Genomic DNA, 50,966 nt, shown 5'->3' with positions numbered 1-50,966 from the left:
CCGCGACTGCTGGCGGCCGCCGACGCGCAAGCCGTCACGCTCGACCCGGCGGCCCTGCGCGCGGCCGCCGCGCGCCTGGTGCCCGGCGCCACCCTGACGGACCTGCGGGTGCTGGATCGCTACGACTTCTACTACTACGGCCGCGACGAGCACGCCATGCTCGGCCACATCGAGAAGCCGCTGCCGGTGTGGCGACTGGTGTTCGACGACCCGCAGGCCAGTTGGGTCTACCTGGACCCGCGCACCGGCCAGGTGCTGGGCCGGCAGGACCGCGGCAACCGCGCCAGCCGCTGGCTGTTCGCCTTCCTGCACAGTTGGGACTGGACCGGCCTGCTGGCGCGCCGGCCGTTGTGGGACATCCTGCTGGTGTTCCTGAGCCTGGGCGGCGCGGCGCTGAGCCTGACCGGCGTGGTGATCGGCTGGCGCCGCCTGGGCCGCAAGCTGCGCGCCTGAAACCGGGCGGCGGCGAGGACCGGGCGGGAATGCACTATGCTCCTGCCTTGTCCCCGCACCCTCGCAAGGAAAACGCCATGTCCGACGTCACCATCTACCACAACCCCAAGTGCGGCACCTCGCGCAACACGCTGGCCATGATCCGCAATGCCGGCATCGAGCCGACCGTGGTGCTGTACCTGGAAACGCCGCCCTCGCGCGCCGACCTGAAGGCGCTGTTCAAGCGCGCCGGCATTACCGTGCGCGACGCGCTGCGCGAAAAGGGCACGCCCTATGCCGAGCTCGGCCTGGATGACACGTCGCTGAGCGACGACGCCCTGCTGGACGCCATCGAGGCCCACCCGATCCTGCTGAACCGCCCCTTCGTCAGCACCCCGCTGGGCGCGCGCCTGTGCCGCCCATCCGAACTGGTGCTGGACATCCTGCCCGCGCCGCAGCAAGGCGCCTTCACCAAGGAAGACGGCGAAGCGGTGATCGACGCGCAGGGCAAGCGCATCGCCAAGTGAGGCCGCCGGGCGGAGGAAATCGCATCCAGAAGTAAATCCCTGGATTCCGCCGCATTTTGCAAGGGATTTGACGGCAAACCTGTCTACCATCGCGCCTGACCAAATCATTTCAGTCAGATGACGATTCATGGAATTCCTGGAACCCCTCAATCAGTCCCTTTTTCTTTTGATCAACGCCGATCCCGCCAGCCCCGGCTGGCGCATCCAGGCCGGCCTGATCGTCGCCAACCGACTGATCCAGTTGCTGCCCATCGCCCTCGCCGCGCTCTGGTTGTGGGGCGGACAGGCGCAGCGCGAGCTGGCGCTCAAGGCGCTGGCCGGCATCGGCGCGGCGCTGTTCATCAGCTACCTGTGCGGCGCGCTGTGGCCCCATCCGCGGCCGTTCACCCTTGGCCTGGGCCACGCCTTCTTCGCGCACAAGGCCACCGCGTCGTTCCCGAGCAACCACACCATCATCATCGCGACACTGGCGTTCACGCTGATATTCGACCGGCGCTGGGCCGGCTGGGGCTATGCCACGCTGCTGCTGGCGGCCGTGGTCGGCCTGTCGCGGGTCTACCTGGGCGTGCACTTCCCCCTGGACATCGCCGGCGGCCTGCTGCTGGCGCCGGTGGCGGCCGGGCTGGTCATGCCGGTCTGGCGCCGCGTCGGCGCGCCGCTGACCCTGCTGCTGCAGGCCCTGTACCGCAAGCTGCTGGCCTTGCCCATCGCGCGCGGCTGGATCCGCGCCTGAGCGTTTCTCACGCGGCGCGCGCAACCGGCGCGCCCCTGGCCGCCCGCCAGCGGCCTTCGTGATCCAGCAGCCAGCGCTTGCGATGCAGGCCGCCGCCGTAGCCGGTCAGCGACGCATCGGCGCCGATGACCCGGTGGCACGGCACCACGATCCCCACCGGATTGGCCCCATTGGCCATGCCCACCGCGCGCACCGCCGAGGGCCGCCCGATGCGCCCGGCCAGCACGCGATAGCTGACAGTCTCTCCCGGCTCGATGTCACGCAGCGCCCGCCACACCTGGCGCTGGAAATCGGTGCCGCCCAGCGCCACCTCCAGCCCGTCGATCGCCTCGACCTCGCCATCGAAATACGCCTGCAACCGGCGGCTCGCCGCCGAGACCCGCGCGGCGCCCTCGATCCGCACGGCGTCCTTGCCGTACTGGCGCCGCAGCAAGGCATGCATGCGGGGCTCGTAATCCTGCCAATCGACCGCGCGCAGACACTCCCGCGCATCGGTCAGCACGAGCATCTGCCCGATGGGCGTGGCAACGCGTTCCAGGGTGAAGGTTTGAATCGGCATGACGGGCTCCGGATACGGTAGGAATGCACCCAATATAGGCCGGCCGCCGACCTCGCGCTGGCGGATTCCGGACATGGCAGTGAGCGTGACAACAGTGTCCGAAAACCGCTAGATCACGTCCGCGTCCGGCGTTAGCATGGCCTCATGAACCTCGACCACGACGCCTGCTACAGCGCCATCCGCGTGCGCGACGCCCGTTACGACGGCCGCTTCTTCACCGCCGTCAAGACCACCCGCATCTACTGCCGCCCGGTCTGCCCGGCGCGCACGCCGCTGTCGCGCAATGTCGTCTTCTACCCCACGGCAGCGGCCGCACAGGAAGCGGGCTTCCACCCCTGCCTGCGCTGCCGCCCGGAAACCGCGCCCGCCGCCGGTCGCGCCCGCGATTTGCCCGACAGCGTCGCGCGCGCGCTCGGCCTGATCGAACTCGGCGCGCTCGACGAAGCCGGCGTCGACGCCCTGGCCGCGCGCCTGGGCGTGGGCGAACGCCAGTTGCGGCGGCAGTTCCGCCAGCACCTGGGCGCGTCGCCGGTGGCCGTGGCGCAGACCCGGCGCGTGCTGCTGGCCAAGCAACTGATCCACGAAACCCGCCTGCCCATGGCCGAGATCGCATTCGCGGCCGGCTTCGGCAGCATCCGCCGCTTCAACGAGAGCTTCCTGGCCCTGTTCGGCCGCGCGCCGGGCGAACTGCGCCGCTCCGGCGAGCCCGTCATCTCGGCCGGGCCGCAGGGCGAAATCAAACTGCTGCTGCGCTACCGCCCGCCCTACGACTGGACTGCCATGCTCGACTTCCTGCGCGTGCGCGCCATCCCCGGCATCGAACGGGTCACGGCCGACAGCTACACGCGCACCATCGAGCTGGACGGCGCCCAGGGCACCGTGCGGGTCGAACCCGGCACGGGCAACGCACTGCAGGCCACCGTCCGTTTTCCCCAACTGCATGCCCTGCCCACCATCATCGCCAGGCTGCGCCGCGTTTTCGACCTGGCCAGCGACCCCGCCGCGCTCGCGGCCCAGCTTGCCCACGATCCCGTCATGGCCGCCCTCACCGCCGCCCGCCCGGGCCTGCGCGTGCCCGGCGCCTGGGACGGCTTCGAACTCGCCCTGCGCGCCGTCCTCGGCCAGCAGATCACCGTCGGCGCCGCCATCAAGCTCGCCGGCAAGCTCGTCGCCGCCCACGGCCAACCCCTGGAGCAACCCGACGGCGATCTGACCCATCTGTTCCCCACCCCGGCCGCCGTCGCCCCCGTCGACCTCGCCCCGCTCGGCATGCCCCGCAGCCGCGCCGCCACCCTGTCCGCCGTCGCCGCCGCCGCCCTGGCCGACCCGCACCTGTTCGACACCACCGACAGCCTCGACACCGCCGTCGCCCGCCTGCGCGAAATCCGCGGCGTCGGCGAATGGACCGCCCAATACATCGCCCTGCGCCAACTGCGCGAACCCGACGCCTTCCCCGCCTCCGACATCGGCCTGATCCGCGCCCTGGAAAAACTCGAATCCCGCGAATACACCCCCGCCCAGCTCCTGGCCCGCGCCGAAGCCTGGCGCCCCTGGCGCGCCTACGCGGCCCAGCATCTGTGGGCGGAATACTGAAAAAGAATAACGGGCCGCGCCGCCATGCAAGCGCGAGTCCCCCCGATGGGCCAGCCCAACAAGACCAAAACCCGCCAATCCCCGGAAAAGCCTCTAGCCCCCGCGAGCGCGCCGCGCACACCCTCTCGACGCAGCACGCCGCGTATGCAAAAAAAGGCCGCGCAGGGCGGCCTTTTTTCTGCGGGCAACGCAAACCTCGCCGCACCCCCACTGACCTGACAGCGCCGCAAACCTCGACGCCGGTAGCCCGTTGCGCGGGGCGCCTGGGGGGTGGGCAACCTCGATGCGCCCGACGGAAACCGAAGGAGTCGCCGCAGGCGAGGACGAGGTTGAGGAAGGGGAAGTCCGGAGCGAACGCTCCGGACCGCAATCGTGGGCGCCCACCCCCCAGGCGCCCCGCGCAACGGGCGGCCTACGAACGCGCCCGCCGCATCAAACCAGTCAGTCCCGAAAATTCTCAAACTGCAACGGCAAATCCACATCCGTCTTCTTCAACAACGCAATCGCCGTCTGCAGATCATCCCGCTTCTTCCCGCTGATCCGCAGCTTGTCGCCGTTGATCTGGCTCTCGACCTTGAGCTTGGCGTTCTTGATCGCCGCGATCAGCTTCTTGGCCACCGGCTGCTCGATCCCCTGCTTCACCGTGATCTTCTGCCGCGCCCCGCCCAGGTTCTCCAGCGGATCCGCCACATCCAGGCAGCGCACGTCGATCCCGCGCGCCGACAGCCGGCCGCGCAGGATGTCCAGCATCTGCTTGAGCTGGAACGCGCTCGACGCCACCTGCGTCACCACGAAACCATCCAGTTCGAATTTGGCATCCGTGCCCTTGAAATCGAAACGGGTGGCGAGCTCGCGGTTGGCCTGGTCGATGGCGTTGGTGAGTTCGTGTTTGTCGACTTCGGAAACGACGTCGAAAGTAGGCATGACACTAAGTCCTGTCGGTAGATGAGGGAAAGGCGGCCGCGGCCGCCGCGATGCCCCATTTTAGCGGGGCTGGCGCCCATCAAGCCATCAGCACCAGCAACCGGTCCGCCTGCAACGGATGCGGCATCACCTGCGCCTGGATGCCGTACGCCAGGAACAGGTTGGCCGGCGTCAGCACCTCGGCCGGCGTGCCCTGCGCCACCGCCTGGCCGCCGCTCAGCAGCAGCAGGCGGTCGCACCAGCGCGCCGCCAGGTTCATGTCGTGCAGGATCACCAGCACGCCCGTGTTGCCCTCGTGCGCCAGTTGCGCCGCCCGTCGCATCAGGTCGGCCTGGTGCTTGGGATCGAGGCTGGCGGTCGGCTCGTCCAGCAGCAGGTAGCGGGCTTCGCCCTGGGCACGCGCCGCGCGGCATTGCACCAGCACGCGGGCGAACTGCACCCGCTGCTGCTCGCCGCCCGACAGTTGCGGATAGCGGCGCCCATCCAGGTGGCTGACGTCGGCCCATTCCAGCGCCTGCCGCGCCAGTTCGTCGACCTCGGCCGGCGACAGTTCCGGAAACGGATAGGCGCCCATTGCCACCACTTCGCGCACGCCCAGGTCGAAGGTCAGCCCGGGCTTCTGCGGCAGCACCGCGCGCTTGCGCGCCTGCTCGCGCGGCGGCATCCCGCCCAGCGCCCGCCCGTCCAGCGTCAGGCTGCCGCCATCCGCGCCCAGCTCGGCCGACAGCGCGCCCAGCAGGGTCGACTTGCCGGCGCCATTGCTGCCCAGCAGGCCCACCACTTCGCCGGGCTGGATCGCCAGCGACACACGGTCCAGGATGCGCTTGCCGTCGCGCGCCAGGCTCAGGTTCTCGGCGGCCAGCATCAACCGTGCCTCCGGACGCGCGCCAGCAGCCACAGGAAGAAGGGACCGCCCACCAGCCCGGTCACCAGGCCGATCGGCAACTCGGCCGGCACCACCACGACGCGCGCCAGCCAGTCCGCCAGCGTCATCACCAGCCCGCCGCCCAGCAGGCAGGCGGGCAGCAGCAGGCGATGGTTGGCGCCCAGCGTCATGCGCACCAGGTGCGGCACCACCAGCCCGACGAACACGATAGTGCCGCTGGCCGCCACCAGCGGCCCGACGATCAGGGTGCAAGCCAGCACCAGCCGCGCCCGCGCCTGCTTGAGCGAATAGCCCAGGTGCTGGGCCTCGCGCTCGCCCAGCAGCAGCGCGTTCATCACGCGCCACTGGCGCATCAGCCAGAGCGACAGCAGCAGCACCCACGGCCCCAGGAAGGCCAGCAGCTTCCAGTTGGCGCCGGCCAGGCTGCCCATGTTCCAGAAGGTCAGGTCGCGCAGTTGCGCGTCGGACGCCATGAAGGTGAACAGCCCGATCAGGCTGAAGGCGATGGCGGTGATCGCCACGCCCGCCAGCAGCAGCCCCGCCACGCCCGGCACGCGCCGTCCCACCATATAGGCCGACAGCGTCGCGACCAGGCTGCCGATGAAGGCGCCCGGCGCGGTGTACCAGAAGCCGCCCGGCGTCATCACGATGGCGATGACCGCGCCCAGCGAGGCGCCGGCGGAGATGCCGATCAGCCCCGGTTCGGCCAGCGGGTTGCGGAACAGCGCCTGCAGCGCCGCCCCCGAGATCGCCAGGCCCGCGCCCATCACCACCGCCAGCAGCACGCGCGGCAGGCGGATGTCGATCAGCACGTTGCGCCACAGCGCCTGCTCCGGCGTGGGCGTGCCCCACAACAGCGACGGCAGCTCGCGCAACGGAATCGAGACCGCGCCGCTGGCGCTGGCCGCCAGCACCGCCGCCACCACCGCCACCGCCAGCAACACCAGCGCCAGCGGCGGGCTAGCGCGCCATGGCATGCGCGGCCTCCTGCTTGAGCTGGATCAGCGCCTGCGGCAGCCGCGGGCCCAATCCAAGAATCAACAGGTCATCCATGACGATGATGCGCCGCTTCGCCGCGGCCTGTGTCACCGCGATGCCGGGCAGACGCGCAAAGCCATCGAGGCCACCGCTGGCCTGCAGCGATTCGCGCGTGACGATGATCAGGTCGGGCGCCAGCGCGCCGATGGCCTCGGGCGACAGCGGCTTGTAGCCCTGCTGCCCGTGCAGCACGTTGTCCAGCCCGGCCAGGTGCATGACTTCGGCCGCCGCGGTGCCGCGCCCCGCGCCTTGCGGCGCCCCGTTGCGGTTGATCAGCAGCAGCGCCCGCGCGCGCGTGGCCGGCATGGCCTCGGCCTTGGCCAGCTCGCGCGTCACGTCCCGCACCATCTGTTCGCCGGCCGGCGCCACGTCCAGCGCGCCGGCCACGGCGCGGATGCGCGCCTTGAGCGAATCGACCGACGGCGCGTCCGGCACGCTCACCAGCCGCACCCCGACTTCGCCCAGGCGCTTGAGCGCCTCGGGCGGACCGGCCTGTTCCGAGGCCAGCACCAGGTCGGGCTTGAGCGCTAGCACGCCTTCGACCGGCACCGCGCGGTAATAGCCGACGCGCGGCAACCGGGTCGCGGCCTCCGGGTACAGACTGGACTGATCGTCGCCGACCAGCCGGCCGCCCTGCCCCAGGCCGTACACGATCTCGGTCACGCTGCCGCCCAGCGTCACCACGCGTTCGGGCGGCGCCGCCTGCGCGCCCGCCACCAGCATCCAAGCCGCCACCGCCAGCCATTTCTTCATTGCATCATCCTCAAGCGGCCAACGGCACGCGGCACAGGCCCGACATCAATTCACGCCACCCCGCCAGCTCCGGATTGCCCGGCTTGCGCTCGCCGAAGAACTGCGCGATCAGATCGCCGCTGGACGAATACAGTTCCAGCGACGTCACCCAGCCATCGCTGGTGGGTTTGTTCACCACCCAGGCCGACGCAATGGCGGTGGTGTCCAGGTGCAGGTTGAAGGTCGGATCCAGCACGTTGAACCACGGGCCGGTGCGGCGCAACTGCCGAACCGGGCCGGTGTGGATCTGGATCATGCCGCGGTTGCCCACGAAGCACATGATCGACAGGCCGCTGGCCGCCGCCGACTCCAGCATGCGCTCGACCGACTCCGCCGGCACCGTCTGCGCCAGGTCTTCGCCGGCCGCGGCCAGCGCCGCCAGCCGCGACACCTTGAACTTGCGCAGCAGCGGAAAGAATTCGTGCGTGTCCTGCATGCCCAGCCAGGCCTGGCGCCACTGGGCGCTGTCCTCGACGCTCGGCGCGTCGGCGGCGGGCGCGTAGGGCGCGGTCTCGGGCCAGCGCGAATCGCCGGCGAACCTGGCCACCAGCGCGTCATACGCGGCGACGTCGGTGGCTTCGGTGCGGTAGACCTTGTGCACCGCCACGCCCGCGCCGTCGAAGAACTGCAGGCTGTGGCGGCCGTCCTGCTCGACCGCCCAGGCGGACTTCCAGCACGAGAAGAACACGCGCAGGTCGATGTCCGGCCCCAGCACCAGGCCGACCGGTCCGTCGGCCTGGATGTCCAGGTAGGCGCCGTGGCGCTCATGCACGCACCAGTCATTGCGCGTCAGGGCCATCACCGGGCCCAGCGCGCCCAGTTCGCGGAAGATCTCCTGCGGCTGGCCGTGCAGTTCGGTGGCCTTGACGCCGCCACAGCCGGCCGCGACCCATTCGGCCTCGGACACGCCGAGTTCCTGGGCCAGGTTGCGGGCGCGCAGGCCGGGTCTGGACGCCGCCAGCGCGTCGTTGCGGGCGCGCAGCTCGGCGGCGCGGGTAGCGAAATCAGGATGCTTCACTTCTTGGTTCATTGCGGTCTCTCCGGCCGGAATGGAAAATCAGGACTGCCGCCGCTGTCGCGCAGCGGCGGCAGCGCGGGTCAGTATTGATAAGTCAGCGAGACGCGCAGGCTGCGCCCCGGCTCCGTGTACCAGTCAACCGGCCGCGGCAGGGCCGTGGCGCCGGCGGTCGGCACGTTGATCGCTTCCCAGTACTTCTTGTCGAACAGGTTGAACACGCCAGCCTGCACCTGCAGCCCCTTGACCGCCGTCGGCCGCCAGTAGCCCATGAGGTCCACCACGCCGTAGCCGGGCGCCTGGAAGTCGCGGTTGGGCGTCGAGGCGCCGGCCTCCGGGTATTCGACCTTGTTACGACGCAGGGTGGTCGTCAGCAGCGCGTCCACGCCCCACACGTCGCGGCCATAGCCCACGCCCAGCACCGCCTTCAGCGGCGCCACCGAGTTCAGGTATTGGCCGGTGCCTTCATCCTTGCCCACGGCCCACGCCAGCGAACCCCACGTGCGCCAGCCCGGCGAGAACTTCCAGTGCGCGCTGGCCTCGGCGCCGTAGATGCGCACCTTGGCGCGGTTGACGTTGCCGGTGATGCCCAACGGGTACTGCCCGGCCCAGCCCGGCTGCCATTGCGGCGAGTTGGCATCCAGCGGCACGTTGCTGTCGATGAAATTCTGGTAGCGGTTATCGAAGAACGATACCGCGCCGCCGAGCGAATCGGAACCCAGCTTGGCGCCCAGTTCCCAGCCCTTGCTGGTTTCCGGCTTCAGGTAGGGATTGCCGACCCGCAGGTAGGTGCCGGGGCCGCCGTAGTTGGTGTAGAGCTGCGTCGCGCTGGGCGCCTTGAAGCCATAGGCGTACTGCGCGTACAGGCTCAGCGCGTCGGCCGCCTTCCAGGTGGTCAGCAGCTTGGGCGAGAAGCGCCCGCCGCTGTTCTCGGGCGGCAACACGCCGCCGTTGCGGTTGCTGGCGTAGCTTTCGGTGGACCTGGGCTTCTGCTCGTAGTGGTCGTAGCGCAGCGCCGGCATGACGGTGTAGCGGCCATCGCCGAAACTGAATTCGTCCGACATCCACAACGCCCACTGGCTGCCCTTGGACAGCGGCACGTCGGCCTGGTTGGTGTGCAGCATGTCGCAGGTGCGCGGGCCGAACGGCGCCGGCGTGCCGGCCCGCACGGTGGGGCAGTTGTCGTAGCCGCTGGAGTTCTGCTCGGTCTTGTTGCCATACCACTCGCCGCCCACGGTCCACAACTGCGACACCGTGTTGCCCGCCAGCCGCTTGGTCAGTTCGCCATTGGCGCCGAACATGGTCTGGCGGATGGAGTTGTTGCGGCCGTAGGCGCCACTGGGAAAGCCATAGCTGAACGGATCGCCGGGAATGATGTTGGCGCGCGCATCGCGGCTGCGTTCGCCATCGAGCGCGCTGTCGAGCTGCATGCGCTGCCAGTACACCACCGCCGTGGCGCTGTCGATCCAGCCGCCCTCGGCGGGTGCCTTGTAGGAATAATCGAGCGACACGCGCTGGCGCTCGGTTTCCTTCCGGGTGGTGTTCCCGCCGATCAGGTAGCTGGTGCCCGGCCCCTGTTCGAACATGCTGTCCTGCGTGGCCTTGCGCTTGAAGTATTCGCCGGTCAGGCCGAAGCGGTGGCCGCCCTCGACGCGCTGCTGCAGCTTGAGCAGGAAACTGCGCTGGTCGTAGTCCTCGGGCGTCGGCTGGTCGCGGCGCGGGCCATAGCCGCCGACGTCGCCGCGGTTGTCCAGCGCATGGCCGTTGCGCACGCCCGCCTGCACCAGCCAGAAGGTATCGCTGTGGATCTGTCCGGCCAGCGCGGCGTTGGCGCCCCAACTGCTGTCGGCGGTGTCGTAGTCGGTCTTGGCCAACGCGCCGAAGGTCTTGCCGTCGTTCAGCAGGTCCGAGGGATCGAGCGTGTACAGGTCGGCCATTCCGGAGATGGCGCCCGAGCCGCCCGCGCTGGCGTCGGCGCCGCGCACGATGTCCAGGCGCGACAGGGAGTTGAAGTCCACCGCCTCCAGGCCGCCCTTGACGCCGCGCGCGCCGTCATCCAGCCACGGCAGGCGGATGCCGTCCACCCGCGTCAGCACGCGATCCTGGTCGAGTCCGCGGATGTTGATGCTGTTGTTCTGGCGGTTGAAGTTCACGCCCGGTTCCAGGCGCTTGCCCAGATCGCTCCAACCGCGCACCTGCGCGTCGTCCAGGCGCTTGCGGTCGCTGCGGGTCTCCCACGCCGGCGTGATCGCCGTGCCCTCGCCTTCCACCGTGACCGGCGTCAACTGCGTCACGCCGGCAGGGGCCAGGGCCTGCAGCACAAACACGCCCGGGCTGCGCTCGCGCGCGGCCAGGCCGCTGCCGGCCAGCAGGCGGGCGAAACCGTCAGCCACGGAGTATTCCCCGTTCAGGCCGGCGCCACGCCGCTGGCCCACCAGCGCCGCGTCGAACAGCACCGTGACGCCGGCGTTGTCGGCGAAGCGCGACAGATTCTCGGCCAGCGGGCCGGCCGGGATGCGGTAGCCGCGCGCCTGCTCGGCCGGCGCGATCTGCGCCAGCGCGGCGGCGGCCGGCCACAGCGCAACGGCCGGGGCAGCCGCGCGGTGGCGATGCGCAACGCCAGGGACAGGCGGGTCAATCGGCATGGAGCCTCTCGGTTCAAGGGGGTGCCGCGGAGGCGGCTGGCGGGAAAGTGAGCCATGGTCGTCCTTTCGATCCAACGGGTATCGGCATTCGTATGCCTCTACTGACCATGACCCTGGACCAACGCCAACCGGACAGCCCGCCCCGGCTTTTTTGTAACAACGACGATTCATGCCTGCCCCGCGCGCGGCATGAGCGTCACCCAATACGCGCTGCGGTAACGCACCAGCACCGGCAGCGTGGACGGCAGGGCCGCCAGCACCGCGTCGGTATCGCGCAACTGGAAGGCGCCGGAGATCCGCAGGCCGGCGACCTCGGGATCGCAGCGCAGCACACCGGGGCGGTAACGGCCCAGCTCGGCCGCGAAGGCGTCCAGGCGCCAGGCGCTGGCGTGCAGCACGCCGCGCGTCCAGTCGGCGGCATGCGGATCGGCCGGCTCGATGCGCGGCGCTTCATCGTCGCGCAGCCAGGCCTGCTCGCCGGCCGTCAGCGCCAGGCTGGCGTCGCCGCGGCGCAGCGTCACGCCGCCCTCCTGCACGCTGACGCGGCAGGCCGAACCGTCTTCGCGCACGCAGAAGCGCGCCGCCTGCGCCCGGATATCGCCCTGCCTCGTGCGCACCACGAAGGGCCGCGGATGGACCCGGCCTTCGGCCACCGCGTGGACCGCGATCTCGCCGGCACGCAGCCGCACCAGCCGCAGGTCGGCGCCGTACAGGACGTCGACCGCGCTGGCGGTGTTCAGGCGCATGGAAGAACCGTCGCTGAGCGCCACCTGGCGCTGTTCGCCGGTCGCGCTGCGGTAGTCGGCGGTCCATTCGAACGGGCTGGCGCGCCAGGCGGCCCAGCCCGCCGGCCCAGCAACGATCAGCGCGGCCAGCGTCTTGAGGGCCGCGCGCCGGCCGGCCGACTCCGGCCGGTTCAGCGCCGCCATGCCGAGCGATGCCGGGATCAGGCCGAAGCGCTGGTTGACGCGCTGCGCGCGCTGCCAGGCATGTTCATGCTCGGCCTTGCTGGCGCGCCATTGCTGGCAGGCGCGGATGTCGGCATCGGTGGCTTGCTCGGAATTCAGCCGCAGCAGCCAGCGCGCCGCCTCGCGCGCGACCTGGCGATCGACGGCGGGCAGCTCGCCCGCCACGCCCCATTGGACGCTCACATCACCGCCATGATGCATTGTTCGTACCCCTTGGCGATGTAGCGATGCACCGACCGCACCGACACGTTCAGCCGCGCGGCGATCTCGATGTGGCTGAGTCCTTCGAGCTGCGCCATCAGGAACGCCTGTCGCGCCGGGCGCGCCAGGCCGGCCAGCATCTCGTCGATTTCCTGCAGCGCTTCGAGGATGAGCAGGCGCTGCTCGGGCGACGGCGCCATGGCCTCGGGCATGCTCGCCAGGGCGTCCAGGTAGGCCTGTTCGATCGAGCGGCGCCGGTAATGATTCAGCACCAGACGCTTGGCGATGGTGGTCAGGTAGGCGCGCGGCTCGCGCAGCGCGTCGAGTTCGTGCCGATGCCGCAGCACCCGCACGAAGGTGTCCTGCGCCAGGTCAGCGGCATCGCAGGAGTTGCCCAGCTTGCCCCGCAGCCAGTTGTGCAGCCATCCATGATGCGCGCGGTAGAGCAGATGGACGGCGTCGCCGCAGGCTAGCGCAAGGTTGGACACGATGGACTCCCGAACTTTCTTGACTACAAATAAAAATCAATCTCATTCTAAATGCAAAACCGTGGCATGCGTCAAGAAGCCCGCCCGGGTGTCGTGGGGATATATCATGGGGACAGATTCGGCCGCGCGCGCTCCCGCGGCCGCCGTCCCCACAGCCAGGCCTTGCCGTCGGCATTGCGACGACGCGGCCCATTCCGAAGCCCGACACCATGCTCTACAGCGCCCTCAAACTCATCCACCTGCTGGCCGTGATCCTGTGGGTCGGCGGCATGCTGTTCGCCCACTGTTTCCTGCGGCCGGCGGCCGCGCAACTGGAGCCGCCGCAACGGCTGCGCCTGATGGACGCGGTGCTCGGCCCCTTCCTTAACGCGGTGGGGGCCGCGATCGTGCTGATCCTGGCGACCGGCGCCCTCATGATCGGCCAGGAAGCGGCCCAGGCCGCGCGCAGCGGTGGCGCCTTCTTCATGCCGCGCGCCTGGACCGTGATGGCCGCGGGCGGGCTGGTGATGACGGCCATCTACGCCTACATCCGCGCCGCGCTCTATCCGCGCCTGCGCGCGGCGGTGGCCGCCTCGGAATGGCCGCGCGGCGGCCAGGCCATGGCGGGCATCCGCCGTTGGGTCGGCGTCAACCTGGTGCTGGGGCTGCTGATCGTGGCGGCCGTCTTCCTGCTATAGCCGGGCGCAGCCATCGGCACGGCTTGGCCGCCTATCGGATTTCTTTGCCCTGTTGCAATACGCCGTACATCCGGCGTGGCCACACTGGACCGGACTCTCGCGGGTCTTGAACATAAAAGGAAAATCCATGATCAAACGCGTCTTGCCCCTGGCCGCTCTGGGCCTGTCCCTGGCCGCTCTATCGACCGCCTTCGCCGCTCCCATCGACAACAGCGCGCTGGAGCAGCCCGCCTTCCGTGAACACAAGACCACCTACGGCGTGGTCTACCGCCTGCCCAAGGAAGTGAACGCCGTGCTGGACGCCAAGGTCAACGGCACGCTCAAGCAGGACCTGCTCGCGCTGGGCCTGAAGACCGAGGCCGCAACGCCCAATATCCCGCACGTGACCGTGGTCCACATCCACAGCGCCGACAGCGCCACGCCGCAGCGCATGCTGCGCGCGCTGCCCAAGCCCCCGGCGCCGCTGCAGGTGACGCTCAAGGACTTCTATCCGACCGAAGCGGCCAAGGGCGCGGGCCACCCGTGGTGGCTGGACCTGGGCGTGGTCAAGAGCGGCGCGGGCTTCGAGGCCATGATGGCCTACAACACCGTGACCACCGCCGCCCTGGCGCCGCTGCGCGACGGCCCGCTGCCGCGCGTGACCGGCCCGGTCTACGCCAAGATGGCCGACGCCGGCCGCGAGCTGGTCAAGACCATGGGCGTGAGCGGCGTCAACGTGATGAAGGACGGCAAGGAAGTGCGCGCCCACAACCCACACACCACGCTGGTCTATAGCATGACGCCGTACGACGCGCGCCTGGCCGACGCCATGAAGCAGGAGTCCGCCAAATTCAACGCCGCGCTGCCCGACGGCATCCAGGCCACCTTCAAGGACGTGTCCATCGTCGAGATCGGCTTTGCCGGCAACGTGCTGCGCGAGATCTACCGCGTCAGCCTGGAAGACGGCTCGGCCATCGACGTGGCCACCGGCAAGCCGGTCGCCCGCTAAGCCGGGCCGTCCGCGGCCAGGCGCTCGCGCAGCACGTCGCGCACCTGGTCGCGCAACCACGCCTGCAATGGCGAAGCGTGCTGGCGGCGCGCCCACACCATCGCCAGTTCCATGCGCCGCAGGCGCGCCGGCATCTCCAGCATCGCCAGCGGGAAATGGCGGCAATGCGCCCGCGCCACGCTGGCCGGCATGGTGGTGGCGTAGTCGGTGTCCACCAGCACATAGGGCGCCACGCCGAAGCCCGAGAGATAGGCCGAGAACGCCATGCGGCCGTCGCCCGGCTTGAGCAGCCGGTCGAAGGTCGTCTCGCGGCCGTACATCTGCTCGAACGCGAACCACTTGATGGCGCCCAGGTCGGCCAGCGTCAGGGCACCGCGCGCGGCCCAGGGATGCCGCGCCGACAGCACACAGACGCGGCGGTCGGTGTGCAGCGCATCGCGGTGAAAGCGCGCCGGCACCTTGCCGAACAGGCCGATGGCGATGTGCAGCCGTTCGGCCTCCAGGTCGTCGGGCGCGAAATCGCCGTGCAGCGACTGGAAGCGCAGCGTCACGCCCGGCGCGGCGCGGTGCAGCCGCTCGATCAGCGGCGCGGCCAGCAGGATCTCGCTGTGCGCGCCGGTGCCGATGTTGACCACGCCTTCGGCGCGCGCCGGATCGAAGGCCTCGGGCGGGCGCAGCGCGGCCTCGATCTGCGCCAGCGCGTCATGCACCGACGCGTGCAGCTCCAGCGCCCGCTCGGTCGGAACGAAACGTCCCTTCACCACCACCAGCAGCGGGTCCTCCAGCCGCAGGCGCAGGCGCGCCAGGTCGCGGCTGATGGCCGGCTGGGTCTTGTGCAGCAGGCGCGAGCTGGCGGTGGCGCTGCGCGTGCGCATGAGCACGTCGAAGGTCAGCAGCAGGTTCATGTCGAGCCTGCGCAGGAAAGGCAAGGATTGGGCGTCGCGCATGGCGCCATGCTATGCCGTAAGCGAATGATTGCAAAGAACCATATCGGATTCGATATGCGAGTCTTGCGCCATCGGCATTGGGCAGGCGCGGCCGGCTTGGCTACAGTCCGCCACGGACCGGGCGTTTCGACCCGGCCGCCCGCTACGGAGACAACCATGGGCCCCACCCGCCACCTTCCCGCGCCCCGGCGCATCCGCCCCGTGCTGGCACGCTGGTCCGCCCGCGCCCTGCTGGCGCTGGCCGCCTGCCTGCCGCTGGCGGCCCATGCCGCCGATTTCCCCAGCCGCCCGATCACGCTGGTGGTGCCCTTCCCCGCCGGCGGCACGCCCGACATCCTGGCGCGCCTGCTCAGCGACAACCTTTCCAAGCGCCTCGGCCAGCCGCTGATCGTCGAGAACCGGGCCGGCGCCGGCGGCAACATCGGCGCGCAGGCGGTGGCCCGAGCCGCGCCCGACGGCCAGACGCTGCTGATGTGCGCGTTCGGTTGCACCGTGGCGCCGTCGCTGTACCAGCCGGCGCCCTACGACATCGTCAAGGACTTCGCCCCCGTCGCGATGATCGGCACCGTGCCGAGCGTGCTGGTGGTCAATCCCAAGGTGCCGGCCGACACGCTGCCGGCGCTGCTGGCGTATGCGCGCGCCAACCCCGGCAAGCTCAATTCGGCCTCCTCCGGCATCGGCGGCTCGGCCCACCTGGCGACCGAGCTGCTCAAGCAGCGCGCCGGCATCGACCTGGCCCACATCCCCTACAAGGGCGCCGGCCAGGTGGCGGCCGACCTGCTCGGCGGGCAGGTCGACATGTACTTCGACAACCTGCCGGCCTCGCTGGCCAACATCCGCGCCGGCAAGCTGCGCGCCCTGGCCGTGGCCAGCGCCGCGCGCGCGCCGGCGATTCCGGACGTGCCGACCTTCGCCGAGGCCGGCGTGCCCGACTTCCTGATCACGCCCTGGTTCGGCGTGATGGCGCCGGCCGGCACCCCCGCCCCGGTGCTGGACACGCTGCACGACGCCTTCGCCCAGGCGCTGCAGGCGCCCGAGGTGGCAGCCAAGATGCGCGAATTGGGCGTCGAGACCGCCGCCGGTTCGCGCGCCGACCTGGGCCGCTTCGTCACCACCGAAACGGCCAGGTGGAAACAGGTCATCGAGACCAACCACATCAAGGCCGAATGATGGCCGCTGCCCTGGACGACGGCGCGGCGCTGGCGCCGATCCGCCTGCGCGACATGGGTGCATTCCACGTCGGCGGCCGCGACCTGGCGCTCAGCGGCCTGCCGCGACGCGAGCTGGTCATGGCCGAAGGCGGCCAGCCGGTGGCGCTGGATCCCAACGGCACCTACCGCGTCGAACAGATGTACGCCCAGTACTTCCTGTCGGAGCCGGCCAGCGGCCGGCCGCCGCTGGCGTTCTGGCATGGCGGCGGCATGACCGGCGCGGCCTGGGAGACCACGCCGGACGGCCGCCAGGGCTGGCTGCACTATTTCCTGCGGCGCGGCTGGGACGCCTACCTGTGCGACGCGGTGGAACGCGGCCGCGCCGGCGCCGCGCCGCATGTCTGGCCCGACGCGCCGGTGGTGCAGGCGCGCGAGGACTGCTACACGCGCTTTCGCATCGGCCGCCCGGGCACCCGGCCCGGCCCCGGCAGCGCCTACCCGGACACGCAATTCCCGCTGGAGGCGTTCGACGCGCTGGCCGCGCAGATGGTGCCGCGCTGGGTCCACACCGATGCCGCCATCCTGCGCGCCTACCAGGCCTTCCTGGAACGGATCGGCGCGGCCATCGTGGTCTGCCATTCGCAGGCCGGCGTATTCGGCATCCGCGCCGCCCACGCCCTGCCCGAGCGGGTGCGGGCCCTGGTGGCGCTGGAGCCGGCCAGCATCCCGGACCTCGGGCCCGATGCCCGCTACGACACCCCCACGCTGGTCGTGATGGGCGACCACATGGACACCGATCCGCGCTGGCCGCGGATGCGCGCACGGGTGCGGGAATTCGCGGCGCGCCATGCCAGCGTCACGGTGCTGTCGCTGCCCGACCTGGGCATCCACGGCAACTCGCACATGCTGATGATGGACCGCAACAGCCTGGAGTTGGCCGGGCGGGTGCACGACTGGCTGGCGGCGCTGCCGGGTTGAGGACGGCCGGATCAAGAACGGCGGGCCGCGGCTTCCCGCTGCTGCCATTCCATGGCAGCATTACGCCGTCCCGCCCCCGCCCGCTCCCATGTCCCGCACCGAACGCCTCCTGGATCTGCTGCAGACCCTGCGCTGCCACCGCCTGCCCGTCAGCGGCCACCGCCTGGCCACCGACCTGGGCGTCAGCCTGCGCACGCTGTACCGCGACATCGCCACGCTGCAGGCGCAGGGCGCCGAAATCGAGGGCGAGCCGGGCATCGGCTACGTGCTGCGGCCCGGCTTCATGCTGCCGCCGCTGATGTTCAGCACCGAGGAGATCGAGGCCCTGGTGCTGGGCACCCGCTGGGTGGCCGGCCGTTCCGATCCGCGCCTGGGTCAGGCCGCCGCCAACGCGCTGGCCAAGATCAGCGCGGTGCTGCCGCGCGAACTGCGCGATGAACTGGACGCCATTCCGCTGCTGGTCGGCCCCAGCAGTTGGGCGGTGGTCGACCGGGTCGACCTGTCGCTGATCCGCCAGGCCATTCGCGGCGAGCAGAAAATCGCCATCACCTACCGCGACGACAAGGGCGCCGATTCCGAACGCGTCATCTGGCCGTTCGCCCTGGGATTTTTCGACAGCGTGCGCATCGTCATGGCCTGGTGCGAACTGCGCCAGGACTTCCGCCATTTCCGCACCGACCGCATCGCCACGCTCGAAGCCGGGCCACGCTATCCGCGCCGCCGCCAGGCCTTGCTCAAGGAGTGGCGCGCCATCAATACGGCCAAGGGCGACCCCTGCTGATCCCTGGCGTACGCCGCGCGCCGGCGGGTGCGACATCGGCATGAAGACTACTGACAAAATCTGACAGCATGGCTCTCTAAGATGAGCGCTCATTCAACCAGGAGCGCATCATGTCCGCCAAGAACTTCGTCATTTTCTACGTCGACAAGCCCGAGGCCAGCGCGGCGTTCTACAGCGCGCTGCTGAACCGCCCGCCCGTCGAAAGCTCGCCCACCTTCGCCCTGTTCGCGCTCGACTCCGGCCTGATGCTGGGCCTGTGGTCGCGCCACACCGTGGAACCGGCCGCCGCCGGCCGCGGCGGCTGCACCGAACTGGCCTTCACCGTGCCCGACGCCGACGCGCTCAACCAGCGCCACCTCGACTGGAGCCTGCGCGGCCTGCCGATCCTGCAGGCCCCCACCAACATGGACTTCGGCCGCACCTTCGTCGCGCTCGACCCCGACGGCCACCGCCTGCGGGTGTTCGCCCCGGCGCCAGAACCCGCCTCCGCCGCCGTCGAAGACGAACTGATCACGATCCCAGCATTCCCAGGAGCCTGAACCACAGGTAGTCCAGCGGCACCAGCGCCACGAACGACACCAGCGCGGTCAGCAGGCTCAACGCCAGGCCGCTGCGCGCCGGCACCTGGCCCATGCCCATCGCCACCACGATGGGCGAGGCCTGGTACGGCATGATGACGGTGGCGTAGCCGGCCACCTGCGCCATCAGCACCGTCATCAGCGAAAAGCCCGAGGCCTGCGCCAGCGTCTCGGCCAGCGGCGTATACAGGGCCGGCACGCCGTTGGCCGTGACCACGAAATTCAGCGCCGCCGACAGCCCCACCAGCGAAAAGAAGCTCTGCATCGGCGCCTCGGGCGACAACGGCAGCCAGGCCAGCAGGGCGCGGCCGATGATGCCGCCCAGGCCGCTGTCGGCCACCATCGCCGCCAGTCCCAGGATGCCCGCCACGTAGATCGCGGTGCGGAAATTCACTTCCTTGCCGAACTGCTCGCCGCTGACGAAACCCACCTTGGGCAACAGGCACAGACAGGCCGAGGCCAGGCCGATCCAGGCCGGCGACACGCCGTGCCATCCGTCCGTCACCCAGCCCAGCAACGTCAATCCCAAGAGCACCGCCAGGCGCTTTTCCGGCGCGGACAGGGGCTGGGCCGGCGGGGCAGGCGGCGCGGTCTCGGGCGTATCGCGGAACAACCAGGCGATGCAGGCCACCAGCACCACGCCTTTCAGGATGCCCAGCACCGGCGCATGCAGCCACAGATACGGCAGATAACTTAACTGCAGGCCATAGCTCGATTCGATGCTGCCGGCCATCACCAGATTCGGCACGTTGGCCGGCAGGATGGAGGTGGACAACTGGAAGGTGCCGAAGCCCACCGCCAGCGCCAGGCCAATCCGTCCACGACGGCCCGCCACCAGCCCGATCTGGTCGGCATAGGCCAGCACGATCGGCATCAGCAGCGCGATGCGGCCCATGTTCGACGGCATCACGAACGCCAGCAGGTAGGTCAGCGCCACCACGCCGGCCACCACCTTCGGATACGAACCCGACAGGCGCCGCGACAGCGCGCCCGCCATGCGGTCGGCCAGGCCGGTGTACTTCAGCGCCAGCCCCAGCACGTAGCCGCTCAGCACCAGCCAGAACGCCGCCGACGAAAACCCGGAGAACACCACCTCGCGCGGCGCGGCCGCGAAGATCATGGCGGCGCTGAAGAACAGCAGCGCCGTCAGGTACTCAGGCAGCCGCGAAAAGGCCCACAACGCGATCGTGATCGCGGTGATCAGCGCGGGTAGAATCGGAAAACCGGAGGCGACAAGATGCATGGGCAAACCACCACGAGAACACGGATCGGCGCAGTGTACGGACCCTGTCCCGCGCTGAAAATGCGCGATTCGCAGAGGCTGCCTGCGCGCCTCGCGTAGGCTCGCCGCCATGCGTTTCGACCTGACCGACCTGGCGCTGTTCCTGCACGTGGTGCAGGCCGGCAGCATCACCCACGGCGCCGCCCGCGCCAACCTGGCGCTGGCCGCCGCCAGCGCCCGCATCCGCAACCTCGAGGCCTCGCTCGGCGCGCCGCTGCTGGAGCGCCGCCGCCAGGGTGTCATCCCCACCCCGGCCGGCCTGAAGCTGGCCGCCCATGCCCGCATCATGCTGGCCCAGGCCGACCGCCTGCGCGACGACCTGGCCGACTTCTCCGGCGAATTCGGCGGCTCGGTGCGCCTGCTGTCCAACACCAACGCGCTGACCGCCTTCCTGCCCGAAGCGCTCAGCGGCTTCCTGGCGGCGCATCCGCGCATCAACGTCGAATTGCAGGAAATGCTGAGCGACGAGATCGTCGAATGCATCGCCGACGGCTCGGCCGATATCGGCATCGTCGCGGGCACGGTCGACACCGGCGCCCTGCAGACCCACGCCTACCACGCCGACCGCTTCGTGCTGATCGTGCCGGCCGGCCACGCGCTGGCGGACCGGGCCGAGGTCGCGTTCGGCGACGTGCTGGACGAAGACTTCGTCGGGCTCGACCGCAGCAGCGCGCTGCAACGCTTCCTGGCGCGGCAGGCACTGGTGGTCGGCAAGCCCATCAAGCTGCGGGTGCAGTTGCGCAGCTTCGACGCCATGTGCCGGCTGGTCGAGGCCGGCGTCGGCGTGGGCATCGTGCCCGAAACCACGGCCAACAGCATGCGCCAGTTGCTCAGGGTGACGCCGGTGGCGCTGTCCGACGCCTGGGCCGCGCGCGAGCTGCTGCTGTGCGTGCAGTCGCGCGATACCCTCAGCGCCCGCGCCCGCCGCCTGCTCGACCACCTGCTGGCGGACTCGGCGGTGGTCACGCCGCCGAATACAGATCCGTCATGAACTGCGTGGCCTTGATGCCGGTGCCGGTCAACAGCACCACGGTGCGCTCGGTCTCGCGAATCGCGCCACGCGCGCGCAGCATGTCCAGCGCCGCCGCCGCGGTGGCGCTGGTGGGCTCGGCGTAGAGCCCCATTGCCGCCAGCCTGCGCACGGCGGCAACGATGTCCGCCTCCGGCACCGCAACGGTCTGACCGCCGCTGGCGCGGATCGCCTGCAACACCTCGCGCAGCCGCACCGGCCGCTTGATCGCGGTGCCCTCGGCCACCGTCGGCAGCACCTCGCGTGGCACCGGCGTGTCGACCCCGGCATGGAAGCTGGCGTCCACCGGCGAGCAGTTCCGCGGCTGGGCCACGAACAGGCGCGGCAGGCGCTTGATCTGTCCGGCCGCCAGCAGCTCGGCAAAGCCAATGGCGCAGCCCAGCACGTTGCTGCCCGCGCCCGCCGGAATCACCACGTTGTCCGGCGCCTCGAAACCGAAGTCCTCCCACATCTCGTAGGCGATGGACTTGGTGCCCTGGAGGAAGAAAGGCTGCCAGTTGTGGCTGGCATAGAAGATCCGCGCGGCGGCCTCGATCGCGGCGGTCTCGGCGTTCTCGCGCGGCCCCTGCACCAGTCGCACGTCGGCGCCGAACGCGCGGATCTGCGCCACCTTGGCGCTGGACGTGTAGGCCGGCGCGAAGATCGTGACGCCCATGCCCGCCGCCGCGCCATACGCCGCGATGGCGGCGCCGCCATTGCCCGAACTGTCCTCGGCGATGGCGCCGATGCCGATCTGGCGCAGCCATGACAGCATCACCGCGGCGCCACGGTCCTTGAAGCTGCAGGTGGGGTTGAACCATTCCAGCTTGAAGTGCGGCCGCAGCCCGCCCCACGCGCGCTCGACCATCGGCGTGCCGCCCTCGCCCATCGACACCGGCCGGGTCACGGCGCCGGGCAGCGCGGCCCGGTAGCGCCACAGCGAACGCTCGCGGCGGTCGATGTCGTCGGGCGAGATGCCCGGCAGCGGCGAGATCATCAGTGGCGTGCGCGCATCGGAACACCAGCGGGCCTCGTCCAGCGCATGGCGCGCGCCGGTGACGGGATCGAAATAGTGGGGATCTGACATTGGCGGTCAACCTGGAGAAAGTCGGGAATGGCGGCAGTCTAGGTCCGACCGAGCCCTCTGCGTTGCAATATCATGTTGCGATAATCGCAATGGAGAACCACCATGGAACGTGGCGCCCTATGGGAATACCAGGTGTTCTGCGCCGTCGCGGAACGCCAGAGCTTCGTGCTGGCGGCGCGCGCGCTGGGCGCCTCGCCCAGCGCCGTCACGCGCGCGGTGCAGGCGCTGGAGCGCCAGGTCGGCGCGCAGTTGCTGTTGCGCAGCAAGAGCAGCGTGGCGCTGACGCCGCAAGGCGAAAGCTACTTCGAATACGCGCGCGAGCTGCTGCGCCTGGAAAGCCAGGCGCGCGAGGCCTTGCACGACGCCCAGCAAGGCGACCAGGGCCGCCTGCGCTTCTCCGCGCCCGACCTGCTGGGCGTGACCCTGCTGCCGGCCGTGCTGCGCCGCTACGCGGCCGAGCATCCGGGCGTCACGGTGGACATCCACTACACCGACAAGGCAATCGACCCGATCGCCGAGGGCCTGGATTTCGCCATCCGCGGCGGCTTCCCGGCGTCCAGCGACCTGCTGGGCGCGCGCCTGTGGCCCTACGAGCGGCTGTTGTGCGCCAGCCCGGACTACGTGGCGTGCATGGGCCTGCCGCGCGAACCCGAGGAACTGGCGCGGCACCGGCTCATCATGCATACCGGCCCGCGCGTGTTGAAGGATTGGCACCTGCGGCGCGGCCAGCGCATCGTGCGCATGCACGCCGAGCCGGCGGTGCGGGTCAGCACCAGCAGCGGCCTGATGGCGCTGGCGTTGCAGGGCGTGGGCATCGCGCGGCTGGCCGACTGGGCGGCCGCGCCGGAAATCGCCCGCGGCACGCTGGTGCGGGTCTGCCCCGGCTACACCGCCACCTCGGCGCGGGGCGTGGCGCCGCAGATGCATGCGGTGTATGGATCGCGCTCGCTGCCGGCGCGCGCCCGCGCCATGCTGGCGGCGATCCGCCAGGGCGCGGGCGCCGTTTGAAAGGCGCGGCCGCTAGGACCGCTGCTGCCGTGCCTGCAGCACCACCGCCGCGGCGGACTTGCGGAACAGCAGCAGGTACAACGCCGCCAGCACCAGCAGGAACGGCACGCCGAACACCAGCGTCATCTTGAACACGCCGGTGAAGTAGGTCGTCACCAGGATCGCCAGCATCGCGCCCGCGCCCAGCAGCGTCAGCAGCGGAAAGCCCGGCATGCGGAACGACAGCGCCGCGCCGCCCTCGCGCGCCCAGCGGCGGCGGAAGAAGTAGTGCGTGACGAAGATCATCATCCACGTGAACAGCGCGCCGAACATCGAGATCGCCATCATCAGCGTGAACGAGGTTTCCGGATACAGCACGTTCAGCACGGTGGCGATGGCGATGCCGCTGGTCGACAGCAGCAACGCGTTCAGCGGCGTGCCGCTGCGCGTCAGCCTGCCCAGCGCCGCCGGCGCGTGGCCGGCGCGCGACAGGCTGAACATCATGCGGGTGGTGATATACAACTGGCTGTTCATGGCCGACAGCGCCGCCACCAGCACGATGAAGTTGATGACCCCCGCCGCGTACGGCACCTTCACCGCTTCCATCACCGTCACGAAGGGGCTGCCGCCCTTGCCGGCCTGGTCCCACGGCACGATGGCCAGGATCAGCGCCAGCGTCAGCAGGTAGAACACGACCAGCCGCACGATGGTGGCGCGGAACGCCTTCTTCACCGCGCGCTCGGGGTCCTCGGCCTCGCCCGCCGCCACCGCGATCATCTCCACGCTCAGGTAGCTGAAGATCGAGATGACCACCGCGATCCACATGCCCCACACGCCGTTGGGGAAGAAGCCGCCGTGCGCCGTGTACTGCGCCGCGCCGTATTGCGGACTGCCCCAGACCACATAGGCGCCCAGGATGATGAACGCCACGATGGCGCTGATCTTGATGGTCGAGAACCAGTACTCGATGGTGCCGAACGCCTTCACGCTCATGGCGTTGATGAAGATCAGCGCCGCCGAGAACAGGCAGACCCATTGCCAGCCGGGCACCGACGGGAACCAGAACTTCATGTACTCGGCCACCGCGGTGACCTCGGTGCCCACCGCCAGCACCACGCACGACCAGTACGCGTAGCGCACCAGGAAGCCGGCCAGCGGGCCGATGTAGTGCTCGGCGTAGGCGCCGAACGAGCCCGAGGTGGAATGCGCCACCGTCATCTCGGCCAGGCAGCCCATCAGCAGCAGCGTGATGAGTCCGCCGATGGCGTAGCTGATGATGACGCTGGGGCCGGCGAAACCGATCGCGAACTTGCTGCCCAGGAACAGGCCGGTGCCGATGGCCCCGCCGATCGCGATCATGCTCATCTGGCCGGACGTCAGGCGGCGCTTGAGCCCCTGCTCGCGTTCGGCGATCCTGCCGAATCCTTGTTGTTGTGTCATTGTCTCCTCCGGTACTGCGCTCTCTTGCTGGATGTCGCTCGGGCCGGTGCTCGGCAGGTCAGGTCACGGCCGAGCGCTGCTTGAACTCGGGCTTGTCCCAGGCCTTGCTGTCGAGCACGTCTTTCAGGATCTCGACCGCGTCCCACACGTCGGCGTAGCCGAAGTACAGCGGCGTCAGGCCGAAGCGCAGCACCTCGGGCTCGCGGTAGTCGCCGATCAGGCCGCGCGCGATCAGCGCCTGCATGACCTCGTAGCCGTTCGGGTGGCGCAGGCTCACGTGGCTGCCGCGCTCGGCATGGTCGCGCGGCGTCACCAGCGTCAGCGGATGGCCGGCGCAGCGTTCCTCGACCAGCGCGATGAACAGGTCGCCCAGCGCCAGCGACTTCCTGCGCACCTCGGCCATGTCGGCCTCGCGCGCCACGTCCAGGCCGCATTCGACCATGGCCAGCGACACGATCGGCTGGGTGCCGCACAGGTAGCGACGGATGCCGCCGGCCGGCTCGTAGGCGACCGTCATGTCGAACGGCCGCTGGTGGCCCCACCAGCCCGACAGCGGCTGCCAGAAATCGGGAATGTGGCGCGGCGCCACCCAGATGAAGGCCGGCGAGCCCGGGCCGCCGTTCAGGTACTTATAGGTGCAGCCCACGGCGTAATCGGCGTCGGCGCCGTTCAGGTCCACCGGCACCGCGCCGGCGGCGTGCGCCAGGTCCCAGATGACCAGCGCGCCGCGTTCGTGCGCCTGGCGCGTGACCGCGGCCATGTCGTGCATCTGCCCGCTGCGGTAGTTGACGTGCGACAGCAGCACCACCGCCACGTCCTCGTCCAGCGCCCGCGCCAGCGGCAGGTCGTCGTCGATGAGGCGCATCTCGTAGCCCTGCTGCAGCAGGTCGATCATGCCCTGGATCATGTACAGGTCGGTGGGGAAGTTGTCGCGCTCGGACAGGATCACGCGGCGCCCGGGCTGGCGCTTCTGCTGGATGCGCAGGCTGGCCGCCAGCGCCTTGAAGATGTTCAGCGAGGTGGTGTCGGTGATGACCAGTTCGCCCTCTTTCGCGCCGAGCAGGCCGGCCAGCTTGTCGCCCAGCCGCGACGGCAGTTCGAACCAGCCGGCGGTGTTCCAACTGCGGATCAGGCCGGTGCCCCATTCCTGGGTGATGACCTCGGCGGCGCGCGCGGCGGCGGCGCGCGGCATCACGCCGAGCGAATTGCCATCCATATAGAGCACGCCGGGCGGCAGGTCGAAACGCGCTTTCAGCGGCGCCAGGGGGTCCTGCCGGTCGGCGGCGACACAGCTTTCGCGGGTATGCATTCACAGCTCCTTCGGGCAATATGCTGGCTACATACTATCAGCGCGAGTAAGCCGAATACTTGCAAAACGAGGCGTGGCTTACCCTATGATTTCGCATTAAATTGCGCCATAGACCATTTTTTCGAATTGGATTGCATCATGCAATTGGACGCCATCGACCACCGCATTCTCTACCGCCTGCAGGAGAACAGCCAGCTCAGCAACCAGGACTTGGCCGAGCAGGTGGCCCTGTCGCCGTCGGCCTGCCTGCGGCGGGTGCGGGCGCTGGAGGAAGGCGGCTTCGTGCGCGGCTACCGCGCCGTGCTGGACGCCGAGCGGCTGGGGTTCGAGCTGGAAGCCATCGTGCACGTGTCCCTCGATCAGTCGCGGCCCGGCTGGCACGAGGAATTCCTGGCCGGCATCGCCCTGTATGACGAAATCACCGAGGCCAGCATCGTCACCGGCGCCTCCAACTACATCCTGACGGTGCGCACCCGCAACCTGGCGGCCTTCTCGCAGTTCGTGGAAGACAAGCTCAGCAAGATCGCGGGCGTGCGCGACCTGTGTTCGCATATCGTCATGCGCAAAGTGAAGAACCGCGGCGGCATGCTCCCGCTGGCGGCCTGGCGCTGACGGCCCCGCGTCAGGCGTGGCGCAGGAAACCGAACACCGTGACGAAGTGGCAGGCCGATCCGCCCATGACGAACAGATGCCAGATGCCGTGGGCATGGCGCCAGCGCTTGTCGTTGGCGTAGAACACCGTGCCCACCGTGTAGAGCGCGGCCCCGGCCAGCAGCCACGCCAGCCCGGCGCCCGACAGCGCGCCGGCGATGGGCGCGGCGCACATCACGCCCAACCAGCCCATCGCCAGATAGAGCGGCAAGGCTGGCGCGGCCCCGCGCGCCCACCATAGTTCGCGGCCGATGCCGTACAGCGCCAGCAGCCAGATCGCCACCGCCATGGCGGCGCCCCAGCCCAGTTCCGGCGGCACGAACGCCAGCGGCGTGTAGGTGCCCGCGATCAGCAGGTAGATGGCGCAATGGTCGGCCTTGGCCCACAGCGCCTTGCGGCGCCCGCGCGAGCAGTGATACAGCACCGAAGATGCATAGACGGCGATCATGGATGCCGCGAACACGGCGCAGGCCACGGTCTGGCGCCACTCGACCTTCAATTCCGCGGCCCGCGCGATCAGGGCCCCGGATGCAGCCACCGCCAAGGCCAGGCCGGCCAGGTGCGTGGCTCCGTTGAAGCGCTCTCCTTCGTACATGCCATCCCTCCCGCGCAGGCGGTGCGCCGACGCTTTCCATCATGCCGGCGCGATATGACAGCTTGGGGTCAGCACGAACACGGGGTGGCAGCAAATGGCGTTCCTGCCCGCAGGCGCGCCATTACCCGGAAGAAAGCGCCGCTCAGGCGATGAAATCCACCGCCGCCGGATAGCCTTCCAGCGCGCGCGCCGCCAGGATGGCGCGCTGCACGGCGATCGCCATCGCCTCGGCCGCCATCACGCCCAGCAGCATCATGTTGGCGGGCTTGTTGGAGACGCCCGTGCCCAGCGCGAACACGGTGTCGCCGTCGAGCATGGTGTGGATCGGGTTGATGGTGCGGGCCAGGCCGTCGTGCGCGGTCTGCGCCATCTTCTGCGCCTGCGCCTTGGTCAGCTTGACGTCGGTCGCCACCAGGCCGATGGTGGTGGCCGCGCCCTCGCGCATCGAGGTCGGCAGGTCGCCGGCCAGGATCGCCGCGCGCGTGTCCAGCAGCATCTTGCCGTCGGCGGTGCGGGCGCCGGCCAGCACGTGGCCGGTGGCCGGATCGACCACGTCGCCCACCGCATTGACCGCGACGATCGCGCCCACCGTGACGCCCGCCACGGTCAGCGAGGCGCTGCCCAGGCCGCCCTTCATGGCGCGCTTGGCGCCGTACAGCTTGCCGACCGTCGCCCCGGCGCCGGCGCCGACGTTGCCCTCCTGCGGCGGCTTGGCGCTGGCCGCCTTGCAGGCCTGGTAGCCGGCCGCGGCATCGGGCCGGATCGAGGCGTCGCCCACGCCCAGGTCGAACAGGATGGCGGCCGGCACGATCGGCACGTGCGCCACGCCCACGTCGAAGCCGATCTTGCGTTCTTCCAGGTAGCGCATGACGCCGGTGGCCGCCTCCAGGCCAAAGGCGCTGCCGCCGGCCAGCATCACCGCATGCACTTTTTCCACCATGTTGACGGGATTGAGCAGATCGGTCTCGCGCGTGCCCGGCGCCGCGCCGCGCACGTCCACGCCGCCGGTCGCGCCCGCTTCGGCGATGATGACCGTGCAGCCGGTCGGCCGCCGCGTGTCGGTGTAGTGCCCGACCTTGAGGCCGGCCACGTCGGTGATGCTGCCGCCGCCGGGCACCCGGCGCAGGCCGTTGGCGCCGTGCGCCGGCATGACACTTGCGCAAGCCGCGACACCCGCCGCCGCCATCATGAACGCCCGCCTGTTCCACTGTTGTTGCACGCCTGTCTCCATCTGGATACCACCTGGATGAACCCCGGGCCGGGCGGCCCGGGGCGCGAATACCGCATATGACTTGCCGCTATATTTTTACTATTCCTTATGCTTTGTGGAAAAATAGGCGCGTTGTTAGAGTGCGGCTACACCGGAAGGCGGCGCGATCCGCGCGGCCCTTTCGCAGTGATCCCTCATCCGTGGAGCATTGCCATGAAACTCTTGCGCTCGTTGTTCATCGCCGGCCTGGTCCAGGTCGCCGCCCTGTCCGCCGCCCACGCCCAGTCGGGGCTGGACCAGATCAAGTCCGCCGGCGTGTTCAAGATCGGCACCGAAGGCACCTACGCTCCCTTCACCTTCCACGACGCCTCCGGCCAGCTTACCGGTTTTGACGTCGACATTGGGCGCGCCATCGCCCAGCGCCTGGGCGTCAAGGCCGAATTCGTCGAAGGCAAGTGGGACGGCCTGATCGCCGGGCTCGACGCCAAGCGCTACGACGCCGTCATCAACCAGGTCGGCATCACCGACGCGCGCCGCGCCAAGTACGATTTCTCCGATCCCTACATCTCGTCGGCCGCGGTGCTGATCGTGCGCGACGACAACACCACCATCAAGTCGTTCGCCGACCTGAAGGGCAAAAAGTCCGCCAACACGCTCACCAGCAACTTCGGCAAGCTGGCGCAGAGCCATGGCGCGGAAGTGGTTGCCGTGCAAGGCTTTAACGAAGCCATCGACCTGCTGACCTCGGGCCGCGTCGAGGCCACCGTCAACGACAACCTGTCGTTCCTGGACTTCAAGAAGCAGAAGCCCAACGCCAAGGTCAAGATCGCCGCCACCGACAAGGCCGCCGAATTCAGCAACTCCGGCGTGCTGCTGCGCAAGAACAATCCCGAACTGGTCGCCGCCATCAACAAGGCGCTGGCCGATATCAAGGCCGACGGCACCTACAAGGCCATCTCGGTCAAGTACTTCGGCACGGACCTGTCGGCGCAGCAATAAGCGGCCCGCTCCATGACGCTCCCCGCCTGGCTGCACAACGTCCTGCCCGACTGGGTTCTGTCCCAGGTCGACACCCTGGCGGTGCCGGCCTGGGTGCAGTTGATGGCCGACTCGTTCTGGCCCTTGCTGCACGCCGGGCTGGTGTTCACCGTCCCGCTGACCCTGATGTCGTTCGCGCTCGGCCTGGCGCTGGCCTTCGTGGTGGCGCTGATCCGGCTGTTCGGGCCGGCGCCGCTGGTGGCGCTGGTGCGCTTCTACGTCTGGCTGATCCGCGGCACGCCGCTGCTGGTGCAGCTATTCGTGATCTTCTACGGCCTGCCCAGCGTCGGCGTGGTGCTCGACCCGCTGCCGGCCGCGCTGATCGGCTTTACCCTGAACGTCGGCGCCTACAACTCCGAAGTGATCCGCGGCGCCATCGAGTCGATCTCCAAGGGCCAGTGGGAAGCCGCCTATTCATTGAGCATGACGCGCGGCCAGGCGCTGCGCCGCACCGTGCTGCCGCAGGCCGCGCGGGTGGCGGTGCCGCCGCTGTCCAATTCCTTCATCGCCCTGGTCAAGGACACCTCGCTGGCCGCCGTGCTGACGGTGCCCGAGATCTTCCAGGCGGCCCAGCGCATCGCCGCCGTCACGTACGAACCGCTGATCCTGTACACCGAGGCCGCGCTGATCTACCTGGTGTTCAGCTCGGTGCTGTCCGCCGCCCAGGTGCGCCTGGAACGGCGCTTCGGCCAGCACGCGGTGTTTTCCGAGAAGAACCGATGATCCGCCTGGAAAAGATCGAAAAGTCCTTTGGCGGCAACCTGGTGCTCAAGCAGGTCGACGTGGCCATCGCCGAAGGCAGCGTCACCGCCCTGATCGGCCCGTCCGGCAGCGGCAAGAGCACCCTGCTGCGCTGTGTCAATCTGCTGGAGGTGCCCGACCGCGGCACGCTCGAGATCGGCCCCGAACGGGTCGAGTTCGAGCCCGGCGAAAAGCTCTCGCGCGATCAGGTGCAGCGGGTGCGCATGCAGACCGGCATGGTGTTCCAGAACTTCCAGTTGTTCCCGCACCAGACCGTGATCGGCAACGTGATGGAAGGGCTGGTGACGGTGCAGAAATGGCCGGCCGACCGCGCCCGCGCACGGGCCGAGGAACTGCTGCGCAAGGTCAACATGCTGGACAAGGCCGAGGCCTGGCCCGCCAATCTGTCGGGCGGCCAGCAGCAGCGCGTGGCGATCGCCCGCGCCCTGGCGCCCGCCCCCCGCGTATTGCTGTGCGACGAGCCGACCTCGGCGCTCGATCCCGGCCTGGCGGCCGAAGTGGTGGACGTGCTGCGCCAGCTCGCCGGCGAAGGCATGACCATGCTGATGGCCACCCATGACCTGCGCCTGGCCGCCAGCGTGTCGCGCGAAGCGGTGTTCCTCCTCGAGGGCAAGGTGGTCGAATCGGGCGCCTCGCGCGACCTGTTCACCCGGCCGCGCGACCCGCGCACGGCGGCATTCATCTCGACCCTGACGCAGGACGCCGGGCATCCAGCCTGAGCCGGCGGCAGGCCGGGGCGGCGGATCCGCTAGAATTCGGCCCCTGCGGCCCGCGCGCCTACTTGCCCGGCAGCGAGCCGGCAGGATCGACCGCCTGGCCGTCGTAGCGCAGCTCGAAATACAAGCCGACCTGCTTGCTGTCGCTATTGCCCATTTCCGCGATCTTCTGGCCCTGGCTCACCCGCTGGCCTTCCTTGACCAGCAGCTTGCTGTTGTGGGCGTAAATGCTGAGGAAGCTGGCGTTATGCTTGACGATCACGAGATGCCCGTAGCCCCGCAGGCCGCTGCCCGAATAGGCCACGGTGCCGGCGGCGGCGGCCACCACCGGCGTGCCGGCGGAATTGGAGATCACGATGCCATTGGATCCCGAACCGTCATAGCCGCGGGTGACCTTGCCCTGCGCGGGCCACACCAGCGAAATCGCCCCCGGCGGCGCGGTGCGCCGCTTGCCCGTGGCGGACGCCGGCGCGCGGCTGCCCGACGAACTGGCGCGCGGCTTGGCGGGGGTGGAGGCGGCCTGGCCGGCGGGCGGCACGACGCGCAGCATCTGTCCCACCTCGATCGAGTTGGAGTTGGACAGGTTGTTCCAGCGCACCAGGTTCGATACGCTGGTGCCTTGTTTGCGCGCGATCTGCGTGAGCGTATCGCCCGACTGCACCCGGTAGTAGCCAGGCTGGACCTTGGTCGTGCCGCAGGCCGCCAGCAGCGCCAGCACCACCGCCAGCAACGCCAGCCGGACGAGCCGGACGGCGCCGCGGGACGGCGGACGAGCCGGAAGGCCGCCGGAAACGCCGGCAAAATCGGGAACAGGCAAGATCTGGGCGGGCAAGGAGAGCACTGAATCCTGGAACGGAGTAAAGAATGACTGCGTCCAAGGGTACCAAGATTTTCGGACGCCGGTATGCCTCCGCAACTTTCGCGGACCATGCCGGGCCGTGTATAACCCGCTGATTGCCGCGAGCTACGGCTCGCCATGCATCACAGCGTCTGCAAGGAACAATATGGGAAAGCCCCAAGCGCCGAGAAAGAACCTGTACTGCCTGCTATGGGCCATCCCGTACCTGCTGTGCGGCGTCTTCTCGCGCCTGCTCAACGACCCGGTGAGCCATGCCGTGTTCGTCTGGCTGCCGCCCGGCGTGGCGGTGGGCGCCTATCTGTTGACGCAACGCCGCAACTGGTCGCTGCTGCTGGCCGCCTTTTTCTGTGCCCAACTGGCGCTCACCAGTTTCACCCGCGGCCAACCCGCCACGGCGCTGGTGTTCGCCATCACCGCCAGCCTGTCCAGCCTGCTGGCGGCCTGGACCGTGCAGCGCCTGAGTCCGCGCGAGGGTGGCGTGGGCCTGGTCGCGGCGTTGCTGGCCGGCGCGGTGGCTGGCGCCGGCCTGTCCGCCCTGCTGGGCGGCGGCTGGCTCTGGCTGACCCAGGAAGCCCATGCGCTGGTGCGGCTGCGCACCTGGGTGGCGGCCTATCTGGCGGGCATCCTGATCCTGGCGCCCGCGCTGACGGTCTGGGCCCATTTCCGCCCGCGCCGTTCGGGTGGTCCGCGCCGGCGCGACCTGGTGCTGGGCGTCTGCGCCTACGTCGGCCTGATCGTGACGACCTTCATGACCTTCGACGGCGACATGATCAAGAACCTGCCGTACGTCGTCACCTTCGAACTGACCTACCTGCCGCTGGTGTTCGCGGTGCTGACCGCGCTGGTGTGGGGCCCGCTGGGCGGCACCCTGGCCGTCATCACGCTGACCCTGATGGCGCTCTACCAGAGCGCCCAGGGCGAAGGCCCCTTCGTCGAGGCCAACGACCACTGGCACGTGCTGCTGGCCACCCAGGTCTACCTGGTGGTCACCGCGCTGCTGATCCTGCTGGTCAACACGCTGCGCGGCGCCCGCGCGCAGGAACTCGAGAACGCCCTGCAGTGGCGCGGCCGCTTCGACCTGGCGCTGGCGGGCAGCCACCAGTTGATGTACCGCTACAACCCGTTCGACGGCTCGCTCGAGCTGGCCGGCGACCTCCAGGGCGCCTTCGGCATGCCGGCCGACGCCATTCCCAACCTGGACGCATTGCTGGCGCTGGCCCATCCCGACGACCGCGCGCGCCTGACGCTGCACTGGGCCGCGCGCCGCGCCGGCGCCCAGGACCGCACCCCGCTGCTGTTCCGCGTGGCGCACGCCGACGGCGGCTGGCGCGTGGTCAGCGACCGCGGCTCGCCGCTGGAGGATTTCGACGGCAGCGTGGCTGTCGTGGCGGGCATGTGGCGCCTGGGTGAAGTCGAGCAGGCAGATGTCAACTAGCACCGGAGCCCTGCTCATCCACGGCTTGGGCGGCACCCAGTACGACCTGGGCTCGCTGCACAAGATCCTCAAGCGCGCCGGCATCGAAACGCACACGCTGACGCTGCCCGGCCACGGCACCACGCCCGAAGACCTGCTGCCGGTGCGCGCCGAGGACTGGATCGACGCCGTCACCGCCAAGTACCGCGAGGTGGCCGAGCGCCACGACACGCTGCACGTGGTCGGCATGTGCCTGGGTGCGCTGCTGGCGGTGGAGCTGTGCAAGCGCGTGCAGCACCGCAAGGGCAAGCTGGTGAGCCTGGCCGCGCCGGTCTTCATCGACGGCTGGAGCACGCCCTGGTACCGCGGCCTGCGCAAGCTGGTCTATCGCATCCCCGGCCTGGCCGCGCGCATGCGGGTCGAAGAGGAAGAGCCCTACGGCATCAAGAACGAGCTGGTGCGCTCCATCGTCAAGGCCAAGTTCGAGCGTGGCGAGAACTTCCACTACCGCTGGGTGCCGCTGGCCTGTGTGCGCGAAGTCGACCGCCTGCGCCGCCTGGTGCAGCGCGGCCTGAACGCCATCAGTTGTCCCAGCCTGATCATCCACGCCCACGAGGACGAGCTGACCTCGGTGCGTTCGGCGCACTTCCTGAACGACGCCATTCCCGACAGCCGGCTGGTGCTGCTGGACAACAGCTACCACATGATCTGCGTCGACAACGACCGCGACCGGGTCGCCTCCGACATCCTGCAGTTCATGGACAAGCGCCCGGCGATCGCGCGCCCCGGCCGCGCCGCCGCGATGAGCGGCGACGAAGTCGAGCGCATCCTGGGCGACTACCGCGAGGCGATGCTATCGGGCCAGTTCGAAACCCTGTTCCCCCTGTTCGCCGAGGACGTCGTGTGGCACGAAGAGGGCGACAGCCCCCTGAGCGGCGTCTACCAGGGCCGCGGCGGCCTGATCGACCTGTTCTCGCGCGTGATGGACTATTCGCGCAACACCTTCACGGTCGACAGCGTCGGGCCGCCGGAACCGGCCGGGCGATCGATCGCGGTGCCGCTCACCTTCCAGGTGCAGGACGGCCCCATCCGCTACCGTGGCGCGTCCACCCATATCCTGCGCCTGCGCAATAACGCCATCGCCAAGGTCACCTCGCGCGCCTCCGACCCGGCCACCGAGGACGCACTGTGGCGGCGGCTGGCCGTCGCCAGCGGCCTGGAACCCGAGGGCGACGCGATGGACCCGGAAACGCTGGCGATCGCCGCCGACGACCTGGAGGACGCATTCGAGGCGGCCGCGATGGCGCTGCGCGCGCTGCCACAGGCGCCATCCACCAGCGTCGCCATCCGGCTGTATGCCTACGAGCAACAGGCCCGGCGCGGCGATGCGCCGCCGCATGACGCGCCGGACGCCAGCGTGCGCGAACAGATGGAGCTGGCCACCTGGCGCCTGCTGGCCGGCCTGCCCGCCGACCAGGCGCGGCGCCGCTATATCGCCCTGATCCGGCGCCTCGATCCCGACACCTGAAGCCGGCCGCGGCCGCTCGGCCTACAATCGGTCCATGTCCGCCCTGACCTATCCCTCGCGAACCACCGGCGCCCTGCGCGTCCGGGGCGTGCTGTGGCTGGCGTTCCTGGCGCTGCTGCTGCGCGCCCTGGTGCCGACGGGCTACATGCCCGACGCCCGCGCGCTGCACGACGGCCGGCTCGAAGTGACCTTCTGCTCAGCCGCCGGCGACCTGTCCACCCTCAAAATCGCGCTCTCGCCCGACGGCAAGCACGGCGGCGCCGGCAACTCCGGCGCCGACACCGGCGCGCAATGCCCGTTTGGCCTGCTGGCGCACGTCACCCCGGCGCCCGCCGCGCAGACCGCGCCGCTGGCGCTCGCCATCTCTCGCGCCGCCCCCTTCCCGCCGGCAAGCGTGGCGACGCCAGTGCAACCGGCCCAAGGGCCGCCGCTGGGCTCGCGCGCCCCGCCCCTCGCCGCCTGACTCCGCCTCTCCGCGCGGCCCCGCCGCGCCCTTGCGAACCGTCAACCGACGAGGCTTTCATGCACTCCCCCCTTTCGCGCGCCCCCGTGGGCGCCGCGCCGGCGCCCGACCGCCACCGGCGCAGACTGCTCTCGGCCCTGGCGCTGCTGCCGCTGGCCGGCTGCGGCCCAGACGCCCCCAAGCTCAACGGCATGGATCTGACCAGCATGCCCACCGGCGATTTCCAGCTCCGGGACACCGAGGGCAGGCAGCGCCAGCTCGCCGACTACCGCGGCAAGACCGTGATGCTGTTCTTCGGCTTCACCCAATGCCCGGACATCTGCCCCACCGCGCTGACCCGCGCGCTGGAGATCAAGAACCTGCTGGGCGCCGACGCCAAGAAAGTGCAGGTGCTGTTCATCACCGTCGACCCCGAGCGCGACACCCCGGATATCCTGCAGGCCTATATGCAGGCCTTCGACCCCGCGTTCGTCGGCCTGCGTGGCGATGCCGAGCAGACCCGCGCCGCCGCGCAATCATTCAAGGTGTTCTACCAGAAGGTCCCGACCGGCTCGTCCTACACCATGGACCACACCGCGCTGACCTACGTCATCGACGCCGAGGGCAAGCTGCGCGTGGCCCTGCGCCACCAGCAGAGCGCCGAGGAATGCGCCGCCGACCTGCGCACGGTGATCTGAACCGCCCGCCCCCCGATCAAAGGAACTCCCATGAAAATGACCGCCTTCAAATCCCTCGCCGCCGCCTTCGCGCTGGGCGCCCTGACCCTGCTCCAGGCCCCCGCCCTGGCGCAGGACGCCACCCTCAAGGTGGAGGACGCCTGGGTCCGCGCCACCGTGCCCAGCCAGCACGCCACCGGCGTCTTCATGCGCCTGACCTCGTCCGTCCCGGCGCGCCTGGTCGGCGTCGAGTCCGACGCCGCCAAGCACGTCGAGGTGCACGAAATGGCGATGCAGGACAACGTCATGAAAATGCGCCAGATCCCCGTCCTCGACCTGCCCGCCGGCCAGCCGGTGGAACTCAAGCCCGGCGGCTACCACGTCATGCTGATCGACCTGGCCAGGCAGGTGTCGGCGGGCGACCCGGTGGCGCTGACGCTGCTGGTGCAAGACGCCAACGGCCAGCAGCGCCGCGTGCCGGTGACGGCCACGGCGCGTCCGCTGGCGGGCGGCGCGGCCCCGGCCGCCAAGCATGGGCACTGATTAACAGGGACCGCGTCATTGCAAGCGCATTGACACCTGTATTTCAAGCTTGAAATAGCTGTTTGCCCCGCAAGCCGCGTTTTCTGCAACGCCAGGACGGCCACCCGGTCGAATCAAGAACACCGGGTGCGCCGTTTCTCCACGCATCCGCCGCATCCCAGGAAATCGCCCCCATGCCGCACCGGGGACGACGGCGCGGCCTGCCCCCAGGCCGTTTGCTTTGATTGCCAGGAGCGTTTCATGAAGACCTTGACAGCTACTTTGTTGCTCTGCGCCGGCCTCGCCGCCTCCGCAGCCGTGCAAGCCCAACCCGCCCAGGCCGTGGCTCCCGCCGCGCAATACAAGCGCGACCTCTACGGCGACTGGCGCGTCAGCTACCCCGCCCCCGCCGCCAAGACCGCCGACCAGGTGAGCGCCGAACTCGCCCAGTCCAAGGCCGACGGCCAGTACACCTTCGGCCAGGAAGACTACCCGCCCGCCATCGCCTCCAACGGCCCGGGGGAAAGCCGCGCCCAGGTCGAACAGGAGCTCCAGACCGCCGAGATGCAAGGGCAGATGGCATCCGACCAGGAAAGCTATCCGCCGGCGCCGATGGCGCATAGCGGTGCGTCCGCCATTCAATAAAAGGGACACACCGCAATCTGCGGCCCGTCCTGATTCCTCATACAATGCCAGCACACATCCGCCGCCGGCGGCCTCGCGGGGCCCGGCGGCAGCGCGGCGCCCCACGCCGCCCCGGATGCCAGCGTTCCGCGCAGCCGGGCGCCTGATCCGCCGGCGATAGACCGGCAACCCTGTGTCTGGATATACCCGGTAGTTCCGCCTTTTCCTTCCTGCGTACCCTCTGCAGCCTGCGCTGGCTCGCCATCGCGGGCCAGGCCGCCACCATCCTGGTGGCCAGCGCCGTGCTCGGCCTGGCCCTGCCGCTGGAGCCGCTGTGGATCGGCGTGGGCGTGCTGATCGGCTTCAACGTCTACGCCAGCCTGCGGCTGCGCCACAGCCGCGACCTGTCCCACGCCACCGCCTTCGGCCACCTGCTGGTGGACATGGCGGTGCTGGCCTGGATGGTGGGCTGGAGCGGCGGCCTGAGCAATCCGTTCGGCATGATGTTCCTGATCCTCACCGCCCTGGCGGCCCTGGCGCTGCCGCGCAACTGGGCGCTGGCGGCGGCGCTGGCGGGCATCTCCGGTTATTTCGCCGCCGCCATCTTCGGCCAGCCGCTGCGCGGCGACCTCAACACCCACACCCTGCTGCTATGGGGCCTGGCCGCCAACTTCCTGATTTCCGTGGTGGTGGTGCTGGTGTTCACCACCCGCCTGGCGGCCGACCTGCGGGCGCGCGAGCGCGAACTGGCGCGGCTGCGCGAGCGCTTCACCCGCAACGAGGGCATCGTCGCCCTGGCCACCCACGCCGCCGCCATGGCGCACGAACTGAACACCCCGCTGGCCACCATGACCCTGCTGGCCGACGAGATCGCCGCCGAGGTCAAGGAGCCCGACCTCAAGCAGGACGTCGCCACGCTCAGCCAACTGCTGGCCCTGTGCCGGGAACGGATTCGCAATCTGGCGGTCCCAACCGCCGTGGACCTGGTGCGCGTGGTGGGCCAATGGCGCCTGATCCGGCCGACCATCGACCTGCGCCGGTCGGGCACGCTGCCCGCCAGCCTGCGGGTCGATCCGGCCATCGCCCACCTGCTGCAGGCCCTGCTGAACAACGCGGCCGATGCCGGCGAAGCCGCCAACGAGCCGCGCGTGGACCTGCACCTGGAATACGGTTATGGCGCCCTGCGCGGCGAAGTGCGCGACTATGGCGGCGGCTTCGACCCCGACCACACGCTGCTGCCGGCCACCAGCCTGTTCAACAGTGGCAAGCCGGGCGGCCTGGGCGTCGGCCTGGCCCTGTCGCACGCCACCGTCGAGCAGTTGGGCGGCGAAATGACCATGACCGCCGCCGATGGCGGCGGCACCCGCATCCGTTTTTATTTGCCTCTCGGCACTCCCGGGACCTGATATGTTGAATCCCACCGATCTTGGCCTGCTGATCGACGACGACGAGCTCTACGTGCGCACCCTGCAGCGCAGCCTGTCGCGCCGCGGCCTGGAAACCCGAACCGCCACCGGCATCGCCGAGGCGCTGCGCGTGGCCGAAGAGATCCGCCCCGCCTTCGCGCTGGTCGATCTGCGCCTGGGCGAGGATTCCGGGCTGACCCTGATCCGTCCCCTTCGAGCCCTGCGCGCCGACATGCGCATCCTGCTGGTCACCGGCTACGCCAGCGTGGCCACCGCGGTCGAGGCCATCAAGCGCGGCGCCGACGATTACCTGCCCAAGCCGGCCACCGCGCCGATGATCCTGCGCACGCTGGGCCTGGTGAAGCCGGAAACCGTTACCATCGAAAGCACCATGACGCCGTTGCACCGCCTAGAATGGGAGCACATCCACCAGGCCCTGCACGAGACCGGCGGCAACGTCTCGGCCGCCGCCCGCCTGCTGGGCATGCACCGGCGCTCCCTGCAGCGCAAGTTGGCCAAGAAACCGGGGCCGGAACGCGAGGTCCTGGTCGACTGATTGGCGCGGATACGACACATCGCAACAATCCTGCTTTGTGCAGGTGCGACATATCGTCGCACCCCCACCTGCCCCGCGAAGCCCTCTCCCGCCTGGGAAAACCCTTAAGCAGGGGCCTTGGGGGCAAAAGCCGGCTGGGCAATGCGACCATTCGTCGCACGCTTGACCCAGGTCAAACCGATAGGATGGACGTTGCTGCCTAGCAGCATTCCAGTCTGCTGCTCCGCAGCATTTCCCACCTTCCATCCAAGGCTGTACGTGAAACACCCCCTCCTTGCGACCCTTACGCGCATTTTTGGCGTCGGCGCGGTCATGCTGCTTGGCGGCTGCAACATGGAAATCCTCTCCCCCAAGGGAGACATTGGCGCTCAGGAAAAGACCCTGCTGTTCACGGCAACCGGTCTGATGCTCCTGGTGGTGATCCCGGTCATCATCATGATCCTGACGTTTGCCTGGAAATACCGCGCATCCAATACCAAAGCCGACTACCAGCCCAAGTGGGCCCACTCCACGGCGATCGAAGTCGTGGTCTGGACCGTGCCATGTATCATCGTGGCGATCCTCGCCGTGATCACCTGGCGCTCCACGCACGCGCTCGATCCCTACAAGCCGCTCGTCTCCGAGCACAAGCCGGTCACCATCGAGGTGGTGTCGCTGGATTGGAAGTGGCTGTTCATTTACCCCGAGTACGACATCGCCACGGTCAACGAGATCGCGTTCCCGGTCGACGTCCCGGTCAATTTCCGGATCACCTCGGCCTCGGTCATGAACTCGTTCTTCATCCCCCAGTTGGGCAGCCAGATCTACTCGATGGCGGGCATGGAGACCAAGCTGCACCTGAACGCGCGCGAGCCCGGCACCTACGCCGGCATCTCGGCCAACTACAGCGGCGCCGGCTTCTCCGGCATGCGCTTCAAGGCCATCGCCACGTCGCAGGAAGGCTTCGACAACTGGGTCAAGGAAGCCAAGGCTTCCGGCACCGCGCTGACTCCGGCGGTGTACCAGGAACTGACCAAGCGCAGCGAACACAACCCGGTCGCCAAGTACGCCTCGGTGCCGCCGTCCATGTTCGACTACATCCTGGGCAGCACCATGTCCAAGATGGCCGGCGTCGACGACGCCACGTGCACCCCCACGTCGAATAATCTTGTCGCAGGATTGACTCAATAATGCTCGGGAAACTCACCCTCGAGGCCATTCCGTACCATGAACCCATCGTCATGGTCACGCTGGCCGCCGTGTGCCTGGGAGGCCTAGCGGTCTTCGGCGCCATCACCTACTTCCGCAAGTGGAAGTACCTCTGGACGGAATGGCTCACCTCCGTCGACCACAAGCGCATCGGCGTGATGTACATCATCGTCGCGCTGATCATGCTGCTGCGCGGCTTCGCCGACGCCATCATGATGCGTACCCAGTTGGCCGTCGCCTCGGCCGACTCCGCCGGCTTCCTGCCGCCGCACCACTACGACCAGATCTTCACCGCCCACGGCGTCATCATGATTTTCTTCATGGCGATGCCCTTCATCACCGGGCTGATGAACATCGTGGTGCCGCTGCAGATCGGCGCCCGCGACGTGGCCTACCCGTTCCTGAACTCGCTGAGCTTCTGGCTGTTCGGCGCCGGCGTCGCGCTGATGATGATCTCGCTGTTCGTCGGTGAATTCGCCGCGACCGGCTGGCTCGCCTATCCGCCGCTGTCCGGGCTCGACTACAGCCCAAGTGTCGGGGTGGACTACTACATCTGGGCGCTGCAGATCTCCGGGTTGGGAACAACACTCAGCGGCATCAACTTCATCGTCACCATCCTGCGCATGCGCGCGCCGGGCATGACCCTGATGAAGATGCCGATCTTCACCTGGACCTCGCTGGTCACCAACGTCCTGATCGTGGCCGCCTTCCCGGTGCTGGCCGCCACGCTGGCGCTGCTGACGATGGACCGCTACCTGGGCACGCACTTCTTCACGAACGACATGGGCGGCAACGTCATGATGTACGTGAACCTGATCTGGATCTGGGGCCACCCCGAGGTCTACATCCTGGTGCTGCCGGCCTTCGGCGTGTACTCCGAAGTGGTCGCCACGTTCGCCCGCAAGACCCTGTTCGGCTACAAGTCCATGGTCTACGCCACGGCCGCCATCGGCGTGCTGTCGTTCCTGGTCTGGCTGCACCACTTCTTCACCATGGGCGCGGGGGCCAACGTCAACGCGTTCTTCGGCATCGCCACGATGATCATCTCGATCCCGACGGGCGCGAAGATCTTCAACTGGCTGTTCACCATCTACCGCGGCCGCCTGCGCATCACCACGCCGGTGCTGTGGACGCTGGGCTTCATGCTGGTGTTCGTCATCGGCGGCATGACCGGCGTGATGCTGGCCATCCCCGGCGTGTCGTTCGTGCTGCACAACAGCCTGTTCCTGATCGCCCACTTCCACAACACCATCATCGGTGGCGTGGTGTTCGGTTGCATCGCCGGCATGACCTACTGGTTCCCCAAGGCCTTCGGCTTCAAGCTGAACGAACGCCTGGGCCGCTACTCGTTCTACTGCTGGTTCGTCGGCTTCTTCCTGGCCTTCATGCCCCTGTACATCCTGGGCTTCAAGGGCATGACGCGTCGCCTGAACCACTACGACAACCCCGAATGGCAGCCGTACCTGCTGGTCGCCCTGGCCGGCGCCGCGCTGATCATGCTGGGCATCTGGTTCCTGCTGCAGCAAGTGTTCGTGTCCGTGCGCCAGCGCAAGCAGAACCAGGACATCACCGGCGATCCCTGGGATGGCCGCACCCTGGAATGGTCGATCTCGTCGCCCGCGCCTTTCTACAACTTCGCCCACGTTCCTCACGTCGATGAACTGGACCAGTTCTGGGAAGACAAGCAGAACGGCAAGGCCTACAAGCGCCCGGCCAAGTACGAAGACATCCACATGCCGAAGAACACCGCCGCCGGCGTCTTCATCGGCGCGTTCGGCCTGGTCATGTGCTTTGCCCTGATCTGGCACATCTGGTGGCTGTCGATCGTCGGTTTCGTCGGCATGATCGGTTCGTTCATCGTCCGCGCCTATGACCGCGACGTCGACTACTGGGTCCCGGCCGCGGAAGTCGAACGCATCGAAAACGCCCACTTTGAAAAAATGCAGAAGGCCGCCTGAGCCATGATTCAAGCCGTAGCCACTCACCCCCACGCGGGTCACGACGATCACGCGCACCATGACGATGGATCCAAGACCGTTTTCGGTTTCTGGGTCTACCTCATGAGCGACTTGCTGATCTTTTCGGTGCTGTTCGCGACGTTCGCGGTGCTGGCCAACGCCACCGCGGGCGGCCCCACCGGCAAGGAACTGTTCGACCTGAAGTTCGTCCTGGTCGAAACCCTGCTGCTGCTGTTCTCGAGCTTCACTTTCGGCATGGCCAACCTGAACGTCCACGCCAACAACAAGAGCCGCGCAATCGGCTGGTTGATGGTCACGTTCCTGTTCGGCGCGGGCTTCATCGCGATGGAAGTCTATGAATTCCATCACCTGATCACCGAAGGCGCGGGCCCCGGCCGCAGCGCCTACCTGTCGGCGTTCTTCACGCTGATCGGCACGCACGGCCTGCACGTGACGTTCGGCCTGATCTGGATCGTCGTCATGATCGACATGATCCGCCGCCATGGCCTGGACTCGATCAACAAGCGTCGCCTGGCGTGCCTGAGCCTGTTCTGGCACTTCCTGGACATCGTCTGGATCTGCGTCTTCACCTTCGTCTATCTTCTGGGAGCCCTCTGATGTCGCACTCCGCTGCGGCCGCACACGGCCACGACGATCACGCCGCCGACCACGGCAGCCTGAAGTCCTACATCATCGGTTTCGTGCTCTCGCTCCTGCTCACCTTCGGCTCGTTCGGCCTGGTGATGAGCGGCGCGTTGTCCCACACCATCACCATCATCGGCGTGGTGGCGCTGTGCGTGCTCCAGTTGCTGGTGCAACTGGTGTACTTCCTGCACATGGGCGCATCGAAATCGGCCCGCGACAACCTGGCCACGTTCGTCTTCACCGTGATGATCATCGCCATCATCGTCGGGGGTTCGGCCTGGGTGCTGTACAACATGAACGTCAACATGGGCCACGCCATGTAAGACCCGTCATCCAATGACGACAGACAGGCGCCGCGAGGCGCCTGTTTTTTTTGGAAGGCCGTCACGCTATCGGGACGGCTTTTTTTGCGCCCTGCCGCGGCCGCGGTCCATGGCGAAACGCGGCGCTGCCTTCTCCGGCATGGCCGCGCGGCGCCACCGCCCGCTTTCCGCGCAGCGGCCCGTCCCGCTTCCCCGCAGGGTTGATGCCGCGCAGGCCGGCCTTCTGGCGCTCGTTATATATTCAAGCTTATAGCGAAGCCCCCCCAATCACCGCCGCGAACCGCCCATGGATGCCATCCTGATCGCCGCCCCCACCTCCCGGGATATCGATGCCCTGGCCTGTACGCTGTTGGTGCATGCGCCGCCCGATGAGCCCGATGCGCGCTTTTTCGCCACGGTGATCGGCAAGAGCCTGGCTCACCGCGACCTGGCCCGTACCGGCCTGCCTCCCGCCGCATTGGCCGAGGTGCTGGCCAGCCTGTTTCCCGGCGCGCAGGCTGGCTCGGGCGCGGCGCTTGCCGCCCTGCGAGCGCAATTGCTCGCGTACGCGGCGCGCGGCCTGGCCAGCCCCCAATCGGATTTCACCCGCCTGCTGCGTGTGCTGCTCGACGCCTGCAGCGGACCGGCCGCGACCACACCCTGGGTCACCAGCGTGCTGGCGCACGCCTGCCTGCGGCCGGACCACCTGTGGCGCGACTTGGGCCTGAGCGGCCGCGACGACGTCACCGCGTTGCTGACGCGGCATTACCCGGGATTGGTGGCGCGCAACACCGGCAACCTGCGTTGGAAGAAATTCCTGGCGTACTCCGCCTTCGCGCATGCCGGGCTGCCGGCGCAGGCCGCGCCCGGGTGCGCCCATTGCGAAGACCACGGCCTCTGCTATGGCACGGGTGGGCAGCGCTAAGGCGCCGACACCCGCCGGCCCAAGGCCAGCCAGGTCAGTACCAGGTTGCCTTGACCAGGACCTGGGTGTTGTATTTGCCGGTCACCAGTCCGATCGTGGGTTCGCGCTCCAGGTGCGCGGTGTACCCCTGCGCGACCGACGTCGTATTCATCAGCGGCGCGGCGATGTTGTTCACCGACAGGGAAATAGGCATGCCCAGCCGATCGACGAACAGCGTGCCAAACTGAACATTACTGCCGGCGGCATTGGTGATACGCAGCTTCAACCCGTTTTCCTTGCCGTCGGTATTTTTCAGGTAAATCGTTTGCAGCATGGGATCCATGCGCTCGCCGCCCTGCGGCTCGAAAGACACCGCCAGAGGCAGATGGAAAACGTCGTTTGGATTGGCGCCCGCGGGCCTGGTCAATGAACCCAGGTTGGGGCATGCCGGGTTGACACGCGTGATCACCTGGAAGGGTTTGGACTGCGGCAGCTTGCCGTTGTAGGTGACGGTGTTGAGCACCGTATCGAAGGGCACGACGCTATCCACGGCAAGATCGCCAATGCACCGCGGCACATATTGGAAACGCGTCGCGGAAGTCGTGATGAAAATCCCCGGATCGGCGACGCCCCAGGAATCGTTGATCAGCTTGAAGGCGGTGGTCGACGGCATGAAGACGCGCAACGGACTGGTGATCTGCCTGTCCACGATCAGCAGCATCGAGACGGTCAGGGTCCGCTCGCCGGTATCTTGGGCATATGGGTCGCCGAATGCATACCCTTCAGCGCCGCCCGGGATCATTGGGTCGGGATTCCAGAATTTGTTGACGTCGCCGTTGATGATGAGGTCCAGCCGGACGCCAGTGTCTCGCAGCGCTTGCCTGATGATGGCGAAGTCGCCTAGCGACCGCAACTCCACCTGGCTCTGGTTGATGCCGGGTCGGTTCCGGTAGCAGCGATAGTTGAATTCGTAGACGCGGCTTCGGTAGAGCCACTCGCCGTTGATCAACTGCCTGTCCAGATCGAACGTGACCGACGGCGGAATTTCCAATCGGACCGCGTTGGCGCCTGCCGGCGAAAAGCAGCCGTTGGCAGGGTGAGCCTGGCCGTAGGCGAACGCCGGCATCAACGCGATCGCCATCAATACCCGCGCCAGCGCCCGTCTGGCCCTCTGCTGCCATTGCACGATTCTCGACTCCGCCTATCCAAAATGACCTACGGATTCTATCTGTGGCGGTCGCGGCGTCGATGCGGGCATGGTCTGACATTTCAGGCGATGCCCGCCCGTGGCCGACCCGCGGCGTCCGGGCTGTCAGAAGCGATACGTTGCCCCCACCCCCAGGCCAACGCCGCGTCCCGGCGCCGGCTCGTAGTAGCGGCCATTGCTCTCGTTGACGATGACCGACCCGGCATAGCGTCGGTCGAACAGGTTGTCGATCCGCGCGTAGGCGCTCAACGCCCACGGCCCCACCTGCTTGACGTAGCCGGTGGACAGCGCGGCCACCACATAGCCCGGAGCCGCCGCGTCATTGGCGTCGTCGGCGTACAGGCGGCTCAGGTAGCGGGCCTCGATGCCGGCCTGCCAGCCCTGCGGCGGCGTCCAGGCCAGCGAGGCATAGGCCGACTGCCCGGCAATGCCGGGAATCCGGTTGCCGGCGCGGATGGCGCCGCCGCCATCGTCGCGGTAGCGGGCATCGAGCCAGGCGTAGGCCAGTTGCGCCCGCCAGTGGCCGGCAAAGCGGTTGGACCAGCCCAGTTCCACGCCGTCGCGGCGCGTGCGTCCGGCATTGCGGAAGGTGGCGCGGCCGCCCGTGCTGCCGGCCGCGACGATCTCGTCATCGGTCGATACGCGGAACACGGCCGCGGTCAGTTGGCCGCCCGCCAGATCGGTCTTGGCGCCGACCTCGACGTGGGCGCCGAGCGCTGGCGCCAGCGCGAAATTCAGGCCCGGCTGGCCTCCGGGCCGGTACGACAGCTCGTTGAGCGTCGGGGTCTCGAAGCCGCGCCCATACGAGGCGTACAGCGAGGTCCGCGGATCGGCCTGGTAGCGCACCGCGGCCACCGGCAGCGCGCGGCGATAGCGCGCGCTGCCGCTGTCATCGCCATTGCCCGGCGCGAGGTAATGATCGCGCGAGCGGAACGCCACCGTGCTGTAGCGCAGGCCGGCATCCAGCGTCCAGCGCGGCGCCGCGCGCCATGACGCCTGCAGATAGGGGTCGGCGTTGTAGACCGTGTTGGTTTCATCGCGCCGCAATGCGCCTCGCACGCCAAGCTGGCGGCTGGCACCGTCCCCCACGTAGTTCTGGTAGCCCTGGCGGTTCTCGCGCAGGGTGTCGTACGAGAAGCCGCCGACCAGCGTCAGCGGCCGCGCCGCCGGCCCCAGTTCCGAGGTCCAGCGCAGGTCGGCCCCGCCATAGCGACGGCGCAGGTCGATCACGCCGCCCGCCTGCGTCGGCGCCGCCTGCGCCGCGGGCGGGATGGCCTGGAACTGGGTGGTGTCGCGCTGGCCGTAGTACAGCATCAGGCGCAGCGTGTTGGCGCCGTCGACGTGGCGTTCGTAGACCAGCCCGCCCTGGGTCTGGCGCACGGTCTTGCGGGTGTCGTACTGCGCCGCCAGCTCGGCGCTACGCGGCGCGTCCTGGAACTGCGCGTACGTCAGGCCGAGCGGATCCCGGGCCGTCAGGTCGACGCTGTTGGCCACGATCGTCAGGCGACTGGCGTCGTCCAGTTGCACGCCCAGCTTGGCGTTGCCCAGGTTCTTGCGGGCGGCGCTGTGGTCGCGGTAGCCGTCGGTTGTCATGCGCGACAGGTCGAGCACGTAGTCCATGTCGCCGGACGTGCCCGAGGCCTTGGCCCCATAGCGCCAGGTGCGGTCGGGGCCGGCCCAGGCCGAGGCGCCGATTTCGGCGGGCACGGCGCCGTCTTCGGTGTAGGCCAGGATCACCCCGCCGGACGAGTTGCCGTACAGCGCCGAGAACGGTCCGCGCAGCACCTCCACCCGATCGAGCGAGCCGATGTCGATATTGGAGGTCTGGCCCTGGCCGTCCGGCATGGTTGCCGGGATGCCGTCCACGTACAGCCGCACGCCGCGCACGCCGAAGGTGGAACGCGCGCCAAAGCCACGGCTGGATATCTGCAGGTCCTGCGCGTAGTTCTGGCGGTTCTGGATCTGCAGGCCGGGCACGCCCGCCAGGCCTTCGGACAAGTTGATGCCCGGCTGGCCGCGCCGCATCGCCGCGCCCTCCACGATGTCGACCGAAGCCGCGGTTTCCCACGGCGGCGTGCCGATCCGCGTGCCGGTTACCGCTACGGGCGCCAGTTGCTGCGGCGTCTGCGATTGGGCGAGCGCCGTCACGGCTGGCGCCATGCCGAGCAGGCCATGCAGGAAGGAGCTGGCCAGGCCGCCGGGCCGGCGTCGTTGCTTCGCCAATCGAAAACCCCGCTGAAGGACCATGGCCCCGAGCCTCGCACAGGATGCCTTCAATGTCGATACGTCCGGGCCAGGGAACCCGCGCGGGGAATGGGTTCTAATAGCGCCATGGAAAACTCGCAAGACATCGAACGCCGGCTGCTGGACCTGGAAGTCAAGGCCAGTTTCGCCGACGACCTGCTGGAACAGTTGAACCAGATCATCGTGCGCCAGCAGCAGCAGATCGACCGCCTGCAACGCGAAGTGGCCGACCTGCGCCAGCAGGCGCCCGAGGGCGCGGCGCCGTTCCGCAGCCTGCGCGACGAACTGCCGCCGCACTACTGACCCCGGCCGCTCCAGGGCGCCCGCTCGCTCCCGTCTGCCCCACCACCCGCCACAACTCGCCCGGCCAGCCCGGGTCGCCTGCCGCCTGTTGCGGGCTTCGTGGCATCGCCACGACGGCCGTGCCATTCCCCCTGCTCCACGCCGCGCCCCAGCGAGGGGTTGCGCCGGCTATCGTTGCCATTGATGGAGACTAATTGCTCGAAATTACTTATTTCTTCCATTTATGGAAAAATCTTTTACCGATATACGGGTTTATCCCTAGTGATATCCGGCGCACTATGGAGCCATCGGGAAACAACAACGAACTACGACGGATAGGCCGCCGATTCGCTCCCTGGCTTCTGAAATCGGAGATTCACCATGAAAAAGACCCTTGCCACCGCTTTGCTGATGTCCCTGGCCGCCCTGAGCGCCGGCGCCTCCGCCTCGCAGAACATCGAACCGAACAACGTGCCTTTCCAAGGCGTCTACGGCACGCCGTATGAAGGCCCGACCCGCGCCCAGGTGCAGGCCGAGCTGGCCGCCGCCAAGGCCGCCGGCCAGGTCTCGAATGTCGAACCCAACGACATGCCGTTCCAGGGCGTGTATGGCGCGCCCCAGTCGGGCGTGACCCGCGCCCAGGTGGAAGCCGAACTGGCCACCGCCAAGGCCGCCGGCCAGGTCTCGAACGTCGAACCCAACGACCTGCCGTTCTCGGGCGCCTACCACCGCGTCAACTGAGCACGGCCTGACGATTTACCCCTCCCCTTGTTGTACCTTGGCCGCCCCTGCCGGGCGGCCTTTTTTGCGTGTGCGCAAGCCGCGCCCCCTGGCCGCGGACGAATGGAGACAAGACGCCGACGCTTCGCGTACCATCGGACCTGACCATCAATGGGCCGCCCGCGCGGCCCTGACAACAACGAGGGAGTCCGCAATGAAAACCATCCGTCTCATCGCTTTCGCACTCGCCGCCGGCGTCACCGCCGGCCCGGTCCTGGCGGCGCCCGCCGTCATGCTGAACAATGCCCTCATCACCCAGATTTCCAAGGCCGACAAGCCGGCTTTCCACGAGGCGGTGGCGCAAGCGCTGAACAGCGCCGCCGACGGCCAGAGCGTGAACTGGTCCAGCACTCCCAAGCGCAAGGCCGCGCCGATCACGGCCAAGATCACGCCGCTGCAGACCAGCACGGCGGGCGAGCGCACCTGCCGCCTGCTGGAAGGCGATTTCGCGCGCACCAGCACCACCGAAACCTGGAAGTTCTGGTTCTGCAAGCAACCCGACGGCACCTGGAAGGCCAGCGCCAACTGAGTCATGGGGCCGGCTTTGCCGGCGCCAAGAGCGCTTTCGTCGCGCCACGCCTTCGGCGGGCGCGCCCCCTCCCGTAGCCCGCCATCCCGAGCCCGATCGCCGTAAAAAAACGCCCGCGTCATCATGCGATGAAGCGGGCGTTTTGCGATGCGGTCGGGCGCGACCGCGTGGCGATCAGCTTTCGACGCGGTTGGCGTCCAGCACCGTCAGGGCCGTCATGTTGATGATGCGGCGCACGGTCGAGCTGGAGGTCAGGATGTGCACCGGCGCGTTGGCGCCCAGCAGGATCGGGCCCACCGCCACGTTGCCGCCGGCCGCCGTCTTGAGCAGGTTGTAGGCGATGTTGCCGGCGTCCACGTTCGGGCACACCAGCAGGTTGGCCTCGCCCTTGAGCGTCGAGGACGGCAGGATGCGCAGGCGCAGCGCCTCGTCCAGCGCGCAGTCGCCGTGCATCTCGCCGTCGATTTCCAGTTCCGGCGCGGCTTCGCGCACCAGTTCCAGCGCGCGCCGCATCTTGGCGCCCGAGGCCGAGCTGCCCGAACCGAAGTTGGAGCGCGACAGCAGCGCCACCTTGGGCGCCAGGAACATGCGGCCCACTTCGCGGGCGGCGGCGATGGTGAATTCGGCGATCTGCTCGGCCGTCGGCTCATCGTTGACGTGCGTATCCACCAGCACCACCGTGCGCTCGTTGAGCAGCAGGATGTTCATGGCGGCGTAGACGTTGGCGCCGGGGCGGCGGCCGATCACTTCGTCGACGAAACGCAGGTGGTCGTGATAAGCGCCGACCGTGCCGCAGACCATGCCGTCGGCATCGCCCAGGTGCACCATCATCGCGCCGATCAGGGTCAGGCGGCGGCGCATTTCCACACGCGCCATTTCCTTGGTGATGCCGCGGCGGCACATCAGTTCCCAGTAGGTGGTCCAGTACTGGTGGAAGCGCTCGTCGTATTCCGGGTTGGTGACTTCGACATCCTCGCCCAGGCGCAGGCGCAGGCCGAACTTCTCGATGCGCGACAGCAGCACGGCGGGACGGCCCACCAGGATTGGTCGGGCGACGCCTTCGTCGACGATGACCTGCACCGCGCGCAGCACGCGTTCGTCCTCGCCCTCGGTGAAGACGATGCGCGACTTGCCGCCGTTGCGCACGATGCGCTTGGCCGCCGAGAACAGCGGCTTCATGAAGGCGCCGGAGTGGTAGACGAACTGCTGCAACTGCTCTTCGTAGGCTTCCAGGTCGGCCAGCGGGCGCGTGGCCACGCCGCCTTCCATGGCGGCCTTGGCCACCGCCGGCGCGATGCGCACGATCAGGCGCGGATCGAACGGCTTGGGAATCAGGTACTCGGGGCCGAACGAGATGTCGTAGGTGCCATAGGCGGCCGCCACCACTTCGTTCTGCTCTTCCTCGGCCAGTTCGGCGATGGCATAGACCGCCGCCTTTTCCATCTCGCGCGTGATGGTGGTGGCGCCCACGTCCAGCGCGCCGCGGAAGATGTACGGGAAGCACAGCACGTTGTTGACCTGGTTCGGGTAGTCCGAACGGCCGGTCGCCATGACGACGTCGTCGCGCACGCCGTGCGCCACTTCCGGCAGGATTTCCGGCGTGGGATTGGCCAGCGCCAGGATCAGCGGGCGCGGGCCCATCTTGGCGACCATCTCGGGCTTGAGCACGCCGCCGGCCGACAGCCCCAGGAACACGTCCGCGCCCTCGATCACCTCAGCCAGCTTGCGGGCGTCGGTCTTCTGCGTGAAGCGCGCCTTGTCCGGGTCCATCAGCACGGTGCGGCCTTCGTAGACCACGCCTTCGATGTCGGTGACCCAGATGTTCTCCAGCGGCAGGCCCAGGTCCACCATCAGGTCCAGGCAGGCCAGCGCGGCCGCGCCGGCGCCGGACGTGACCACCTTGACCTTGTCG

Annotated in this window: 52 protein-coding genes; 32 read left to right on the top strand and 20 right to left on the bottom strand. The window is 68.8% G+C overall.

Annotation, left to right across the window (positions count from 1 at the left end; all coding sequences use genetic code 11):
- The 3 genes from HV783_RS22585 to HV783_RS22575 form a co-directional block, all read left to right on the top strand.
- Positions 1 to 453, top strand: a 453-nt coding sequence (locus HV783_RS22585; RefSeq protein WP_254603997.1) for a PepSY domain-containing protein, incomplete at its 5' end; no start/stop codon positions are given.
- 77 nt (positions 454 to 530) lie between these two features.
- A complete protein-coding gene (gene arsC, locus HV783_RS22580) occupies positions 531 to 959 on the top strand; it encodes an arsenate reductase (glutaredoxin) (RefSeq protein WP_049075714.1) in 429 nt (142 codons plus the stop codon).
- 127 nt (positions 960 to 1,086) lie between these two features.
- Positions 1,087 to 1,692 carry a phosphatase PAP2 family protein gene (locus tag HV783_RS22575; RefSeq protein WP_054500935.1) on the top strand — a complete coding sequence of 202 codons (606 nt, stop codon included), beginning with the start codon at positions 1,087 to 1,089 and terminating at the stop codon, positions 1,690 to 1,692.
- A 7-nt stretch (positions 1,693 to 1,699) separates the two neighbouring features.
- On the opposite strand, the gene HV783_RS22570 is transcribed toward HV783_RS22575, so the two are convergent.
- Positions 1,700 to 2,251: a methylated-DNA--[protein]-cysteine S-methyltransferase gene (locus tag HV783_RS22570; RefSeq protein WP_175142592.1), complete on the bottom strand. Its 552-nt coding sequence runs from the start codon at positions 2,249 to 2,251 to the stop codon at positions 1,700 to 1,702.
- Between the two features lie 144 nt (positions 2,252 to 2,395).
- Here HV783_RS22570 and HV783_RS22565 point away from each other — a divergent pair, with 144 nt between their 5' ends.
- Entirely contained in the window at positions 2,396 to 3,844 is a 1,449-nt protein-coding gene (locus tag HV783_RS22565) for an AlkA N-terminal domain-containing protein (RefSeq protein ID WP_175189894.1), read from the top strand.
- Positions 3,845 to 4,285: 441 nt separating this feature from the next.
- On the opposite strand, the gene HV783_RS22560 is transcribed toward HV783_RS22565, so the two are convergent.
- From HV783_RS22560 to HV783_RS22525, 8 genes are all read right to left on the bottom strand, one after another.
- On the bottom strand, positions 4,286 to 4,768 hold the full coding sequence (locus HV783_RS22560; protein ID WP_049075718.1) for a YajQ family cyclic di-GMP-binding protein: 483 nt from the start codon (positions 4,766 to 4,768) through the stop codon (positions 4,286 to 4,288).
- Between the two features lie 79 nt (positions 4,769 to 4,847).
- Positions 4,848 to 5,636: a heme ABC transporter ATP-binding protein gene (locus HV783_RS22555; protein ID WP_175189893.1), complete on the bottom strand. Its 789-nt coding sequence runs from the start codon at positions 5,634 to 5,636 to the stop codon at positions 4,848 to 4,850.
- Positions 5,633 to 6,631: a FecCD family ABC transporter permease gene (locus HV783_RS22550; protein WP_175189892.1), complete on the bottom strand. Its 999-nt coding sequence runs from the start codon at positions 6,629 to 6,631 to the stop codon at positions 5,633 to 5,635. Before HV783_RS22550 ends, HV783_RS22555 begins: the two co-directional genes overlap by 4 nt.
- Positions 6,615 to 7,445: a heme/hemin ABC transporter substrate-binding protein gene (locus tag HV783_RS22545; RefSeq protein WP_144655381.1), complete on the bottom strand. Its 831-nt coding sequence runs from the start codon at positions 7,443 to 7,445 to the stop codon at positions 6,615 to 6,617. The genes HV783_RS22550 and HV783_RS22545 overlap by 17 nt, the downstream gene beginning before the upstream one ends.
- A 10-nt stretch (positions 7,446 to 7,455) precedes the next feature.
- Positions 7,456 to 8,502, bottom strand: coding sequence for a hemin-degrading factor (locus HV783_RS22540; protein WP_175189896.1), 1,047 nt, complete (start codon positions 8,500 to 8,502; stop codon positions 7,456 to 7,458).
- A gap of 80 nt (positions 8,503 to 8,582) precedes the next feature.
- Complete coding sequence (locus HV783_RS22535) at positions 8,583 to 11,144, bottom strand: TonB-dependent receptor (protein WP_254603995.1); 2,562 nt, start codon at positions 11,142 to 11,144, stop codon at positions 8,583 to 8,585.
- A gap of 167 nt (positions 11,145 to 11,311) precedes the next feature.
- Entirely contained in the window at positions 11,312 to 12,313 is a 1,002-nt protein-coding gene (locus tag HV783_RS22530; RefSeq protein WP_175189891.1) for a FecR domain-containing protein, read from the bottom strand.
- A complete protein-coding gene (locus HV783_RS22525; RefSeq protein WP_175189890.1) occupies positions 12,292 to 12,801 on the bottom strand; it encodes a sigma-70 family RNA polymerase sigma factor in 510 nt (169 codons plus the stop codon). Before HV783_RS22525 ends, HV783_RS22530 begins: the two co-directional genes overlap by 22 nt.
- A gap of 209 nt (positions 12,802 to 13,010) precedes the next feature.
- On the opposite strand from HV783_RS22525, the gene HV783_RS22520 reads away from it, so the two are divergent.
- Together HV783_RS22520 and HV783_RS22515 are read left to right on the top strand one after the other, a co-directional pair.
- Positions 13,011 to 13,478, top strand: coding sequence for a CopD family protein (locus tag HV783_RS22520; RefSeq protein ID WP_054500928.1), 468 nt, complete (start codon positions 13,011 to 13,013; stop codon positions 13,476 to 13,478).
- 127 nt (positions 13,479 to 13,605) lie between these two features.
- Positions 13,606 to 14,466, top strand: a complete 861-nt coding sequence (locus HV783_RS22515) for a hypothetical protein (RefSeq protein ID WP_175189889.1) — start codon at positions 13,606 to 13,608, stop codon at positions 14,464 to 14,466.
- Here HV783_RS22515 and HV783_RS22510 read toward each other — a convergent pair.
- Entirely contained in the window at positions 14,463 to 15,413 is a 951-nt protein-coding gene (locus HV783_RS22510; protein ID WP_054500926.1) for a LysR family transcriptional regulator, read from the bottom strand. The genes HV783_RS22515 and HV783_RS22510 overlap by 4 nt on opposite strands.
- Positions 15,414 to 15,569: 156 nt before the next feature.
- Between HV783_RS22510 and HV783_RS22505 the strand changes: the two genes are divergently transcribed.
- The 4 genes from HV783_RS22505 to HV783_RS22490 all read left to right on the top strand — a co-directional run bounded on the left by HV783_RS22505 (position 15,570) and on the right by HV783_RS22490 (position 18,862).
- Positions 15,570 to 16,583: a tripartite tricarboxylate transporter substrate binding protein gene (locus tag HV783_RS22505; RefSeq protein ID WP_175142598.1), complete on the top strand. Its 1,014-nt coding sequence runs from the start codon at positions 15,570 to 15,572 to the stop codon at positions 16,581 to 16,583.
- Positions 16,580 to 17,542 (top strand): alpha/beta hydrolase, encoded by a 963-nt coding sequence (locus HV783_RS22500; RefSeq protein ID WP_064524842.1) that lies wholly within the window; start codon positions 16,580 to 16,582, stop codon positions 17,540 to 17,542. The genes HV783_RS22505 and HV783_RS22500 overlap by 4 nt, the downstream gene beginning before the upstream one ends.
- Positions 17,543 to 17,630: 88 nt before the next feature.
- Entirely contained in the window at positions 17,631 to 18,323 is a 693-nt protein-coding gene (locus HV783_RS22495) for a helix-turn-helix transcriptional regulator (RefSeq protein ID WP_175189888.1), read from the top strand.
- Between the two features lie 110 nt (positions 18,324 to 18,433).
- Complete coding sequence (locus HV783_RS22490) at positions 18,434 to 18,862, top strand: VOC family protein (RefSeq protein WP_175189887.1); 429 nt, start codon at positions 18,434 to 18,436, stop codon at positions 18,860 to 18,862.
- On the opposite strand, the gene HV783_RS22485 is transcribed toward HV783_RS22490, so the two are convergent.
- On the bottom strand, positions 18,834 to 20,144 hold the full coding sequence (locus HV783_RS22485) for an SLC13 family permease (RefSeq protein WP_175189886.1): 1,311 nt from the start codon (positions 20,142 to 20,144) through the stop codon (positions 18,834 to 18,836). The two genes, HV783_RS22490 and HV783_RS22485, sit on opposite strands and share 29 nt — an antisense overlap.
- 109 nt (positions 20,145 to 20,253) lie before the next feature.
- Between HV783_RS22485 and HV783_RS22480 the strand changes: the two genes are divergently transcribed.
- Positions 20,254 to 21,174 (top strand): LysR substrate-binding domain-containing protein, encoded by a 921-nt coding sequence (locus tag HV783_RS22480; protein WP_175189885.1) that lies wholly within the window; start codon positions 20,254 to 20,256, stop codon positions 21,172 to 21,174.
- Here HV783_RS22480 and HV783_RS22475 read toward each other — a convergent pair.
- Positions 21,146 to 22,279, bottom strand: a complete 1,134-nt coding sequence (locus HV783_RS22475) for a threonine synthase (protein ID WP_064524834.1) — start codon at positions 22,277 to 22,279, stop codon at positions 21,146 to 21,148. The two genes, HV783_RS22480 and HV783_RS22475, sit on opposite strands and share 29 nt — an antisense overlap.
- A 102-nt stretch (positions 22,280 to 22,381) precedes the next feature.
- Between HV783_RS22475 and HV783_RS22470 the strand changes: the two genes are divergently transcribed.
- The gene (locus HV783_RS22470; RefSeq protein ID WP_175189884.1) at positions 22,382 to 23,287 is read left to right on the top strand and encodes a LysR family transcriptional regulator; all 906 of its coding nucleotides are present in this window, start codon (positions 22,382 to 22,384) and stop codon (positions 23,285 to 23,287) included.
- A gap of 12 nt (positions 23,288 to 23,299) precedes the next feature.
- Here HV783_RS22470 and HV783_RS22465 read toward each other — a convergent pair whose 3' ends face one another.
- Positions 23,300 to 24,706, bottom strand: a complete 1,407-nt coding sequence (locus tag HV783_RS22465) for an amino acid permease (RefSeq protein ID WP_064524830.1) — start codon at positions 24,704 to 24,706, stop codon at positions 23,300 to 23,302.
- Between the two features lie 58 nt (positions 24,707 to 24,764).
- Complete coding sequence (kynU, locus tag HV783_RS22460; protein ID WP_054500918.1) at positions 24,765 to 26,015, bottom strand: kynureninase; 1,251 nt, start codon at positions 26,013 to 26,015, stop codon at positions 24,765 to 24,767.
- 138 nt (positions 26,016 to 26,153) lie between these two features.
- On the opposite strand from kynU, the gene HV783_RS22455 reads away from it, so the two are divergent.
- Positions 26,154 to 26,627 (top strand): Lrp/AsnC family transcriptional regulator, encoded by a 474-nt coding sequence (locus tag HV783_RS22455; protein WP_006386706.1) that lies wholly within the window; start codon positions 26,154 to 26,156, stop codon positions 26,625 to 26,627.
- Positions 26,628 to 26,637: 10 nt separating this feature from the next.
- On the opposite strand, the gene trhA is transcribed toward HV783_RS22455, so the two are convergent.
- Entirely contained in the window at positions 26,638 to 27,261 is a 624-nt protein-coding gene (gene trhA / locus HV783_RS22450; RefSeq protein WP_054500917.1) for a PAQR family membrane homeostasis protein TrhA, read from the bottom strand.
- 142 nt (positions 27,262 to 27,403) lie between these two features.
- Complete coding sequence (locus HV783_RS22445) at positions 27,404 to 28,492, bottom strand: P1 family peptidase (protein ID WP_175142603.1); 1,089 nt, start codon at positions 28,490 to 28,492, stop codon at positions 27,404 to 27,406.
- Positions 28,493 to 28,684: 192 nt separating this feature from the next.
- On the opposite strand from HV783_RS22445, the gene HV783_RS22440 reads away from it, so the two are divergent.
- From HV783_RS22440 to HV783_RS22430, 3 genes are all read left to right on the top strand, one after another.
- On the top strand, positions 28,685 to 29,470 hold the full coding sequence (locus HV783_RS22440; RefSeq protein WP_054500916.1) for an amino acid ABC transporter substrate-binding protein: 786 nt from the start codon (positions 28,685 to 28,687) through the stop codon (positions 29,468 to 29,470).
- Between the two features lie 81 nt (positions 29,471 to 29,551).
- Complete coding sequence (locus HV783_RS22435; protein WP_026384606.1) at positions 29,552 to 30,232, top strand: amino acid ABC transporter permease; 681 nt, start codon at positions 29,552 to 29,554, stop codon at positions 30,230 to 30,232.
- Positions 30,229 to 30,990, top strand: a complete 762-nt coding sequence (locus tag HV783_RS22430; protein ID WP_054500915.1) for an amino acid ABC transporter ATP-binding protein — start codon at positions 30,229 to 30,231, stop codon at positions 30,988 to 30,990. Before HV783_RS22435 ends, HV783_RS22430 begins: the two co-directional genes overlap by 4 nt.
- Before the next feature lie 58 nt (positions 30,991 to 31,048).
- Here HV783_RS22430 and HV783_RS22425 read toward each other — a convergent pair whose 3' ends face one another.
- A complete protein-coding gene (locus HV783_RS22425) occupies positions 31,049 to 31,819 on the bottom strand; it encodes a peptidoglycan DD-metalloendopeptidase family protein (RefSeq protein ID WP_254603994.1) in 771 nt (256 codons plus the stop codon).
- Between the two features lie 172 nt (positions 31,820 to 31,991).
- On the opposite strand from HV783_RS22425, the gene HV783_RS22420 reads away from it, so the two are divergent.
- From HV783_RS22420 to HV783_RS22360, 13 genes are all read left to right on the top strand, one after another.
- A complete protein-coding gene (locus HV783_RS22420; protein ID WP_054500914.1) occupies positions 31,992 to 33,281 on the top strand; it encodes an MASE1 domain-containing protein in 1,290 nt (429 codons plus the stop codon).
- A complete protein-coding gene (locus HV783_RS22415; RefSeq protein WP_175189883.1) occupies positions 33,271 to 34,788 on the top strand; it encodes an acyl-CoA-binding protein in 1,518 nt (505 codons plus the stop codon). The genes HV783_RS22420 and HV783_RS22415 overlap by 11 nt, the downstream gene beginning before the upstream one ends.
- Positions 34,789 to 34,822: 34 nt before the next feature.
- On the top strand, positions 34,823 to 35,251 hold the full coding sequence (locus tag HV783_RS22410; protein ID WP_175189882.1) for a DUF2946 family protein: 429 nt from the start codon (positions 34,823 to 34,825) through the stop codon (positions 35,249 to 35,251).
- Between the two features lie 59 nt (positions 35,252 to 35,310).
- On the top strand, positions 35,311 to 35,928 hold the full coding sequence (locus tag HV783_RS22405; RefSeq protein WP_175189881.1) for an SCO family protein: 618 nt from the start codon (positions 35,311 to 35,313) through the stop codon (positions 35,926 to 35,928).
- Between the two features lie 30 nt (positions 35,929 to 35,958).
- Entirely contained in the window at positions 35,959 to 36,450 is a 492-nt protein-coding gene (locus tag HV783_RS22400; RefSeq protein ID WP_175189880.1) for a copper chaperone PCu(A)C, read from the top strand.
- 240 nt (positions 36,451 to 36,690) lie between these two features.
- Positions 36,691 to 37,074 carry a DUF4148 domain-containing protein gene (locus tag HV783_RS22395; protein ID WP_054500909.1) on the top strand — a complete coding sequence of 128 codons (384 nt, stop codon included), beginning with the start codon at positions 36,691 to 36,693 and terminating at the stop codon, positions 37,072 to 37,074.
- Positions 37,075 to 37,256: 182 nt separating this feature from the next.
- A complete protein-coding gene (locus HV783_RS22390; protein WP_049075761.1) occupies positions 37,257 to 38,459 on the top strand; it encodes an ATP-binding protein in 1,203 nt (400 codons plus the stop codon).
- A 1-nt stretch (position 38,460) separates the two neighbouring features.
- Complete coding sequence (locus HV783_RS22385) at positions 38,461 to 39,015, top strand: response regulator transcription factor (protein WP_372363313.1); 555 nt, start codon at positions 38,461 to 38,463, stop codon at positions 39,013 to 39,015.
- Positions 39,016 to 39,273: 258 nt separating this feature from the next.
- Entirely contained in the window at positions 39,274 to 40,185 is a 912-nt protein-coding gene (cyoA, locus tag HV783_RS22380; protein WP_026384598.1) for a ubiquinol oxidase subunit II, read from the top strand.
- A complete protein-coding gene (gene cyoB / locus HV783_RS22375; RefSeq protein ID WP_020926575.1) occupies positions 40,185 to 42,161 on the top strand; it encodes a cytochrome o ubiquinol oxidase subunit I in 1,977 nt (658 codons plus the stop codon). Before cyoA ends, cyoB begins: the two co-directional genes overlap by 1 nt.
- A gap of 3 nt (positions 42,162 to 42,164) precedes the next feature.
- Positions 42,165 to 42,779: a cytochrome o ubiquinol oxidase subunit III gene (cyoC, locus tag HV783_RS22370; protein WP_006387443.1), complete on the top strand. Its 615-nt coding sequence runs from the start codon at positions 42,165 to 42,167 to the stop codon at positions 42,777 to 42,779.
- Positions 42,779 to 43,129: a cytochrome o ubiquinol oxidase subunit IV gene (cyoD, locus tag HV783_RS22365; protein WP_006387442.1), complete on the top strand. Its 351-nt coding sequence runs from the start codon at positions 42,779 to 42,781 to the stop codon at positions 43,127 to 43,129. Before cyoC ends, cyoD begins: the two co-directional genes overlap by 1 nt.
- A gap of 286 nt (positions 43,130 to 43,415) precedes the next feature.
- Positions 43,416 to 44,033, top strand: a complete 618-nt coding sequence (locus HV783_RS22360) for a nitrogen fixation protein NifQ (protein WP_175189879.1) — start codon at positions 43,416 to 43,418, stop codon at positions 44,031 to 44,033.
- Between the two features lie 34 nt (positions 44,034 to 44,067).
- Here HV783_RS22360 and HV783_RS22355 read toward each other — a convergent pair whose 3' ends face one another.
- Positions 44,068 to 45,198, bottom strand: coding sequence for a hypothetical protein (locus HV783_RS22355; RefSeq protein WP_144655393.1), 1,131 nt, complete (start codon positions 45,196 to 45,198; stop codon positions 44,068 to 44,070).
- A gap of 126 nt (positions 45,199 to 45,324) precedes the next feature.
- On the bottom strand, positions 45,325 to 47,379 hold the full coding sequence (locus HV783_RS22350) for a TonB-dependent receptor domain-containing protein (RefSeq protein WP_254603998.1): 2,055 nt from the start codon (positions 47,377 to 47,379) through the stop codon (positions 45,325 to 45,327).
- Positions 47,380 to 47,550: 171 nt separating this feature from the next.
- Between HV783_RS22350 and HV783_RS22345 the strand changes: the two genes are divergently transcribed.
- The 3 genes from HV783_RS22345 to HV783_RS22335 all read left to right on the top strand — a co-directional run bounded on the left by HV783_RS22345 (position 47,551) and on the right by HV783_RS22335 (position 49,054).
- Complete coding sequence (locus HV783_RS22345; protein WP_006391018.1) at positions 47,551 to 47,766, top strand: SlyX family protein; 216 nt, start codon at positions 47,551 to 47,553, stop codon at positions 47,764 to 47,766.
- Positions 47,767 to 48,126: 360 nt separating this feature from the next.
- Positions 48,127 to 48,486, top strand: coding sequence for a DUF4148 domain-containing protein (locus HV783_RS22340; RefSeq protein ID WP_054500905.1), 360 nt, complete (start codon positions 48,127 to 48,129; stop codon positions 48,484 to 48,486).
- A gap of 193 nt (positions 48,487 to 48,679) precedes the next feature.
- Positions 48,680 to 49,054 (top strand): hypothetical protein, encoded by a 375-nt coding sequence (locus HV783_RS22335; protein WP_064524811.1) that lies wholly within the window; start codon positions 48,680 to 48,682, stop codon positions 49,052 to 49,054.
- A 174-nt stretch (positions 49,055 to 49,228) separates the two neighbouring features.
- On the opposite strand, the gene HV783_RS22330 is transcribed toward HV783_RS22335, so the two are convergent.
- The coding region (locus tag HV783_RS22330; protein WP_175189877.1) for an NADP-dependent malic enzyme at positions 49,229 to 50,966 on the bottom strand (1,738 nt) is incomplete at its 5' end.

Origin of the sequence: Achromobacter dolens (assembly GCF_902859745.1) — a bacterium.
In the GTDB taxonomy this organism is placed as follows: domain Bacteria; phylum Pseudomonadota; class Gammaproteobacteria; order Burkholderiales; family Burkholderiaceae_B; genus Achromobacter; species Achromobacter dolens.
This window is presented reverse-complemented; position numbering and strand designations above follow the sequence as displayed.

Excerpts from the sequence above, each read along its gene's own strand:
- arsC (WP_049075714.1), top strand. The coding sequence starts at position 531 with ATGTCCGACGTCACCATCTACCACAACCCCAAGTGCGGCACCTCGCGC.
- HV783_RS22575 (WP_054500935.1), top strand. The coding sequence starts at position 1,087 with ATGGAATTCCTGGAACCCCTCAATCAGTCCCTTTTTCTTTTGATCAAC.
- HV783_RS22570 (WP_175142592.1), bottom strand. The coding sequence starts at position 2,251 with ATGCCGATTCAAACCTTCACCCTGGAACGCGTTGCCACGCCCATCGGG.
- HV783_RS22565 (WP_175189894.1), top strand. The coding sequence starts at position 2,396 with ATGAACCTCGACCACGACGCCTGCTACAGCGCCATCCGCGTGCGCGAC.
- HV783_RS22560 (WP_049075718.1), bottom strand. The coding sequence starts at position 4,768 with ATGCCTACTTTCGACGTCGTTTCCGAAGTCGACAAACACGAACTCACC.
- HV783_RS22550 (WP_175189892.1), bottom strand. The coding sequence starts at position 6,631 with ATGCCATGGCGCGCTAGCCCGCCGCTGGCGCTGGTGTTGCTGGCGGTG.
- HV783_RS22545 (WP_144655381.1), bottom strand. The coding sequence starts at position 7,445 with ATGAAGAAATGGCTGGCGGTGGCGGCTTGGATGCTGGTGGCGGGCGCG.
- HV783_RS22535 (WP_254603995.1), bottom strand. The coding sequence starts at position 11,144 with ATGCCGATTGACCCGCCTGTCCCTGGCGTTGCGCATCGCCACCGCGCG.
- HV783_RS22530 (WP_175189891.1), bottom strand. The coding sequence starts at position 12,313 with ATGCATCATGGCGGTGATGTGAGCGTCCAATGGGGCGTGGCGGGCGAG.
- HV783_RS22520 (WP_054500928.1), top strand. The coding sequence starts at position 13,011 with ATGCTCTACAGCGCCCTCAAACTCATCCACCTGCTGGCCGTGATCCTG.
- HV783_RS22515 (WP_175189889.1), top strand. The coding sequence starts at position 13,606 with ATGATCAAACGCGTCTTGCCCCTGGCCGCTCTGGGCCTGTCCCTGGCC.
- HV783_RS22510 (WP_054500926.1), bottom strand. The coding sequence starts at position 15,413 with ATGCGCGACGCCCAATCCTTGCCTTTCCTGCGCAGGCTCGACATGAAC.
- HV783_RS22505 (WP_175142598.1), top strand. The coding sequence starts at position 15,570 with ATGGGCCCCACCCGCCACCTTCCCGCGCCCCGGCGCATCCGCCCCGTG.
- HV783_RS22500 (WP_064524842.1), top strand. The coding sequence starts at position 16,580 with ATGATGGCCGCTGCCCTGGACGACGGCGCGGCGCTGGCGCCGATCCGC.
- HV783_RS22495 (WP_175189888.1), top strand. The coding sequence starts at position 17,631 with ATGTCCCGCACCGAACGCCTCCTGGATCTGCTGCAGACCCTGCGCTGC.
- HV783_RS22490 (WP_175189887.1), top strand. The coding sequence starts at position 18,434 with ATGTCCGCCAAGAACTTCGTCATTTTCTACGTCGACAAGCCCGAGGCC.
- HV783_RS22485 (WP_175189886.1), bottom strand. The coding sequence starts at position 20,144 with ATGCATCTTGTCGCCTCCGGTTTTCCGATTCTACCCGCGCTGATCACC.
- HV783_RS22480 (WP_175189885.1), top strand. The coding sequence starts at position 20,254 with ATGCGTTTCGACCTGACCGACCTGGCGCTGTTCCTGCACGTGGTGCAG.
- HV783_RS22475 (WP_064524834.1), bottom strand. The coding sequence starts at position 22,279 with ATGTCAGATCCCCACTATTTCGATCCCGTCACCGGCGCGCGCCATGCG.
- HV783_RS22470 (WP_175189884.1), top strand. The coding sequence starts at position 22,382 with ATGGAACGTGGCGCCCTATGGGAATACCAGGTGTTCTGCGCCGTCGCG.
- HV783_RS22465 (WP_064524830.1), bottom strand. The coding sequence starts at position 24,706 with ATGACACAACAACAAGGATTCGGCAGGATCGCCGAACGCGAGCAGGGG.
- kynU (WP_054500918.1), bottom strand. The coding sequence starts at position 26,015 with ATGCATACCCGCGAAAGCTGTGTCGCCGCCGACCGGCAGGACCCCCTG.
- HV783_RS22455 (WP_006386706.1), top strand. The coding sequence starts at position 26,154 with ATGCAATTGGACGCCATCGACCACCGCATTCTCTACCGCCTGCAGGAG.
- trhA (WP_054500917.1), bottom strand. The coding sequence starts at position 27,261 with ATGTACGAAGGAGAGCGCTTCAACGGAGCCACGCACCTGGCCGGCCTG.
- HV783_RS22445 (WP_175142603.1), bottom strand. The coding sequence starts at position 28,492 with ATGGAGACAGGCGTGCAACAACAGTGGAACAGGCGGGCGTTCATGATG.
- HV783_RS22440 (WP_054500916.1), top strand. The coding sequence starts at position 28,685 with ATGAAACTCTTGCGCTCGTTGTTCATCGCCGGCCTGGTCCAGGTCGCC.
- HV783_RS22430 (WP_054500915.1), top strand. The coding sequence starts at position 30,229 with ATGATCCGCCTGGAAAAGATCGAAAAGTCCTTTGGCGGCAACCTGGTG.
- HV783_RS22420 (WP_054500914.1), top strand. The coding sequence starts at position 31,992 with ATGGGAAAGCCCCAAGCGCCGAGAAAGAACCTGTACTGCCTGCTATGG.
- HV783_RS22415 (WP_175189883.1), top strand. The coding sequence starts at position 33,271 with ATGTCAACTAGCACCGGAGCCCTGCTCATCCACGGCTTGGGCGGCACC.
- HV783_RS22410 (WP_175189882.1), top strand. The coding sequence starts at position 34,823 with ATGTCCGCCCTGACCTATCCCTCGCGAACCACCGGCGCCCTGCGCGTC.
- HV783_RS22405 (WP_175189881.1), top strand. The coding sequence starts at position 35,311 with ATGCACTCCCCCCTTTCGCGCGCCCCCGTGGGCGCCGCGCCGGCGCCC.
- HV783_RS22400 (WP_175189880.1), top strand. The coding sequence starts at position 35,959 with ATGAAAATGACCGCCTTCAAATCCCTCGCCGCCGCCTTCGCGCTGGGC.
- HV783_RS22395 (WP_054500909.1), top strand. The coding sequence starts at position 36,691 with ATGAAGACCTTGACAGCTACTTTGTTGCTCTGCGCCGGCCTCGCCGCC.
- HV783_RS22385 (WP_372363313.1), top strand. The coding sequence starts at position 38,461 with ATGTTGAATCCCACCGATCTTGGCCTGCTGATCGACGACGACGAGCTC.
- cyoB (WP_020926575.1), top strand. The coding sequence starts at position 40,185 with ATGCTCGGGAAACTCACCCTCGAGGCCATTCCGTACCATGAACCCATC.
- cyoC (WP_006387443.1), top strand. The coding sequence starts at position 42,165 with ATGATTCAAGCCGTAGCCACTCACCCCCACGCGGGTCACGACGATCAC.
- cyoD (WP_006387442.1), top strand. The coding sequence starts at position 42,779 with ATGTCGCACTCCGCTGCGGCCGCACACGGCCACGACGATCACGCCGCC.
- HV783_RS22360 (WP_175189879.1), top strand. The coding sequence starts at position 43,416 with ATGGATGCCATCCTGATCGCCGCCCCCACCTCCCGGGATATCGATGCC.
- HV783_RS22350 (WP_254603998.1), bottom strand. The coding sequence starts at position 47,379 with ATGGCGCCAGCCGTGACGGCGCTCGCCCAATCGCAGACGCCGCAGCAA.
- HV783_RS22345 (WP_006391018.1), top strand. The coding sequence starts at position 47,551 with ATGGAAAACTCGCAAGACATCGAACGCCGGCTGCTGGACCTGGAAGTC.
- HV783_RS22340 (WP_054500905.1), top strand. The coding sequence starts at position 48,127 with ATGAAAAAGACCCTTGCCACCGCTTTGCTGATGTCCCTGGCCGCCCTG.
- HV783_RS22335 (WP_064524811.1), top strand. The coding sequence starts at position 48,680 with ATGAAAACCATCCGTCTCATCGCTTTCGCACTCGCCGCCGGCGTCACC.